This is a genomic window from Bordetella tumbae, assembly GCF_054780995.1.
This window is the reverse complement of sequence record NZ_BAAGVG010000012.1, coordinates 287,551-345,221: the sequence shown is the minus strand read 5'-3', so window position 1 is coordinate 345,221 and position 57,671 is coordinate 287,551. Positions and strand designations below refer to the sequence as shown.

Here is a 57,671-nt window from a genome sequence, read left to right as displayed (position 1 = left end):
GCCGACCCTCTCAATAGTGGACTCTTTAAAGTAAATCTATTACGAGGCCCTTTGACGAAGTCACTCTTAGATATTCAAGGAAATATCCCATTTGGAGATCCAGGGTTACTCGCGAGCCAAGTGTGGGAAAGAAGCAACGAAGAGAAATATGACTGGGGAATCATTCCTCATTGGTCTCAAAAAGACAGCCCGTGGGTAAAAAGGCTGCTAAAAGACACGAAAAACTCCATTGTCATTAACGTAAACAATCCCGATATGACTCAAATAATGAGTCAAATATCGTCTTGCAAACATATCGCAGCTACTAGCTTGCATGGATTAGTTATTGCCGATAGCTATCGCATACCTAGCGTATGGTTATGGGAAGACAACTCCACACGGAGGGTACAGTGGAAATATTTTGACTATTTCGCGGGGATAGGAAGAAACAACATAAAAAATGTCAACATTAACAAAATAGAATCATTAGCAAAAATTAAGCTTAATTCTGATGAATACGCTTACTTTGACAAACTCGATTCTGTTTGCAGCAGAATAATCTCTGCATTTCCTCTATAAATAAACTGTTAATGCCTGTGGAGTGCTACGCTTCTCGTCAAGCGCCTATCATCCAAGAGCGAGCAACTCTATCCCGCTCCACAAGCAAACAACCGGTTATCCCACCGACGCTGGCAAGTATGAGACTCAGGCCACATTGAATCCTTAACTAACCTAGCACGCTTGCTAAACGGGGGAGTTAACAATTCCTTTATGCGGCGGGGGTGTCCAATGTTTCACGAAGATATAGCGTAGCTCTGGAGATAAATTAACACCATCGAGCGATGCATCCACAATGAATACGTGCCCGCGCCTATACCCTGCAATCTTTGCAGATAATGTTTGTCCGACCGAGACTGAAAACTTGTGCGCGTCGCGAAGGCTTCTATATGGACTCACGTAAGCCTTTAGCAGAGTATTTGACGTCGCCTGCCATATCCCAGATGGCAGATCAATATTCCGCTGCGCGAAAAGTTTCTTCGAAATAGCAGAAGCCCAAATAGTCGCCGCCATATTATTATCCATATGGTGATTAGCGGGATTCTTATTTCTAAAGCTAGTATCGACCACACCAGATGTTGAATTCAGCATTTCTGAAGATACGTCGACAAAACCGAGGCCACGCGATAAGGCTTCAGTCTGTAAATATCGATTAAAATCCAAGGTAAGTTGAGTGCGCTCAACTTGCGTCGCCGTGACTTTGCTACGCCGCTCGTTAACAACAGCACCTAATTGATCAAAATCGTTAATAGTGGGCAGGGTCGCTGACGTAATAATTATGTCGCGATACCCTTCGCCTATCAACTCGTCAATAAATGAAAAATATGCAGCAACCGAGCGGCGCAACTCTGCTTGTAAACTACTCGCATTCTTCTGAACCCTCATCCAAATTAGAATACCGCAGTCCACTTCTCCCAAATGAAATACAAGCGTCGCGTCCTTAGGCTGTCTTTTTAGGAATTTTCTAAACTTCGGGGCGGCGGCTGTAATCGAATCAGGATTAATAAGGCCAGCGGCTGTAGCACCATGCACCGTACATACTCGAGCGTTCCATGGTAGTAATAACCCAGTTTCATTCGCGTGCGAAAAATAACAAGTATGGCTATCGCCGAGAAACAAAACGGGTGACTGCTGAATCACGGAACAACTCCTGATAAGAGAGTAGGCTAGTACGCTAGCGATGATCAAATGCGATGCGGATTAAATGTGGATTACGGTGAATCAACGCGGCCGACCGCACTCACTGAACGGCAACGTCACTACTGAATATTATTATCAGGCGACGATTTTATCAGAAGTATTCACTAGAAGGCCCGCCAAATAGAAGCAAGCCTCTGATAATGGTTGCGTACTGGGGCCGTGAATATTGTATTGGTTCACGTATCTTGCCATAAGGCTATCCCTATCCAGACCAGTTATCGCCGTAAATCTTACCTTCCTACCTCCTTTATTGCTCCAATTCTTCCAAGACAATGGAAAATTCTTTGACATGAATCGATTTTCATCACCCTTTACCCATTTATGTTGGCAATCAATCACAAATGGTGCCTCACCCTCCTCTTCCACTAACACGGACAGAGAATCAAAAGTAGAAACGTAGGTAAACGCCACCAGCGTCCCCGAGAGTTCGATTTCCACAGTCTCTCCCAAGGAGAGCGATGCTGCCGTAAGATCTACGTGGCTGTTCTTAAATTCCCTCTTTCTGATGCTGTACCGACTTGCATCGACTACTACACTATTCTCAAAATTATCCTGATAATTTTCAGGCAAGGGCGAATAGTCGATGCTCTTAGGATTTACCAATCCTGAAATATAATGATTAGACAACAGACTACCCACTAAAGAAGCCACAACCGGGGGCTTATAATGCACGTAGTCTTTATAAAGATTCTCATAAACATCGCGCTTCTTATCACAAATCGCCATAAGCAAGCGTGTAATATTAATAATTTCTATGCTCGCGTAAGACGAATATTTTTTAACAAGCGCATTAATCTCCCTTGTTAATCTATTTTGCCAGGCAAAAGTTGAGAGAGAGCGTCGACCCAAGACCAAATTTATAATTCTAGTGTGAGGTGCGCAATTCTTTATTAAATGACGAATCAAGCCATCATACGCTTGCCGCCATGTATGAATAGTTTCACTTTTTGCGAGCTGGTAATCGTTGATAACGTATTCGATTACGACACAATCATAGTCAGAAAGATTCTGTTCCGCTTTAATCAACTCCAAACCATGCACGCAGCTATTAGCGCCAATAGCGATATTACGTATCTCTATCTCTTCATGGCAGAATTGCTCGAGAAAGAATTTAAAGTGACGAACATACCCCTCTCTCATAAGGGTATTGGATCCACCGACAAAAAGAAACTTCATGATGCCCTATTGTTAGCTTACTGACAAAGTTCAACAATCTAAACAAAGCGAACTACAAGACAGGCCATACTTTATGCTGACTGCACTCATTTCTTCGCAGTTGTCTTGCCTTGTCGTAATGCTGCCCAGTTACATATGTCCCCGCCCAATCTCAAGGCATCGATACATTCGCGGCTACGACGAGCTGAAAAACTAGTGTCCCCGGCCCGTAATCTGTCATAAATGGGAAGCCATGAAGGTTTGGAGATACGCATTTGCTTCACTCCCACCTTTTCCTCCAAGTATCTTGGATTAGCTGCAGTCTTCTTAAGCAAGCCCACCAATTTGCCAAAACTGCCGTTCTCCAATTCACTAAAGTTAGCGTTATGAAGGACCGCCAGACCAAAAATAGCTTGCGCGGCAAATGCATGGTAAATCGCCGCCCTTTGACCTCGCCTTAATTCAATAGGCAACGTGCCATCTGGTTGAATTGCGAGTAATGATTCATGAAATATCTCAAGAGATTTATCTTGATAGGCCTTATTTTCCAAAACCAATCCCATCACTCCGAGCGAATATCCGGACCAGTAATACAAATTGCTCTTACTCTCTCGTTGAATAACATAGTCATTCACGTTCTTTCCCAGGGCCTGCAACCAATCACGGACGGCGGGTGGCGTAGTTTTCTCATCTAGCCCCAGCTTCAACACTGCTACACCAATAGCTCCTGTTGCCCAAAATCGTACTAGCTCCCCAGGACCCGACACGCTACCGTCCAACAGTGCACGTGCCTTGGCCCAGCTATCTAGATAATTTTTCCCACACTCCAATTTATCAGGAGTCGGATTATCATAATACTCGTCCGCTACATCCTGAATATCTTGCAGGAACTTGTTAATAGGGGCTCTCGCCTCATCATTAGCCGCCTTCTTCTTTGGATCAGCGATAGACCCGCGCTTATCGATATATATGCTCGGCATTTCGATATTTTTGACAGCTGCAGGCGATATAGGGCAATCAAATGCATAAGCCTTAGGCGCGCCGAACAACATAGAGCCTGCGGAAAACGCGAGCGTCAAGCACATCGACTTTAAAACGAATTGATAATTTACAGATTTCATTTAATAGTCCGATTAAAAATAACACTTGACAAATTTGAGGCTAACATTCTCGCGCATATCCGCTGCTCTTCTGCTTCACAACGTATAGGGATGTAAAAAATACAAACCTCTCCCGTTGTTTATCGAATTAAGCTCCGTACAATCTAATCAATTTAGTCATGCAACAATTCCGACCCAAGAACTTTAAGGCCTACTCTAAGATATGATGTAGGTCAGAATAACGGAATTGCGTCCAAATTCACGTCAGTCGAAGCTTTTCCACCTTATAAGCCCAATCTCGACGACACGAAAAATTACAGCACTCTCTCTATTGCGCAGAACTATTCGGAAAATAATTTATTAGCGTCCCGCAAATATTCGTACCATAATCTGGTACTCTCGTGCGTAGCGGATTTCTCTTCTCCAATCTTCCACGGTTTAGTTTGACCGGCGTAATGCAATATCTTTATATAGGGCATAATTTCCTGCTTATCTAAAGGTTTGAGTCGCCGTACAAACTGTTCCTGAAAGTTATATATAGCAGGTGCCATATACAGTAAACCCTTGTTTTCTTGGAAATATGCACTCAAATGGCCTTGCTCGTGAAGGTCGATTCGAGACGCTGCAAATTTGGTAACCTCTTCGAAGAATTTATCTGCGAGCAAATTCTTCCTTATGTACATAACGCCAGAATTTATTCGATTACGATGCCGGCCATCATACTGCCCGGCAATTAGCTCTTTTAGCTTATTTAGCGAGTCGCCCTCTTTCAGTTCTTCTTGAAATTGAGGCATTGTAATAAGACTCTTGTCTTCCCTGATCTTACTGATTTCATGCAGATTCTGTAGAACCAACATGTCAGCATCAAGGAAAAGTAGCTCTTCCGTATCTTGCTCTTCAAATACAGCCCATTTTAAGAAGGTGCCCCTATTCCATTGGGCCCTTTCTGGACGGCGGACATTGTTCTTCGCGAGCTCATACAACGTTTCTTTCTTATGCCCGTCAATTAGAACAACTTTATCAATGAAATTTTTCACCACCTCGTGGTCAAAAACTGTAGGATCATCAGTATAGAGAGAAATAGGCGAATGGATAAAGGCGCGGCTACGCAACATGCTAAAAAGCATCACTTTCATGCACTCTAAATAATTACTGTCCAGTGCAAATGCTAAAGTGACCTTTTCATCCGCTGCCTTATTACTATATTCACCAATATCGTGCCCATATATATTGGACGCATTAAATATAGTCAATTTTTCACCATCCTTAATTACTAAAATTTTTGAGCCAAGCTAATTAACTGATGTTAGATACCCTAACGGATAACTGAACGGCCTCTTACTACTCATGTAAGCCAGACAGGCCGAAAACAGCGATGTCTAACGGATAGCCTAACATTGGAAATGAGTGCGCATCTGCTGCTATAAAAACGATCGATAGGATTAAATTCATGGCGAACCAGACGAATCGTCTCTTTGAGATGCATACACAAGTAGTGCGAATCGATGATACATTTAATCTCGATTCTGCAGCGTTTTAGTTAATCTCCTCCTCAAGCAAAACACTTCAAATCACTGCGCTGCAAGTTGCTATAAAAAAGCCCAACAGTCAAACTTGCAGGATGATCGTGACTTTGCCCGTCTATCACGGTCTTCGAACAGCCACTCAAATCTCGAGTGGCAATAAATTCTTCTATGTCTTTCACACAATTCAAACTGGTGGCTTTACTCAAGCACCGAATCTGGACGAGAAGCTATTCACACTACATTGCTCAACAGCAAAAATCCGCGCCTTCTTACTCGCGTCGGAATAACGCTTCGAATCATTCCAATATTCTGTAGCAATCGAAACCACCCGCTCCGGCGCAGCATAAATTGCAGCGTTTCTGAACAATTTTCTAAATTCCGGATATGTGATCACCGGCAAACCAGCAGCCATCGCCCTTAGCATAACAGGGTCACACACTCCAGTATAGGTTCGATCTGGATAGTAAAGATAAAAATCAATATCCTTCGAAAACTTCTCTACACTGATCTCCTCTGCGCCCTTAAAAACCCAATTTTTCGGATGACGACCAAAATGACTGCAGATCATGTCCTCACCACCGATAAAGTAGATCTTTAAAGACTCATCAGCGCAATAAGCTCGTTTTGCGTCTCTAAAACTTTTAGGCCACGTTTCACCTATGAGAATCGAATCGCCATAATAGCGTCCCAATTTAGGTACCTTCCTAGCCTTATTAGGCAACTTGGATTGAAGCTTTTCTTGATGTAATTCAAAAATCGGCCACCAAATGCTGGTGGACACGTCGAGGTTAGGATCCGCACTTTTCAGCTCTGACTGTAGAGAAAGAGAGGCTGCCCACCATGTGCCACTATTACCTAAAAACTCCGCTATATGTGACTTAATAGCCTTCGAAGTTGCACTCTTGCGCCCAATCTCATAATCACCTAATGCCACAGTAGCAGGCTCATTGGCAATCACTGCTATGCGTTCGGCTCTCACTTGAGGAAATTGATCGAGCTTATATTGGAAAATTTCAGGATGCGGCACTAGAGCTGTTTGTACTGAAATTACATCGCCGTTAGTGATGATTTCCACATCATACTGCTGGCAGGCTTCATAGACCCGAGCATCAATGGGTGTATGTACGTAGCCCTCATATCGGGGCCAATGACACAATGCAGTGCTCCACCCCTTTTTTTTCGCCGCCTTAATATATAACAAAAGGTCGGTCGTCCAAGCTTCGGCGCTAAGGTCGGTCACAATTAAAAAATCAAACGAACCCTCTTGATTAGATCGTGATCTTAAAATCTTCGGCACCGGGAAAGGACGTGAGGAGTCCGATTTTATTGAAGGATTTCGCTGAAAATAATCAGATCCATGCCAATACTGATATGCGTCACGATATAACCAACGCAAGCCAAAATCTAGGCTTCTCAAATGAGTTATTTTTGTCTGAGTTAGAGAATCATCTCTCATTAGAGATAATGACAAGAGATAACTCTGCGAAATTTTGACGACAGAATTTTTTCCATACCTGCGGGCGATACGAGCACGAAACTCAGCATCGCCACTCACACGGACCTCATCCCAGCCACCTATTTCATCCAATATCCCACGTCTGAACATTAAAGATGAAAAGTTTAAATCAAAAAAACTGCCGGTAGGGCGCCATGCACCAAGAGGTCTTAAGTGTTGATTAAACCGAACCCAATGAGAAACAACAGCGATAGGATTATCAGCTGCTTTAAACCCATTCATTTGAATCTCTAATTTTTGCGGGTGCGACCAATCATCACTATCGTGCACCATAATAAAATCGCCAGTTGCATACTTCAGGCCAAGATTACGAGCGGGATATGCTCCGCCGTTAACCTCCATACGGATCAGTTTTACTCGACTATCTTGCTGAGCAATTTTTTTAACTACATCCGCCATACCATCTGGGCTACAGTCGTCGACGACAATAACCTCCAGATTTGACCAAGTTTGTTTCAGCAAACTTAATATCGGAATGTGAATAGTCTCTTCAGCCCCGTATGCGGGAATAATGATGGATATTTTTTCCGGAGTTTCAGCTAGAGGCAGAGGCTTAACGTCTTCTGCGGTGAAGTTAAAAAAACTCAGAGGGGCGTTTTCATCTATTTTCTTAAGCTGTGCCAAACCCCGCTCTTCGAACAACCTATTAATCCAAGGTAAAGGAGCGTCCCTGTCTCGTATCGACTTCTCATCAAGAACATCTTTTTCCCCTGCTACAGCTGCCCAGGCCAAATTCAAATTCGAGCTTCCAGGCATTCTTGATGTAATGTTCTCCAAAGCCTTTCTGGCCCGCTTCATTTTTCCCATTTTTGACAAACACTGGCTTTCGACGACAGCCAATTTCATCAAGGGTACAGTCAGCTTACGAAACGCTCGTAAACAATAATATTTAGAAAACAGAACGTTTTTTAAAGCTTCTTCAAACTGTCCTTCCACAAAATACCATCTGGCTAGATGCCACCCGATATTTATCTTTTCAATAACAGTAGAAGATGCAGCATACTTCATCTTTTCTAGGGCAACAATTGCGTAGGATGAATACCCTCCCCACAACTTCACCTCGAGGTCCATTACGGAGAATGGAGTCAGCACTTGGTCTTTCGAAATCAAACTAGCCCGAGGAAGATGCCAATCGGGCAATTTAATTAAGTTATTGTTGTGATCCGACTTTGCCAAGGTATCGAGAATTGACGGATCAAACATTGATGCCAGGGATTTCTCGTCGAGCGTAGAAAATCGCTTACTCGCGTCCCGACTCTCTCGCCCTTCTCTTTCCCCCCATATCACGTAATGATAAAGAGGATTAATTCCAGCTCGGAGAACGTCTGGATTCTCTACCAAGTATGCTCTCGTAGAAAAATTAGGGGCGGGATCGCGATATAGCAATGCACCCAATTGCACATAGTGAACAACCGGATCCATACCCAGAGCGGCCACATCAGGATACTCAGACAGATACCACTTCTGATCCAGAAGGCCCGAATCCTTAATAGTTGATATCACTTTATCCATTGATCACTTCTCTTCTGTGCAATTGTTTAGCCATTCTTCTTTATATAATGCAACAAAGGATTCTCCCCAGAGTTCGCAAGCTCTGGATTCTTCCTTGTGTATTCCAACGTGTTAAATCTGGGGCCAGGATCTCTACCCTCTTTGGCGCCAAATTTTAAATAATGCAAGACCGGGTCAACACCACTCTTTTGAACATCCGGATATTTCTTTAGGTACCAAAGTTGGTCAAACAGAGCGCTATTTCTTAATGTAGCCAAATCCTTCTTCAATTTGGACGTATTCTTCCCTAATAAGTAAGAAGGAATTCCCCAAAAACGTCGCTTGTGCGACCTTTCCAATTTCGCACTCTGCAATTGTGGGCGGGATTGAATTTCCTCTCGAAGATCAAGCACCAATTTACTAAGGATAATGATCTCTTGTAACCTGGCATCAGCCAACATCTGAGTGTCGGCTAATTTCGTCGTTAAATTCTTGACGTGCTCGATCGCGCTTTTCTCTTTTGGTTCGGCATCAGCTCGGCTTGGCTTCGCAAGCAAACCCGTTTTCTTGCGTGCAGCATCAGGTACGACTTTATGAGGCGTCGACATGTCTTTCATAGTCGTAGTCTAAATATCCAATTCGCAGATTAAGTTAATCACTTCCAAAGATATCTCGGGTATAAACTTTCTCAGCTACATCGCTAAGCGTTTCCGTCATACGGTTCGTAATAATTACGTCAGATCTAGTTTTGAACTCATCAAAGCTACTGATAACCGGAGAATGGAAAAACTCACTATCATTGATAGTGGGCTCATACACTATGATATCCACTCCTTTAGCTTTTATTCGCTTCATTACCCCTTGAATGCTAGAGGAGCGAAAATTATCAGATCCGCTCTTCATAATGAGGCGATGAATACCTACCACTTTAGGTTGGCGACTCAAAATATCCTCAGCGATGAAGTCCTTGCGAGTGGTATTTGAAGCAACGATTGCTTGGATTAAATTCTGCGGTACTACTTGGTAGTTTGCGAGCAATTGTTTGGTATCTTTGGGTAAGCAATATCCACCATAGCCGAACGAGGGGTTGTTATATCCATGAGCCACTCTAGGATCTAAGCATACCCCTTCAATGATTTGCTTGGTGCTAAGGCCGTGTATCGCCGAATATGTATCCAATTCATTAAAGAAAGATACTCTCATCGCCAAATATGTGTTCGCGAAAAGTTTGATCGCTTCCGCTTCTGTCGAACCAGTAAACAATACTGGGACACTCTTCTCCAACGCGGCATCTCGGAGCATTTGAGCAAACACTTCAGCCCGCTCGGACTGTTCGCCGATTATTATCCTTGCAGGATGCAAATTATCGTATAGAGCCTTTCCTTCACGTAAAAATTCTGGCGAGAAAAATACTTGATGGCAGCTCAATTCTTCCCTGATCCGTTCAGTATATCCAACCGGTACTGTAGATTTTATGACCATTACAGCGTTCGGATTAACAGCCATTACATCTCGGATGACTGCTTCAATAGACCGAGTATTAAAATAATTGGTCTCAGGATCGTAATCAGTAGGTGTAGCGATCACCACATAGTCTGCACCGACATAAGCTTCTTGCTTATCGAGCGTGGCGCGAAAGTTCAGCGGTTTGTTCTTTAGATAGAACTCAATCTCGGAATCAACAATGGGGGACTCCCTGCGCTGAAGCATTTCGACTTTTTCGGGAACGATATCCAAGGCTACTACTTCATGATGCTGAGCAAGCAGTATCCCATTAGAGAGACCAACATAACCCGTACCTGCAATTGCAATCTTCATTAAATTTCCTTAATCTCGATCGAAGCGCTGCTCGATATGTCGAACCAAAACATCGCTGTATACCCTCTTACTCAGTCTTTCTGAGAACATATTCAAACTTAATTCACACCAAGGAATAGAAAAAATTCGTAAGAATTAATTTTCTAATCGGAATCCCAGGGTCTAGGACAAATCTTCAAATCTCTCTTTAAATCGTCAGGCCAAACATTTTTTATCAGCATAATTCGATACTGATCTCCACCCTCACCACTATTTCGATCCAATGTTTTCGTGGAAATCTGGGATGCGTGGCGGACTTTTGCACTAGGCGTGTATACGATACGCTGTTTAAGCACCTGTTTAACAAAATCGCACATTATTCGGTCAGACCTATAATGCCGCCCGTTTATATAGTCCAATCCACCGCAAGCGTTCCAGGATGCCCTTTTTATATAGGCACAAAAGAAAGGCGCGAAATTCAGTTCCACTTGGTGTCCATCGTGAAACAGTCCAATTGACTCAATATTTCTATGATGGATTGAAAGAGTAACGTCACATTCCGCTCCTATAGTCGCGTAAGGAACATGTAGACTTATATCGTCTGTCTCTGGAGGTAGAATTTGACGGGGTACAGCTATCGCAATATCAGGATCCTGATAAGCTAATTTCTGCAAATACTCCAAGCTGTTTCTTGCTAACTCAGCATCATTATTCAAGATGAGGATATCTGCCTCAGTTGATGCAAGAGCTACGCCCTGGTTTACTGCGTACGAGAATCCATAATTAACATCATTCAGAACTATTTTTATCTTCTCGCATGAGATTTTTTGCAAGTATTTTTTTACCTCATCCGGGGAATTATTATCAACGATAACTACCTCGAAATACTCGCTGTTGAAGTATGGACGTAGAGACTCCACGCAATTTTGAAGGAATTGCAACGCTCGATAGCTAGGAATAACGACGCATATTTTCCTAAACAGCCAGACATCAGGATCGATTTGGGGAGTTAGCTTTCGCTTTAAGGCGATGCATTCAATGGCAGGATCGATTGCAACAGTTTTTGTAATCGTATTTTCTGCCGCATTAAGATAGTAGCGACTCAACAAAACAGGAATAGACACCATGCGAAAAGATTCGCTGATCCGCAATATAAAGTCCCAATCTACTAATCTTGACAGGCTGTCATCGAAAAAAATATCCGCTTCTAGCACCTCACGGCGATGTGCAAAGCAATTCAAATCAACATAGTTATGTTGATCTAGCAAAGATAGATTCATTGGCCCGAAACGCACCGCCGACACTTTTGTGGGATCAGAATCCGCGTATATATACTGACCGCTATAAATCGCACTTACATCATTAGGTAATAAATGAAATGCGCCAACTACCGCCCCGAGATAGTCCTCGAGCCAAGTGTTATCGGAATCAAGATATGCAATTATGGATCCGCTCGCAATCGCCAACCCTGTATTGCGTGCGATGGAAACCCCACTATGCTGCGCGAGCTTTATACAACGAATGCGAGGGTCGGCTGCTCCGGCAAGTTCTGCCAGATCGGCCGAATCGTCTTCGCTACCATCATCAATGACAATTAATTCAAAATTCTCATATTTCTGGGCGCGGACCGAGTCAATTGCAGTCAACAGCGTTTGTGCCCGATTTCGCACCGGCATAATCACCGATACTTTTACATGCTCAGCTCCGTTCAAACCTTGAACCAGATATCTGGCAATAGCTTCCATAACGGCAAAACAACGTCGATCTTCCTCTTTGAAGGGAGCCGAGGTAACGGGACTCAAAGCAGAAAATTTCAGGAACTCTGTTAGATTTGAATATTCTCTCTTCTTATTAGTATTCTTTAAATCAAATCGTCCTCGATTCTCAAGGTAGTGCAAAATCGGATTTTTAACTTCTGCTCCATCTCCGACTGCCTCAAGATATTCTTCCGTATCAAACCACGGCCCCGGCTTCCGCCTTTCTTGTGCGCCATGGCGAACATAATGCACCACCGGATCAAACCCTGCTCGCAACACGTCAGGATATTGATCGAGATACCAAACAGGATCAAAAAGATCGCTCTTTCTCACGACATCGCAAGCGATCGATTCTGCATTTGGAAGAGTTTGATTACGGCGCCGAAAAAACATCGCTTCGCTCAGATATATAAGTCGAACTCAAAAGTTGGCGCATCAGCGCTCATAAGAATATGTGGCTAGAAAATTAAGCTTTCCCATGAAAACCAAGCTCGGAGTCCAACTTATATTCATCTCCCTATTTAACACATTCAGATGACATCTTTGAGTTGATTGATTTGACTTAAAACCCTCTCTGCAAAGTTCTGCCAAATGCCATTGCCTGAACAATAGGTGTAATGATCTTCTGCCATTCGTGTATCGCAGCGTTCGTTACATAGACCGCATCCTCTGGTTGAACCAAGAACTCTTTCGCCAGAAAGATAGCTGCTGGATCGCGCATATTCAGACGGAAAACCTCAGGGGTAGCCTCCGTGGCTCCTGGCATTCGCGATAGACGGAAAACAAAGACCCCCTGGGGATCGGCTGCACTCTCATCCAACCAACCTGCCGCCCCAAGAACTTCCAACAAACTGGGCTGTTCGGAGGGCAAATCGAGCAAGCCCGGCGTCTTTACCGCTCCCATGGCGACAAAGCGCTTTTTCGCCCTTGAGACTACTATTTCTGAACGGGGTGACACAGGCCTATTCAAACCGTTCAATAAGCTCTGATAGGAATACACTTGAGCGTCTTTACCATTGCGAACGGTGACTTCCACAAGGTGTGGTTCAAGCATAGGGCCACCCGCCAAATTAATCGCATCGAGCAACGTCAAAGGTCCCTGAAGAGCGGAGAATCTTCCAGGTTGCTTCACAGCACCTGCTACCAGCACTGAGCCGGAAACATCGCCAAGCAAACTAACCATGACTTGGGGATCACTAGCTACCCCTCTTAATCGACGCCGTATCTCGTCCTCAACCGCATTAGGAGTTTTCCCTGCTACAGAGAAACGTCCAGCATAGGGCAATGATATTTTTCCTGTGGAATCAACGCGGGACTCAAATTTTGTACCGCCCATCGCCAACGGTGCAAACATTGCATTCTCTTCGCCTATATCGGCGATTATTATTTGGATCACATCCCCCGGTATCAGCCGAATCTCGTAGGCTTTCGTAGGAGATACTGTTTTGGCCACAGGTGCATCAATGGGGCGAGCATAAGGAGTTATCGTTTCCGGAGAGAGATCAATTAATTCATACGGAATTGTCCGATCCTCCGGCGAGTTAACTATCGTTCCTACATATGGGCCTGCTCCTGACAAAATACCGCCGGCGCATCCCGAAAGCAGCGCAACAAGTCCCAGCGAAGCACAAAGCCGAGAATATCTTAAAGAAAAGGCTGGCCTAGTCACGGTGATCCTCGATGCTGGCGATTACGAAACGGGTAATTCCGTATATGAATAAGAGAATGACCAAAATAGTCAATAGATCGTACAGCTTAAACGGATACGTAGGATCCTCAGGCATATTAGGTTGGACGACAGTTATCAAACTGTGTACGTTTTTATTAGCTTCGATTTTGGCGTTCTGTAAAGCAGAAACGCTAAGCTTATATGCCTCTTCAGCTATCTCGGCATCGACTGTCAATTTGCGATAAGCGGCTGCAATCACGTTTAGATGCCCACCTTGTGACGACGAAACAAGTGCGGCCTTTTCTGCAGCCAATTGTTTTTCCAGCGCGGCTACACGAATCTGCTGCTGCCTTACCTGCGGGGATTGCGGGTTGAGAGAGGCTAACAATCCTTTCAAGGTCGCTTTTGCATCCGCCAAAGTGGCTTCGAGAGTAGCAATGATTCCAGCTTGCGATTTTGCAGATGCCTCGGCATCTAGCAAACTGTTCTTGCTTTGAAACTCAACTAGAGCATCTCTCTTGCTCTCATAATCCGCACGTGTCTTTGCAAGTTCCGCCTCTGCAAAACGTACTTGATCCGTCGCCATTTGACGGGAAACATCATTAATGAATTTTTGGCTCTGCTTCAAAACCTCTTTCAGAGTTGCGTTGGCAAACTCAGGGGTTAGGCCTTGGACTTCAATACTCAGGAGACCAGTCAATTCGTCTACATGAACCGTTACTAGTCGTTGATAGTACTTGAGCAGTTTTTCTCGAGAAACTTTATCACCGATCCAAAACACGGGATCTGAATATTGAGCGGCAAAATGCTCATGCCATTTAAGTTTATCTTCCAATACTGCTAACAGATCAGGCGACGTCACATACTCCAACAAAAAGATCGTCTCTTGTTTGGAGACTTGCTTTGCCGTAGAGGCCAAGATAGCCGCGCCAGCAGTTTGCTGAGTAAGGGCGCCAGAAGATGCACTGGAATCATCAACAACCACTACCTGAGCTGTGCTCGCATAACGATCCACCGCCAAGACGCCGTAATAGATCGTTGCCAGCACCATCGGCAGCACTATGATAAATAGCCTTAGCAATCTATTGCGCCGTTTATTTTTCTGATCCATTCTTTGTTTTCCAGACTTTATTTGGTGAGATATACATTAATACCTTCTGCAACATCGTCATATACCTTTAATTGCCCGTTGTCGACCAACAGCACCATGTCGCATAGGCGCTCGACCTCTTTCATATTGTGTGTCGTAAGAAAAATCTTTGATTTTCCCAATTTTTCGTTAAAGACTTCTTGGCATTTCTTGCGAAACGTATTGTCGCCAGCAGCCATCACTTCATCGATAAGGTAGTAGTCAAATTCAAATGCCATACTCAATCCAAACGCAATTCTGGACTTCATCCCTGAGGAGTATGTACGAATGGGCTCATCGAACCAGGAACCAATATCCGCGAAATCCTGCACATATCGAATTTTGCTACGCATCTCTTCTCCAACGTAGCCATATACACGGCAGACGAATTTGACATTGTCCCGTGCGCTCATGCTGCCTTGAAATCCGCCAGACTGCCCAACGGGCCACGAAATGCTCTTATCTGTACGAATCACCCCTGAATCAGGCGTATCCACCCCTGATAACAAGCGCATTAAGGTAGATTTTCCCGCACCATTCCTGCCTATGAGCGCGATATTCCTGTCCGGGGGAATTACCATGGACAAATTTCGGAAAATGTATTTCCGGCCGCTTGTCGTGCGATATGATTTAGTAATGTTATCTAGAGTGAACATCGGCTAAACAATTCCTTTAATAGCCAACATTTTCAATCGCCGTATTCTAAAAAGCCCCAAGCCCACAGTCAGGAACACACCTGTGCAAGCTGCCAGATAAGGAAACGACGTTAAATCAATAACTTGATAAAACGGAAATACAGCCTGTCGAAGCAGCTCTGTTAGATGTAAAAATGGATTCCATGCCAAATACTGTAATGCGTATTCTGGAAATCTGGTAACAGGAAGCATCGCCCCAGAGGACAGATAAAGAACCAAAAAGAAAAAACGTGTAAAAGTACGTGCCGCTGGGAGTGCGTCCACAATAACGGCCAATACTAGGCCCATTCCAAATGCTAACGCCACGCCCATTAAGAGCAATCCCAACCATTCCAATGGTTGATGAATGCTCATATCGAATCCATACCAGGCAAAAATAGCCATAACAAACAAATACGAAATACTCGCAAGGCTACATTGCATTATTGTTCTAGCTACGAACGTGTCCATCGGCATCACTTGCTTATATGCAAATAAGCCTCGATTGGCAGATAAACCTTCCATCATTAGCATAGCAACGCCCCTAAACATCACAAAGGGCGCAATGCCAGTGAGCAGAAAAACCTGAAATGGAATACCTTGGACCGGCCCTCGTCCACGAATTACGCCCATCACGACCGTCATTGCAATCAACTGAATGATCGGTTCAGCCAACATCCAAAACGCGCCCAGTTGACGCTGACCAAAACGCGTGCGCATCTCCCGCAACAAAAGTGCGAAGATCACAGCTCGGGTAATTTGGAATGGAGTACGTGGCGTCATAAGAAAGATGTTTAGTAAACCGGTGCTGCGCTGCAGTATACCCATGAAAACAGTTCGATAAGCTGACTGAATGTTGCAGTACATTCATAGCAAGGATAGCTACCCCCTATCGAGCCAACTTTCCTCTCCACGGCAGCGTCACATGCGGCATGCCGCTCAAGCTGAAATCAGGCTGCTGGTAGTTCAAATTCGGGTTATAGAAGGGATCATGGTGCATTAGATGGGCCCACCGCGTACGCATATAGTCCACTTCTGCTCTAGCCCTTAGAATCTGCGCGGGGCTCGTATCCCTTCCTCTAGTGATAGATTCGTGGTGATAGAGCAATGCGTGAGGAGTCCATAACACGCGAAGACCGCACTCTCGGATACGTAAGCAAAAGTCCACATCATTAAACGCCACTGTCAAGTGAGTTTCATTTAAGCCACCCAACGACACATACAAGGACTTATGTGTCAGCAGACATGCAGCTGTGACTGCCGACAGGTCTTGCGCAACAACAGCTCGCCCACAGTATCCAGGCTCATCACGATTGATACCTGTGTGCAAATGATTCGCACACCCCCCGGGGCCCACAGTGTCACCACCATGCTGAACGGTATCATTGTCGTATAAGAGCTTAGCGCCGACCGCCCCTACCCCCTTTTGTAACACTAGGCTTGTCATCTCTGCCAGCCAATCGGGGGAAATGACTTCGGTATCGTTGTTTAATAAACAAATTAACTCCCCTTTCGCGTGTCGAATCGCATGGTTATTGATTTTTGAATAGTTAAACGGCTCGTCGAACGACAACACGCGGACCGTGGAAATAGTCTCAATGGTGCGGAGATAGGCCAAAGTCTCGGGTTGAGCACTCTGGTTGTCCATGACAATGATTTCGTATTCTGGGTACGTAGTCTTTTTCAACAGACTATCGATGCAACGCCGCAAATGGGCAAGACCGTCTCGTGTTGGAATAACAATCGTGACTAGTGGCAGCGATGTCGGTAAAGCGTAGCGAACGTGACAACGCCCCTGCCCCGCTGCGGATGCTACCGCCTTAATTCCCAATCGCTGCAAATGTGCGGTAACAATTTGACTCGTCTCTGTATCATCTATACAGTCAATTTTCCTACGGCTATTGTCTAGATGCCACAGAGGAGCATGCGCGTGACCTACTCCAGGGGTATCCGCGGTCAAGGCCAAAAGTAGGCTATGCAAGGCCCCATCTACACTAAGAGTCGCAGCCTGCACTGCATCCCAAATTCCTGCCAGTGGCCTTGTATGCCAAGCAAAAGCGTCGCCTATATAGTTAGTCGAACGTAACAACTCCGCCGACCAATCTGGCTTGAAAGCGGGGTTCGAGAATTTACCATCCACGCCGACGGTATCGTGATCGGCATAAACTACTCCGAGCTTACCAGTACTGTCGCCACTAATTGTATGGGCCAACCAAAACAGAGCGGCTTCAGATAACTGGGTTCCATTTCGCAGGATAATAGTCCAACTGGGGCCATGAACCGCTTGGTTGGCAAGTGCAAAATCCCGTGAGCTTGCCATGGATAGGTCGAGCAGCCTTTGCTCCCAACCTTCATAGGGTAAGCGCAATCGGGAAAAATGAGGATATATCTGATTATCCAGACTGGATTCGATCGCCGGATCTTCGATTTTCCCGTTGGAGTCATGCCCCAATATAATGACTTGAAAATGCGGAGGCCGTTGCCAATGCCGCATGTACTTTTGCATCAAGTGACGATCTTCGGGGGAAACGCTATAAAATTCAGCGTGCCAATCCGCATAGCTCCGCATATAAGCGTTGGCCCGAAAGCGGCAGGACACGTTATACGCATAGTTCAGATTGGTAAATAAAGTACCTAGCCTTAATCCGGCACGGGCACGTCGCTGCTTAGTTTGCCGAAAAAAAACCGGCACCACTCGACGCAATTGTCGGAAGCGATATTCCGGCCACAATAAGCGTCGCAACGATACAGAAACTTCGCTCGCTGAAATCGCTGAGCTTCTAAGACTGACGGCCCGTATGCCTGTATGTACTTTGACCATTTCTTGAATCTGGCCGTTACGTGTTACCAGAACATCAACGTCCACAGCTTGCCCATCGATCAGACTCAGCGTTAGGACGGCACCATAGGCACGATCATGCCCTATCGCGGAGCCTTGAATTAGATAGACGCCAGCAGTAGAGGCTCCTTCACCTTGCTCAATAGGCATTAACCAGGCATCGGAGGCTCGTTTTGCAAAAACAGTGCTGTGAGAAAAAAACATATCGTCTTGATTAGCCTCGTTGCAAGCCTGCCTTCAGGCTGTGCAACCATTGCCGCCAAGCCGACCCGGGCGCCTTTGCTTCCATCTCAGGCGCAATCAACGCCTCCAGGCGCTCTACCTCGGCGTTGACGGCGGGCACAAAGGCCAGCATATCGTCGCACTGCTCGTTATTCTTGTCATGCAACTCAAAGTATTTGCGATGCTTGATCCGGCCCGCTTTCGTGGCGCTACCTTTCGGGCTCTTGCGTAGTACAAATTCTTCGAATGATTTCACGACGTAGTGATTAATCCGTATATTCGACCAGACAACATTCTTACTTAGGCTATCCAGGCGGCCATCACGGCAAACGAGATCGTTACCTAGCACATCTACATAACGGCCGCTTTTCAGCACCGCATGGTGTGGCGTCGCCCAGTGATCAAGGTTCGTCGGCCGTATCACCGCTTTGTAGTGTTGATTAACGGGAAACTTCACCAAAGACCGCCGCAAAAACCGCTCGATGACCAACCCCTCTTCCCAAAACCGCTGCCCACCAGATCCAAAGCATGCCCAGTTCAATGCTAAACCGCCTACACCGGGGTCGGAAAACAACTCAGTCAATTTCGGCACAACCGACTCTGTACCCTCCATCGGCGTAATGAATTCATCCGCATCAACGAACGCAATCGCATCAATATCGGCCGGACACATTTTCGTCAGCAAGTTGTACGCACCCAATTGCGGCCGAACATCCGGCTGGTCCGGATAATCAACCAAGGTAATAGGCTCATGCCTCTGCAAGATCGACAGTATCTGTCGAGTCAAATCAGTGCTGCCATTATCGGCAATCAAAAACTGACTGAACCCGACGATCTTGTGGAACGCCAGCCATTCCAATACATATGCGTCTTCGTTTTTGAAGATCGCACCCACAGCAAACTTCATAGGATGATGATCAAAATGGCTGTTGAGGAGTTACCAAACGGCGTCGCGCTTATTCGGTAAAGCCGTGATATTTCTTGCCCAACGCCACGGTAGCGGAAAAGAAACCTTGTTTATTACCGCAATCGTAACGCGTACCGTCGTATTGATAACCGAAAACAGCACGGTCACGCAGCATGGCAGCGATACCATCGGTCAATTGGATTTCACCACCGGCACCCTTACCCGTTTGGCGCAGATACTCAAAAATCTCGGGTTCCAGCACATAGCGGCCCACCACAGCCTGCGTAGACGGGGCTTGGGCAGGCTCAGGTTTCTCAACCATGCCATCCAACCGCCACGTTTCGTTATCGACCTGATTACCAGAAATAATCCCGTACTTGTTCGTCTCATGACGCTCAACGTTCTGAATCCCCAGCACGCTGCCCTCGCACGAATGGGCAACCTGCACCAACTGGCGCGTCACAGGAACCTCGGCATCAATCAAGTCATCCGCCAACAACACAGCGAACGGCTCATTCCCAACCACGGGTGCGGCGCACAACACCGCGTGCCCCAACCCCAAAGGAGCCGGCTGCCGGATGTACACGCAGTTCACATGCGCCGGCAGAATGCTGCGAATCGCTTGCAACTGCTGCTGCTTGTTCTTCGCTTCCAGCTCGGCCTCGAGCTCGGGCATCGTATCGAAATGATCTTCAATTGCACGTTTGTTACGTCCAGTTACGAAAATCAACTCGGTAATGCCAGCTGCGACAGCCTCTTCAGCCGCGTATTGGATAAGAGGCTTGTCCACGACGGGGAGCATCTCTTTGGGCATCGCTTTGGTGGCCGGCAAAAAACGAGTGCCAAGACCCGCGACGGGGAATACTGCTTTACGGATTGGTTTCATAGCGACCTACGGAGAAAACGCGAGTATGAAGGAAGTTAACAGGCGAAAGTGCAAGGAAAGGCAAACATGACTACAGGAAACTAACTGAGCATTTTGACGGTTTGATGTGGCACATTACGAAACAATCTATCATTTCTGTAACTGAGTCATACTTTTCTATCACGTCATGCCGATTAGAGCACCTTCCCTGCAATATGAAGCATCATTTTTCGCGAAATACTTTGGCAATCCAATGGCGCCAAGGTTGTGCATGTTGAGGCATTTGCCGCCACTCAATTAATTCTTGCAACACACGCTCTGGGGTGGCAAACCGCCGGGTGATCCGGCTGACGTAGGTGGGATACAGAATCAAGGTACCGGCCACCAGCTCGTCCAACGTCAGCAATCGATCGCGCCTGCGCTGTACGTCATCGATTAACGCTCTATCCTCGGTCAATCCCCACCCGGCATAGAACGGTTGACCATAGGTCACCACCGGTTTATGGCGCAACAGCGCCTCAAAGCCCGCCAGGGATGTCAGGACGTGCACCTCGTCTACCGAGAGGAATAGCTGCTCTAACGAAACATTGTCGATGATTTCGTCGCACCATTGCAGTGCACCGCCCTCACCTTGGCCGGATGACCGCAGGCCGGCGGCAACGTCGGGGTGTGGTTTATATAAGACGTAATCGTCGGGATAGGCCTGCCGCACGGCTCTCAGTAAATCCATATTGCGCCGGATGGTGCTGGCGCCATAGCGGATCGACGCATCGGTCTCGACCTGGCCCACGACCAGGAGCACACGCTGTGCCTGAGGCGGACGCGACCACGCGGCCTGTCCCAACAGGTTGTATTTGGTGATGCCGGACGCGCAGATGGTTTCGCGTAATGCGGCCGCACGGGCCAGCAGAGGCGCCGAAAAGTCGGTTTGGGACAGGATCTGCTCTAGCCGCGATGCGCGGGTGGCGTCGTAATAGATACCTACGTCGTCCTGCACCCAGGACACGGGGCGGATCAAGTCTGCACCCAATCCTACGGATCGCAGAAAGCCGTCTTCGACTCGGATGACGGGTTTTTCCGGGGGACGGTTGGCGAGAGCCGTATCGAGTTTGCGGCCCCAACTGGCAACGCTGGCGTGTTGGCTCGCGCGTTTGGCGAACCAGGTGAAACGGACGCGGCTGCCGCCAAAGAAATCTCGGACAAAGCCATGTTTCCAGCCGGAAAACCCAACGGCGGTGATGTGCTCGGGAAAGCGCTGGCGCATGCGGCGCTGCAGGGCGATCCAGGCGAGGACAGTTTCCACCTCGCAGCGACGGCCCGTCTCGGGGTCGACATAACGGCAATAGTCGATCAGGGCAGCATGGGTCAGCTGTGCCAGCGAGACGGCCTGGCGCCGCCTCTCGGGCGCGAGCTGTTCGTCATGGGTCAGGCCCCAGCCTGCATAGAACGGCATGCCGAATACGCGAACGGGCTTGCCCCATAACAAGGCCTCGAAACCCAGTTGGGATGTCACGGTGTAGACGGCGTGGGCGTCAGCCAAGAGACCCGCCGGATGCACGTCCTGGTCCATCAGCACGACGCGCGGCATGGCACGCACCTGCTGGACGTCGAAATAACCGCGTTTACGGCCGGATAGGACGTCGGGGTGGACTTTCAGGACGATGGTGCGCTCCGGATGCTCGGCCAAGGCGGCCTCGAGCATGCGCGGAAAATCTTCTGGGGTCGAACCACCTGCGGTGACAGACGCATCGCCGTAGGTCTGGTCGACAACCAGCACATACCCTGTAGGCAGGGGCGCATGCGCGTCACGGGTGTGGTTGTATTTGGACACCCTGCCCTGGCGCCAGGCAGCGATCAACGCCTGGGCGCGCTGTTGCTGCGCGGTATCCAGGGGCTGTTTGATCAGGGTCTCTAGCCGTGTGGGACGGCCCGCGTCCAGGTAGAGCCCTTGATCATCGAGGACTACCGACAGAGGTGGATCCATGAAACCCAGGCCGACAGACCGCAGAAAACCGTCCTCGATGTGCCACACGCGCAGACCATGCTGTTCGGCATAGCGCTGCGCGCGCTGCGCACTGGGGCGCTGCCCCCAAGCCAGCACGCTATCGCCGGGCTGGGGCCGTGAGGGCTTTGGATAGACTAGGTCGAAATCGTCCAGCAAGGCGGCCAGGGTCGCGTTGCGGCGTACACCGGCCGAGCAGATGATGAGGCGGGGCTGCGTCATCGGCGCGGATCAGTATTCAAACAGGTCCGCCTGCGCAAAGGTGCCGGCTTGCAGGTCTTTTGCGGACAGGATCAGTTGTGGGCTCGCGGGCCAGTCGATTTTGAGCTGGGGGTCGTTCCAGACGATGGCGCGCTCTGAGTCTTTGTCCCAGTAGTCGGTCGTCTTGTACGACACGTCGGCGGAATCGGACAGAACGAGAAAGCCATGCGCAAAGCCTTCGGGGATCCACAGCTGGCGGCGGTTTGCCGCGGACAGGATTTCTCCTACCCATTGCCCCAGGGTGGGCGAACCGCGTCGCAGATCGATGGCAACGTCGTAGATTTCGCCCGAGAGGACGCGCAGGAGCTTGCCCTGGGCGTGCGGATTCAATTGGTAATGCAGGCCGCGCAACACGCCGCGCACGGAATGGGAATGGTTGTCCTGGACGAACGTGACCGGGCGGCCAATGGCGTCCTCGAAAGTCTGCTGATTGAAGCTTTCAAAGAAAAAGCCCCGCTCGTCGTCGAACACGCGAGGTTCAAAGACGCATACCTCGGGGATCGCGGTGCGAATGACGTTCATGGGGATCAGATTTCGGTCACGATGTTCATCAAGTATTCACCGTAGCCATTTTTCCGCAAGGGCTCGGCCAGATGTACCAGCTGCTGGGCGTTGATGTAGCCCAGACGGTAGGCGATCTCCTCGGGGCACGCGACTTTCAGGCCCTGACGGGCCTCGATGGTGGCGATGAACTGGCTGGCCTCGAGCATGGATTGATGCGTGCCGGTGTCCAGCCAGGCATAACCGCGTCCCATGGTGACGACGTCGAGCTTGTCTTGCTGCAGATAGGCGCGATTCAGGTCGGTGATTTCCAGCTCGCCGCGGATGGACGGCTTGATGGTTTTGGCGATCTCGGACGCCTGATGATCGTAGAAGTACAACCCGGTGACGGCGTAATGCGAACGCGGCCGCAGGGGTTTTTCCTCCAGGCTCAGGGCCTTGCCGTGCTTGTCGAAATCGACAACGCCGTAGCGTTGCGGGTCATGGACATGATAGGCAAAGATGGTGGCCCCGGTTTCCTGGGCGGCAGCGTCGTGCAGCAGCTTGGAAAAGTCGTGGCCGTAAAAGATGTTGTCGCCCAGGACCAGCGCGGAGGGCGCGCCGTCCAGGAATTTATCGCCGATGAGAAAGGCCTGGGCCAGCCCCTCGGGATTGGGCTGGATGGCGTACTGCAGACTCAGGCCCCACTGGCTGCCGTCGCCCAGCAGCTGTTCGAACCGTGGCATGTCCTGCGGGGTGGAAATCACCAGGATGTCTTGAATACCCGCCAGCATCAGCACGCTGAGCGGGTAATAGATCATCGGTTTGTCGTAGACGGGCAATAGTTGTTTTGAGACGGCCAACGTGGCGGGGTACAACCGTGTACCCGAGCCACCCGCCAGAATAATGCCCTTGCGCCTCTTCATTGAGTGTGATCCTTGCGTATCTTATCGGCGCGCTAATAGCGCAATCGTTTGTTGAACGCCGTCTTCCCATTGCGGCAGAGATACATCAAACGTCTGACGTAGTTTAGAGGTATTCAGGCAACAATTGGCAGGCCTGGGCGCGGGGGATGAATACGAGGCAGCCGGAATCGGGTGGATGGTATCGGGTGATGCCTGCAGCGCCATGCCGGCCTCTCGTGCCAATCGCACCAGCAGGCAGGCGTATTCGTACCACGAGGTGTGGCCCGACGCCGTCAGGTGATAGCACCCGTAGGGGAATTCGCCGGCCGTGTTTGCCGCTGTGCTGTGCTGATAGCGCGCAATGAGTTGCGCCGTGATGTCGGCGATCAGCGCTGCGCGCGTGGGCGCACCGACCTGGTCGGCGACGATGTTCAGTTGTTCCTGATTCTGCGCGAGGCGCAGAATGGTCTTGATGAAATTACCGCCATGTTCGCTGTGTACCCAACTGGTACGCAGGATCAGGTGCTGGGGTAGATGACGGATGATGCCCTGCTCGCCCGCGAGTTTGCTGCGGCCGTAGCTGGACTGCGGAGCGACCTCGTCGGATTCGACATAGGCCGCGGGTTTGTGTCCGTTAAAGACATAATCGGTCGAATAGTGCACGAGCAGCGCGCCGGACGCGCTGGCCTCTTTGGCCAATAGTTCCGGGCCGGTACCGTTGATCTGCATGGCGAGCTCGGGCTCGGCCTCGGCGCGATCGACGGCGGTGTAGGCGGCGGCATTGACGATAATGTCAGGCTGGTGGACGTCGAGCGTGGCCTGGATGGTGGCCGGGTTGGCCAGATCGCAATCCTGGCGATCTACCGCGACGAGCTCGCCCAGGGGCGCCAGGCTGTCCTGCAAGGCATGACCGACCTGGCCGTTTTTACCAATGATCAGGATCTTCAAACGGTCGCTCCCGTCGGGCCGTAATGCTGTGCCACCCATTCGCGATAGGCGCCGCTGACGACGCCCTGTACCCAGTCGGGGTGATCCAGATACCACGTGACGGTCTGCCGCATGCCGGACGCAAAGGTCTCGGACGGGCTCCATCCGAGTTCCTGGGCGATTTTGCCGGCGTCGATGGCGTAGCGCCGATCGTGCCCGGGGCGGTCGGTGACGTGGGTGATCTGCTCGGCATAGGACCGGCCGTCGGCGCGTGGCCGCAATTCGTCTAATAAGGTACAGATAGTGTTCACGACGTCTAGGTTGGCACGCTCGCTGGCGCCGCCGATGTTATAGGTCTCGCCAAGTCTGCCTGTCTGCAGGACACGCCGCAAGGCGCTGCAGTGGTCTTTGACGTACAGCCAATCGCGCACCTGCTGACCGTCGCCATAAATGGGCAAGGGCTTGCCCTCCAGGGCGTTCAGGATGACGAGCGGGATGAGTTTTTCCGGGAATTGGTAGGGACCGTAATTGTTCGAGCAATTTGTGGTCACCACCGGCAGACCGTAGGTGTGGTGCCAGGCGCGGATCAGGTGATCGGACGCGGCCTTTGAGGCGGAATACGGGCTATTGGGCTGATACGCATGCGTCTCGGTGAACGGCGCGTCGGCGCTGGCCAGCGAGCCATAGACCTCGTCGGTGGAAACATGCAGCAAACGGAATTCTTCTTGCTGTGTATTTGGCAGCGAGGCGTGATAGGCGCGCACGGCCTCCAGCAAGGCGAATACGCCAACGATGTTGGTCTGGATGAATGGCGCCGGGCCGTCGATAGACCGGTCCACATGGGACTCGGCCGCAAAGTTGATGACCGCACGCGGGGTGTGCTGCGCCAGCAGTCGGTCGATGCAGGCCCGGTCGGCGATGTCGCCTCGGACAAAGTGATGCCGCGCATCGCCTTGCAGTGATGTGAGGGTGTCGCAGTTACCTGCGTAGGTCAGTTTGTCCAGGTTGATAACGGGCTCATCAGATTGGGCTAGCCAATCTAAAACGAAGTTACCGCCAATAAACCCTGCACCGCCCGTAACAAGTATTGTCATTTCTCAAATGTTTCTTAAAACCCGGCCGAGGCAAAGGCGTTTTGCATGCGTGTAATGTACTATTACAGGCTCGCTAGTATAAACCTTCGCCGCTGTTCACAAGAACGTTGCCATTATCCAGATTACTTTCTCGCTTGAGGCGTTTGCGTGGCGGCCAAACGCATTGGCCGCAGAATACGCTACGTCAGTGGCTGGTATTGCAACAAAGTGACAACCCCTCAACTGATTATTACATTCGCCCACGATTGCAAGAATCTGGGCTGCCGGTGTCGTATAGAAATATAGACAAGGATATGCCTCATTTCGGCGATCTGGCACCGGGAACCGGGGTGGTGATTGTTCGGTATTTGAATTCCCGATGGGTGTCGGCGTTGCGCACGCACCGCAGCCAGCTGAGCCAAGTGGCTTACTTTATGGACGATGATTTACTTCGTCCAAAACATTGGGGGGGTTTACCGCGAGCGTATGTCAAGAAACTGAATAAATATTGCGCAGCGTTTATTCCGGACATCCTGGCGCTGTCGTCGGAATATTGGTTTTCTACTGAGGAACTGCGTCAGCGATATTCGTTTAAAACGGCGCAGGTGATTTCCCCTCGCCCGCTGGTAGGCGATGCGCATGGCCCGAGCATGCTGCATCCGCTGCGCGAACGCGGCCCCATTCAAATGTTTTATCACGGCTCGGCGACGCATCACGCCGAGATGGAATGGCTGTTTCCGATTATCGGAGCGTTGCTGGAAAAATGCCCAGATCTGCATTTCGAGTTAATCGGCAATCACACGATCAATCAGAAATTCCGCCATTTACCTCGCACCCGGATTTTGCATCCGCTGTCCTGGCATAACTACATCAGCCACTGCCATACCCTGCATGGCCACATTGGCCTGGCGCCGATACTGCCCTCGCCTTTCAATATGGGGCGCTCGCACAGCAAGATCTATGACATCGCGCGCTGCGGCGCGGTGGGGGTGTACTCGACGCCGAGCCCCTATGTGGATGCGATCACGCACGAGGAAGACGGGTTGTTGTTAAAAAATGACCCGGACTTGTGGGTGGAGACGATTCACGACCTCGTGAATGACCGTGCCAGGCTCGATGCGCTGCGCACCGCAGCCATCGAGAGACACGCGGCGCCAATGGTGGAATCTGCTGCGGTATTGGAACAGGCCTTGCACACTGCACAGGCTTGATGCGGGTTATCCCCACATATCAACTAATTGTCAGGATCCGTTCAGCAAGGTTTAATCCAGTAGCGGTCAGCCGTACTGCCGCTCAGTCTCATGCATTGCGCTTTGTTCTTGCTGCACCTTTAAAGCTGTTTCATAACAAGCTGGTTCATGCAGTTCACTCAGGAGACAACAAGCCATGCTAAACAACGCGTCATCTCGCCGCCGTTTCATTGCCGGTGCCACCACTATCGCAGGGTCCGCGGCGCTAGGGTTTCCGGCTGTCACTCGTGCTCAAGGTTCACCTATTTCGCTGCGCTTTCAGAGCACGTGGCCGGCCAACGATATTTTTCACGAGTTCGCACAGGACTATGCCCGCAAGGTCAACGATATGGCCGAGGGTCAGTTAAAGATCGAGGTGCTGCCTGCGGGCGCGGTGGTCAAAGCCTTTGACCTGCTGGACGCGGTGTCCGCCGGCACGCTGGATGGCGGCCATGGCGTGGTGGCCTATTGGTATGGAAAGAACACGGCAGTGGCGCTGTGGGGCTCGGGCCCCTCGTTCGGCATGGATGCCAACATGCTGTTGGCGTGGCACGAATATGGCGGCGGCAAAGAGCTGCTGGTGGAAATCCAAAAAGCGATGGGCGTCAATGTCACGTCGCTGATGTACGGGCCGATGCCGACGCAGCCGTTTGGCTGGTTCAAGAAACCGATCACGAAATACGAGGACGTCAAGGGGCTCAAGTTCCGTACGGTGGGTCTGGCGATCGATATGTATACCGCGATGGGTGCGGCAGTGAACGCCCTGCCCGGCGGCGAAATTGTACCTGCGCTGGATCGCGGGTTGCTGGATGGGGCGGAGTTCAATAACGCGTCGTCCGACCTGGCCTTGGGCTTTCAGGATGTCTCAAAGATCTGCATGCTGCAAAGCTTTCACCAAAGCGCCGAGCAGTTCGAGATCCTGTTCAACAAGAATAAATACGAAGCGCTGCCCAAGCATTTGAAGCATATCCTCGCCTATGCCGCGCAGGCCGCGAGCGCCGATATGTCCTGGAAAGCGGCCAATCGTTATTCGACCGACTACATCAAGCTGCAGAAAGAACACAACGTCAAGTTCTACAAAACACCCGACTCGATTCTGCAAGAGCAGTTAAAGATCTGGGACACGATGATCGAAAAACGCTCGGCAGAAAACCCCTTGTTCAAAAAGGTGCTGGAGTCGCAGCGCGATTTTGCACAACGGGCGGGACGCTGGCAGAACGACGTCTCGGTGAATTACCGGATGGCATTCAATCATTACTTTGCGCGCAAGCCTGCGGCTTGACCGGCCATTGGTTGATGTTGCAACACGGCTTCGTACCCGCTCGCAGTGCTGGGCATTAACCCAGTGCGGCGAGCGGGTGCGGAGTCGTGTCTGTGTGGTTGTCGCCGAGTCGATATAGGTACTTCAAGATATTCGATGCAGTACTTCGATGCAGGTGCCTCGATGGCGTTTCGATGAGAATGCCTCGATGCCATTGCCGCAATGCAGTGTCTTCCGATGCCGCCGTCATGCTGCACCGCCCCGTTGTGACCACCCTATTCTCACCTGACCTGGATCACGCCCTATGCTAAAGCTGATACGCATGGTGGACCGCTTGTCTACTTTTGTCGGACAGGCCTTTGCCTGGTTAATTGTCGTGCTGACGGTGCATATCTGTTGGGAAGTGTCTGCCCGGTACATATTCAACACGCCCAGCGCCTGGGCCTTTGATTTGCAGCTCATGTATTACGGCATATTGTTCATGATGGCGGGCGCGTATACCTTGGCGAAAAGCGGCCATGTACGCGGCGACATTCTGTATGGCTTTTTGCCCCCGCGCGTGCAGGCGGGGCTGGACGTGATTTTGTATATCGCGTTCTTTATTCCGGGTGTGGTCGCGTTGGTCTGGGCGGGATGGTATTACGCAGGAGAGTCGATTGCGATTCGTGAGCACTCGTCGTTGATGGCGAATGGCCCTCCGATTTATCCATTCAAGGCGTTTATCCCTGTCGCGGGCGCAGTGCTGTTGTTGCAAGGCTTCGCAGAAATCGGGCGCTGCCTGCTCTGTCTGCGCGATGGTGCGTGGCCGTCGCGTGAGGAGGATGTGGAAGAAGTCGACGTCGATAAGCTCAAGAAAATGGTGCACGTCAAAGACGAAGACATCGCAAAGCTGGATCGCTATGTCATTGATGAACAACACGGGGAACAGGATCACGCGTTCACAGACGAAGAGCGCAGCAAATCAGGCCGCTCCGCGAATGACCAGGAGCGCACCAAATGAAAATTCACAAAGCACTGTGGTTTGGTTTGACGTGTATCGGCATTGTGCTGGCGATGATAGGTTTCTTGACGCCATGGCACGATCTGACAACGGGGCATCTCGGGTTGTTGATGCTGGCCTTAATCGTGGTCGCCATTATGTTGGGGTTTCCGACCGCGTTTACCTTGATGGGCATGGGGGTGTTGTTCACCTTTCTCGCGTACTACCTGCAAAATCCGGATGTGCAGCGCTCGATTCATCAGACCTTGGATCTGATGGTGCAGCGGACATACGCCACGATGACCAACGATGCGTTGATCTCGGTGCCGTTGTTTGTGTTCATGGGCTATCTGGTCGAACGCGCGAACCTGATTGAAAAGCTGTTTCGTTCGATGCACCTGGCGTTGGCCAGGCTGCCCGGTGCATTGGCGGTGGCGACGCTCGCAACGTGCGCGATATTCGCGACGGCCACAGGCATCGTGGGTGCGGTGGTCACGTTGATGGGATTGCTGGCGATGCCGGCGATGTTAAAGGCCGGTTATAGCGTTCGACTGACCGCGGGCTCGATTACCGCTGGCGGATGCCTGGGCATCCTGCTGCCGCCCTCGGTCATGTTGATCGTGTACGGCGCAACGACCGGCGTGTCGGTGGTGCAGTTGTATGCCGGGGCGTTTTTCCCGGGCCTGATGCTGGCCGGCCTGTATGTGCTGTACGTCATGCTCGTCGCCAAACTGCGCCCGGATATGGCGCCGCCATTGACGGCCGAAGAACGGCGCATTGCGCTGCCTGCCGAGGCTGATGCATTGTCACGCCAAGGCTATACCCACGCCATCAACGGTTTGCTGGGAACTCTGTTCAAGGGTCGCCGCAACGCCGGTGTATCGTTTGGATTCCTGTCGCGATACACGATGTTGGCGTTGACGCCATTACTGGCGTTTGCGGTGTTGACCGGGTCGGTCTATTACCTGGTGACGCAACCGCCAACGGTGTATGAGATCCCTGATGAGTTACGGTTGGGCAGCGGCGGCGGTGATTTTGGTGGACTCGCTGAGCCTCCGATGGCGGGAGGATTGGCTGAACCGCCTGTTGAGGGAGGGTTGAGCGAACCACCGATGGAAGGTGGACTAAGCGAGCCGCCTGCAGATGGTGGATTGGCAGAGCCTCCCATGAATAATGGCGTCGCGGAGCCGCCAGCTACTAGTGGTGTGGCAGAGCCACCGGGAGCCTCATCGTCCGGATTGAGCGAGCCACCGGGCAGCGCTGCGGCAGCGCCGAATACGGCTGCTGATCCTGCTGCGGCCAATACGGCCAGCGCCGCATCAACCGCATCCGACTCAGGTCCCGCACGCGTCCCTGCCCCCACTGGCTATTGGATATTCTTCGGCATCTGCCTGGCCATCCTCGCAGTCTTTTATATGCTGCTGACGTGGGCGCGATTGGAAATCTTTAAAATGCTGATGGGGTCGTTCTTTCCCTTGGCATTGATGATCGCCGCAGTATTGGGCTCCATCACGTTCGGTCTCGCCACCCCCAGCGAAGCCGCCGCAATGGGTGCCATGGGCGGCGCATTGTTGGCGCTGGCCTACCGGCGGCTCAACATGCCCGTGCTGAAAGAATCGGTCTACCTGACCGCAAAAACCAGCGCCATGGTGTGCTGGCTATTCGTCGGCTCGTCGATCTTTTCCGCCGCGTTTGCGCTGTTGGGCGGTCAACGTATCATCGAAGAATGGGTGCTATCGCTGGGACTAACGCCGATCGAATTCATGCTGCTGGCGCAGATCATTATCTTTTTGCTGGGCTGGCCATTGGAATGGACCGAAATCATCGTCATCTTCATGCCGATTTTCGTGCCCCTGTTGATCACATTCCAGATCGACCCGCTGTTCTTTGGTCTGCTCGTGGCGTTGAACCTGCAGACTGCGTTCCTCTCGCCTCCAGTCGCCATGTCTGCGTTCTATCTGAAAGGCATCTCGCCGCCTCACGTCACCTTGAATCAGATATTTTTGGGCATGATGCCATTCATGGGCATCCAGGTCGTGGCGATTTTCCTGCTGTACATGTTCCCGGGAATCGGGCTTTGGCTGCCAACGGTGTTGTATCGTTGATAGGCCAGAGGTAGCGGCGGCATGAGCGTATTGTTGATATTGATGTGGTCGCCATGATGCGTGGCTCATCACTGCGATAAGCTATACACCTCGTCGTCGCCGCGCCTTGAACCCATAAGGAGTCCGCATGCTGCAAACGTTGGAAGTCGCCTATGGCCCGCAAACCGCTGTGCTCTGGCTGGCCCGCCCTGAAGTGCGTAACGCGCTGGATGCGCGTCTCATTGCCGAGCTGACCGAGACATTCATGACACTCGCGGACGACAGCGAAATACGCGCCATCGTGTTGGCCGGACATGGCAAAGTCTTTTGTGCCGGTGCCGATCTCAATGCCATGCGCCACAGCGCGCAAGCCAGCGAGGCCGACAACCGCTCGGACGCGCAGGCCCTCGCGACCCTGCTCCATACGATTTACACCTGCCCCAAGCCCACTATCGCACGCATACACGGCGCCTGCATGGCGGGCGGCCTGGGCCTGGCCACCGCCTGCGACATCGCCATCGCCAGCCGCGACACCCGCTTCGCCCTCACCGAAACCCGCCTGGGCCTCATCCCCGCCATGATCTCGCCCTACGTCCTGCGCGCCATCGGCCCTCGCGCCGCCAGCCGCTGGTTCCTCACCGCAGAGACATTCGACGCCGCCGAAGCATGGCGCATCGGCCTCATCCACGACATCTGCGAATCCGAAGAACTGGACGCACACATCAATGCATTGCTAGGCAAACTCATGCTGGCCTCGCCCAATGCGTTAAAAGAATCCAAACGTCTGATCCATGACGTCTCTCAGCACCCCATCGACGACGCCATACTAGAAGACACCGCCACCCGCCTGGCCGCGCTCCGCGCGTCTCCTGATGGCCGGGAAGGTATTGCCGCTTTCCTGGAAAAACGTGCGGCGTCCTGGGTACCGGATCCAGCAGAATCGAACGACAAATAACACCGAGCCCACATTCAACAAAGCGACAAATCTCGGCGATGCTATCTCGCCCCAGCGCTAGTTAGCAATGCGCTTTCGAATTGCTTCCAGTAAGTTTTGAGGCCTTCCAACAACTGTCACGCCGTATTTGTCAACGTGGCGTTGAATTACCGAGGCCATGAATGAGTCCGTTCGAAATATATCGACATATGGAGCATACAGGGAGTGAATACAGTCACCCCAGTCACTTTCTTTCGGCTTCCGAGCACGTGAACCTACAGAATGCCTGACCAACGAGAACAACGTACGAATACAGGTGGAAAACCCACGCATAAACTTATCAGCCGACACGGAAGATAGAGACTCAAAAACAACATCGCCATATACGCGCGACACCTTTGTTATTGTGTTGCTCACAACACCCTCTTCGGCGCTTTTCCACCAAGCATCATCTAATTTTTCCAACTTGCATGGAATTTCCAACAATTTAGCCTGCTCCTGCGCCAGGCGGATCCTTTCAAAAAGCTCGCTAACAGCAGTGGCTGCTGTACGTACAACGTCAATCATTTTCGATGCATCCCCGCGTACCCAAGACTGTATCGTCGACATTTTGTCGTAATGCAAATCGAACCATTGCATCATCCATCGGGGATCCCTCAAACTCTCCGAAAAAGCTATCTCTGCCTCACTCTTTGTCGCCTGACCCAAAAGGTACTTTCTAAGGACAAGTGCGTCTTGCTCTCGCATCGGATACTTGTCAATGATTTCACTGACATCACTATTTTCCGACATATGCGCAAGGTACTCTTTCCGTGGCTTTTGATGCCTTATCAAAGTCTCCTTGACCTTCCGTCTCATAGCTCGATTCATGCCCTGGCTCTTCAACAAATCTGTTGATGATTGAAGAACACTCGCCCATTCAGGCTTCGGCATGATTCCGCTTATGTCTGGAAACCAATTGCCATCGTAAGAATAGACCGGCTCCGAAATATGTTGTCCCTGCACCAAGCAGGCGTACTCGTGGGTCAACAGTCTATTCATCGATATCAAAGCATGTCGTTGACATAGGTCTGACAAACATGCAGCACGACCTGCTGCAGCACCTCCATGCTCCCATTTGATAGGAGCCATTTCACTAATGGAAGCGGCGGAATACCAAAACTCCACTTGTCCGCTGTCTGCAAGACGTTGCAACTCGGCCCTTACTTCACTTGTCTCTGCCGATTTTCGACCATTAGAGAGTATCGAATAATCCGAACTGTCTAGGTAAATACGCAAAGGTCTTGTGTTGATGATCGTCAACGATGTTCTCCGATGTCTTAGACATAACTCACAACGACGATCCTTGATCCGACCTCAGCCTGTAGCACTGAAATCGCCCAGCTGACTCAATTGCACCTATCGACCTTAGCAAGACATTCATTAGTCAAATTATGGCCTGCAACCCCTTGTCTGCAATGATATTCAGCAGTTTGAGCGCGGGCCCTGCAGGATGAGTGTCACCCTGCTCCCATTTGCGCACAGTTGATGCCGATGTGTGCAAATGCAATGCGAACACAGGCTGGCTGAATCTCAACGTTTCACGTAACCGCTTAATGTCATTAGCACTAAACTCTCGTACGGGTGCAGGACAGATCGCATCAAACTGACGCATTGTGACTTTGCTGATCGCTCCCGCTTCATGCAAAGTCCGTAGATCATCACGTAAAGACTCAATGATCTTGCTCATGACAGCACACCTCCAATAGCACACCACAATGTAGCGCCTGCAATAACGCCTCTGTCGAAAAATTCAAAAATATTTTCCCAGCGTATTGCAACGCCTTTCGTTCGTCCTGTGTGATGTTCGCCTTGTCGCTTTTAAGAAACCCATGCAAGAACACATAGCGGCTGTCAATTCGAGCCGACAGCAACGTTCGATAACCGCCACTTTTGCCTCCACAAAGACGGGCTACTCGCTTCTTGTATAACCCGCCACCGAGATCTGCATCAATCAAACCATCAGCCATCTCACGAACTGCTTTACACAAAATGGCATCGGGCAACTTTTCGCATGCTTGCCACCGAGCAAAGTCCTTGCGCTTGAAGACTTTCATGTCCAACAACCCACTCCCAATATATACCCGAAACGGGTATATATTCAAGAGGCCGGCGGAGACACCCAACAGCAGCAGGCCAGTACATACCCGTAATGACCGCTGATCCTATCTCTCTTCAGAAAATTACTGTATATATTTACAGCAATTAATAAAAATAAGATCGATCCTGCGCTTTATACGTGATAATGGATCGCCCTCTTTTAATTCCCTGTGGCAGCATTCGACTTCAAACTCATCAACACCCGCATCCCGCCCTGATGCCGTTCCTCCCCCGTCTCGCAAGACTTGCAGATCCCGCCCACATAGCGCCCATTCACTACCGTCTCAGCAAACACCCCTGATCGGTAATTGTGTCGCGCATCCGTCTCCACCCGGTACCATTCCCGATCACCGATCCGCACCAATTCAAGCGGTTGGCGAATACCAGCATCCGGCCCAGTCGAACGCAGCACAGCCCGCAAGCGGAAATAACGCTTGAACGGCGACGCATAATATTCACGCAGCCTATCCGCATCATCCTCGCCTGGCAGCGGTTCACTGCGCATCAAAATTGTGCAAGTCTCCTGCGTCTGTTCGCACGCCTCGGTCTCGCAAACGAATTGCACACGGCGCAGCCCGCTTTTTGCCACCGTGCCTTGCGGCGAACCGTCCAGGACCCATCCTTCGGGAAGCTCAACCGACAGCCCGTTGGGCATAACAACGGTCTCAGCCCATGAGCTCATCGCCGCCAGCGAAAAAGCCAACATCGCAACAACGCGGGTTGCAACAGAATGCCTCATACGCCCGCCTCCAGCCGATGGTTTTCCTCGTCAATACGACGCGCAACAACACGCTCAAAAGCAGCCTGCTTATCGTCATCAAACGCACGTAACGGCACGATCACCGGCTCGCCGACCCGCTGCAGCAATAGAAAATGCTCGCTCCGCCGCTCAATGCGCTCAAAGCTGATCATCTCGAAACGATTCAGCAGCCCCTCTTGCCAAATATCGAGCCTGTCCTCATAAAGCCGCACCTCTTGCTCATAGACTCGCATACGCTTGTGCAGTTGCTCGGCGAGCCGATGCGCATGCCGGCCCCTTGCCCACGGGTGCAAGACGATGATGGCGACAATGATCGCCCAAAAACCCAGCACATACTGCCAAACAGAGCTCGCCAGCATCTCGAGGAAAAGCGGAAACGCATAGCGAACAGGAACGCGGTCCGCATCCAGCAACCAGAACACGACCAAAATCGCCGGCCAAATAAGGGCAGTCAGTAGAAAGGTCAGCGCAAAGCCCCGCCGACGGCGGCGACGCATGCTCGGACGCTCCATTTGCCAACCGAGTGCGATGGCGCGATCCGCAGCAGTTTGCTCGAAACGCACCATCATCAATGGCTGTGAGCCGGTTTGATCTGCCAGTCCATGAAAATCCAGGGCCTCCCCCGCGCCGCCAGCCTGGCACGATGCAGCCCATGCCTTGATGCGTGCGATTTGCTCATCGGACAATGCACTGCGCCGCAAGACAAGGACATCCTCGATGTCCTTTAGCCGAATAAAAAAATGCGTGTCTCCCTCGGTCAAACCGATGATGCGCTGGCAAGCAATAGCGCTGCAGTGTCCCGGTGTGTACGCAGTGATGCCGCCCGGCTCAAATCGGTAGGTGGCGGCCATAGGCCGATCGAGCTGTTCGTCGCGGCACCAACGCGTCAACCGGCGTCGAAAGATCATCGGTTGGATCGCATAGTAGGCCAACGTCGGCACGACGACGAGAAGGATCACCAGGCCGTCCAAGCCAAACAGTTTGCCGCCAAAACGGGAAGCAAAGGCGCCGAAACCCTGATCACCGCTATCCTGCCATGACGAGAAACCGATCAGCACCACCAACAGAAGCACTACCCAGAACAGAATGTGTAGCAAGCGCCGCCGGGCAGCCTCAAACAGATCTGCATAGACAAAGAGCGAACCCGCGAGCCGCTCAGGCAATTCGATCGAGGACTCAACGACAAAGGTTTCTGACGACGCTGAGATTTCGGATGTTTGAATAGACGGTGTCGTGTTCGTGCTCGTCATCGCTGGCTCAGTTAGTAGACGGTGTCTTGTTCATACTCGTCATCGCTAGTTCAGTTAATAGATGGTGTCTTGTTCGTACTCGTCGTCGCTGGTTCAGTTGTCGGCATCGTGAATGTGATATCTATATCGATATCAGTGTCGACGATGCGGGTTCAGGACCGCACAGCCTGTCTCAATGCTGATGCTCGTCGATCACCAAATGCGCCATACCCGCCTCGGTAGCAATGCCGACCTTTTGACCAATGGGCAGCGTTGCCTTGGTGCGGACGTGCCCGTAGGGCAGCCCAGTAATGACGGGGACTTTAACGACGCTGCGCAGCCATTTCACGACGGCAGGCATATCGTACCCGGCATCATGCGGCGCCAACCGATAGTCTGTGAAATGACCGAACACGATGGCCTTTTGGCGTTGCAGCACGCCGGCCTGCCACAGCTGAGCCAGCATGCGTTCCACCCGATACGGATGCTCTGCAACGTCCTCAATGAACAGAATGCCGCCCCGCACTTTAGGCATATATGGCGTGCCCATCAACGACATCAAGGTCGCCAGATTCCCGCCCCACAATACGCCACGTGCATCGACCGGATCGGCATCCTGCGTCTCAAAACTGAGGATCTCCAACTCGCCGCGCATGGTCTCACCGAACAATGCAGCCGTCAGATCGTCGACCTTTTTACCGCCAAAATCCGCGACAGCTGTCGGCCCGCTGTAGCTGACCGCACCCGTCTGCGCGAGCAAGGCGAGATTGAACGCCGTGAAATCGCTCAATCCCACGAAACGCTTGCCACTATCCGCAACAGCGCGCCAATCGATCTGCGGTAATAAACGGCTGAGCCCATAGCCGCCACGCGTGGCCATCACAATCGGATGTTTTTGCTTCAGCGCCCGGGTAATGCCAGCCAGGCGTTGTTTTTCCGTGCCGGCAAAACGTTGATGCACAGCCAATGCGGCGCGATCCACTGCGGTCTTGAATCCCTCTCGTGCCAGGCGCTCGCACGCCAACGCCACGGTGTCCGGGTCACGCACCGCAGACGAAGGCGAAATCAAATAAATCCCGCCGGCGGGCTTGGCATGATGATGGTGCGAGTGGTCGTGATCATGACCACAATCGTCATCGCAATCATGTCCATCGTGCCCATGTGCGGGATGTGTAGAGGTGCTCATTTCGTGGATTCCTTTGTACGGCGTTCGCGGAAAAACCGCCGCAGCATATCGCCGCAGGGCTGCGCCAATACGCCACCTATAACAGTCGTGTGATGATTCAATCGCTCTACCGCGCCGACGTCCAGCACGCTGCCGCAGGCGCCGGTCTTGGGATCCGAGGCGCCGTAGACGACGCGCGCCAAGCGGGCGTGCAACATGGCGCCAATGCACATGACGCAGGGTTCCAGCGTGACGTACAGGCTCACCCCAGGCAACCGGTAATTGTCCAGATGCAGAGCGGCTGCGCGTAATGCAACGATCTCTGCGTGCGCAGTAGGGTCGCTGTCAGTGATAGTGCGGTTATAACCTGTGCCGAGCACCTGACCCTCTGCATCGACGACGACGGCACCGACGGGGACTTCGCCCACACGCCAGGCGGCCTCGGCCTGCTCGATCGCCAGAGACATGAATGATTCATCCGCCGGCGACGCCAGCGTTACCTCATCAACCACGATACACCCGGGATTTCAGTGCGATGCGCCCGGCCAGGCTGGTGACGGCCTCTTCGAGCCATTGATAGAGTTCGGCTTCTTCGCCGTAGCGAGCCTGATTCAAATTCGACACGCGGCCTTCTTCGATAAAGCCCCATGCCCGGCTGCGTTTGTCGCGATGTTTCGGATCCCATACACCGAAGGCGAAACCACCGGCTTTGCGAATCAAGGAAAAACACGGGATGTCGGTGTAGCCGTCGCCAACGAAGACCATCTGGTCAAACGGCACACGCAGGCGGTCTTCGGGGATCTTGCGGTTGACTTCGAAAGGCTTGTTGCGAAACTCGCGCCCGATGATGCCTTTTTGGATGTGAAACAGATAACGGGTCTTGTCCGTAAAGCTGACCAAACGGCGGGGAAAAGTGATCCCGCCATCGGCGCCATACACGAACTCCGACGCCCAGATCTCGGTGAATTCGTGAGCGATGGGTGTAGACCGCACCACGTCGCCGATGCCGCTGGAGATCAAATAAAACTCGAGTTGTACTTGAGGGTGCTCGGCTCGGACCGCGGCACGCAAGCGTTGGAATAATGTCGTGACGCCGTCATGCAGGGGCAGCCTGGCGCCCCACTCTCGCAGGCCCTGTTGCGTGATCAAGCCGTGCGTCCCGCTGCGCGACAGCTCGATCATCTCGTAGAGATAAGCGGGCACAGGGTCCCAGTCCTGATCGGACAGCAGCGGACCGACCCTGTCTTTCCAGAACGCAGCCGTATCCACCCCCAGGCTGTCGAGGAAGCCAGATGTGCTGTCTGGCGCCAGCGTGTCGTCGAAATCGAATATCAGGGCGATGACGTCAGACATGAGTGCGGCAAAGAGTCGGTAATAGGCGACATTTTGCCTGATCCCGACTCTGCCGTCTTATTGCTGCACGGGTACAGGTGTCGCAGGTGTCCCGGCAGGCGGCGTCGTTACCGTGCCCGGCGTCGTCGAACTGCCGGGCGCAGCCCCTGGGACGGCGCCCGGCGCGGTGGAACTACCCGGCATGGTGCCCGAAGTCCCCGGCGTCGTGCCCGTCTGGGACGGGGGCACCGGGATCACCGTTTCGCGCAGAACGCCGCCGCTCTCTACACTGCCTTTCACCGTAGACGGCGACTGCATCTGCTGCAGGCAATCCTGACGCTGCGGTTGGGGTAATTTCGTGCAACGATCTACCGAATTGTTGCCATAGTTCGCCGACTGGCCGTCGTCGAGCCGCTTGCGCTGGGCCTCTTCGCGCGCCGCGCCGGCCTCTTGCAGGCAGACGGCCTTGCTCTGGTTCGTCTGGCCGCTATTGCAGCGCTGTACGTCATGTTCGTACTGAGATTGGATAGAGGCGGCCGTCGGTGCATCGGCCGCGTTGGCGGCAGAAATCCCTGCCATCCCGCCTAACGCGCTCAAAGTCGCAAATGCCAGGCTGCAATACCGATTGTGCATACGTCGTAAGTCCATTTTCCGCTCCTTCAGCATGGCTGGGCGCCGAAGCGTCCGGCTAAGCTTTTACAGTACGCCAAAGCGGGAGGCGTGAGGGCGTGCAAATGTTACAAACACTAGCGGATTCGGACGGTGCGGCGTGGGTAGGACGGGGGATTGAGTGCTATTGGACGTCAAGGCGGGGCAGTGACCGTGTTGGCGCTTCACGTGGCTGGTCGGCCGCCTGCGCGTCCGACACCGCTTCGTTCGTCTCGTACGGCCCCTTCGGGCCTCCCTACGACCTCCACTCGCTCAGCCACGAGGCGCGCCAACACGGTCACTGCCCCGCCTTGACTCGCAGAATCTCTGATTCCCTCGTCGCTGGCACGGGTGGTGTACGTAGGCTTCGTAGGAACTGGCTTTTGCAAGGATGAAGATCTTGCAGGGCTGCTATTCATTGGCGCCTACGGGCGCGCCAATGAATAGCATTCGTGATCGGCATGCGAGGGCTTTGGCGTCAGAGATGAACGGAAGATCTCTCGAGTGTCGGCGTCGTAACACCTGGAGATTCGCTATGCGTCATCTTCGCAGGCATCAACTATCACCAAGCAGATCCTCCAAACTGGCACCATGCCACCCCGCCGCATGCCCGGACCGGCTTTGTGAAGCCCTCACGGCCCGATTGCCTCGGCTCGACGTCCAATAAGCACGCCAACCTCGGCACAGTTATTCAGCGCCAACTATTTCGTATTGAACTCGCCACGATCCCGCCGCCCACGATACACCGCCGCACGCATCAGCAACATGGCCGTGACAGGCGAACTGATAAACAGCAACAGCGTGATCAGAATTTCATGGATCACAAAACGCTGTTGCAGAGAGGAAAACACCAAAATCGAAGCCAGCAATACACAAACGGCCCCCAGGGTGTTGCCCAGCGTCGGCGCATGAATACGCGAGACGAAATCTTTGAATCGCAGCAACCCGACTGAGCCGATCAGCGAAATGACGCCGCCTACGACCAGCAGGATAGTGGCCGGAATGCCGGCCCACAATGGGATATCGACGTTCATGGCTCAATCACCTCGCCACGCAGCAGAAACTTGGCCATCGCGGTAGAGCCGACAAAACCGAACAAGGCGATCAACAAGGCCACGTCAAAGTACACCGGTGTGCCTGACCGGATGCCAAAGGCCAGCATGGTCAGCATGCCATTGATGTAAAACGCGTCCAACGCCAGCACGCGGTCCTGCGCGGTGGGACCGCGCACCAGCCGCACCGTTGCGCACGCCATACCCAGGACAAAACACAACAAGGCAAAGGATGCGGCCCAGAATAGAACAAGGTTCACTGAAACACCTCAATCAGGGTACGCTCGTAGCGCTGTTTGACCAACTCGATCCAGGCTGCTTCGTTTTCCAGATCGAGCACATGCAATGTCAGGATATTGTTGGACACATCGACCCACACGGTGCCCGGCGTATAGGTCAGAATGCAACCCAGCAGCGCACGGCCATGCGGGTCATGCAGATCCAGCGGGATATGCACAAAGCCCGGGGAGTACTCGCGCCGATAGGCGATGATCAGTTTGGCCACGGCGATATTCGAACGGATGATATCGATCGCCACCCGGCGGCTCAATCCCAACAGCAACCATAATTTGTGAGGCCGTCCGCGCAACGGGCGCAGGCGGCTGGACGCAAAACCCAGCCACAGCGCAAGCGCCAGGCCTAATGCGATCTGCCCGACAGACAGCGACTCGTTGAGCAACAGCCACAGAACGAGCAATGCCGCAGGCAGCAGGAGTTTGTACCAACGCCGCATCAATGCCCCCCCAAGGTACGCGCCGGGTTGGCCGACAACACCGCATCAATGTACAGCGCAGGCTGATCGAGCGAGCGCGCCGCATCGTCCAGATAGGCCGACACCGGCCCTGCCCCCGCCGCGAGCGCGACGCACAACAGAATCAACACGGCAACCGGCCCCGCCTCGAACACGCGCAGCCGCGGCGTCGTGCGTTCCTCGTTGCCCCAGAAAATCCGCATCCCGGCGCGTCCAAACGCCACAATGCCGGCCAAACCCGCCGCCAACACGGCAGCCACCAGAATCCAGGCGTCCGCCGGCTGGGTCGAGGTATTGGCCTCGGCAACCGCCGCAGACAAGAGCGAGAACTTCGCCACAAAGCCGGACAACGGGGGCAACCCCGTCACGAGCAAGGCGCACGAGACAAACGCCAATCCCAGAAAGGCCATCGCTGCAGGAATCGCCACGCCCACCACATCGTCGGAACGGTTCGGGCTCTCGGGATCATCCAGGTCAAACATGTCCAACGTAACCGCCAACACGTTTGCCCCGAACGTCTGCGTACGCTCGACCAGCTCGACCAGCATGAAAAATGCCCCCGTGGTCAGCACGGAGCTCAGCAGATAGAACAACGCCGGCCCCGTCAGCCGCACGCCCGGCATACCCAACGCGGTGAGCAGCGTACCGGCGGAAAGGATCACGCAATAGCTGACCAGTTGATCCAACCGCTGGGTCGCGAGTAATCCGATAGCCGCAAAAATCAAGGTCGCCAGGCCCGCCGCGAACATCCAGTCCAGGCTGAATGCTGCCGGCGCACCCGTGGGCAGCAACAGTGAACCGATGCGCAACAAGGCGTAGATGCCGACCTTGGTCATGATGGAAAACACGGCCGCCACCGGTGCGCTAGCCGAGCTATAGCCGCGCACCAGCCAGAAATTCAGCGGCCATGCGCCGGCCTTGACCAGAAACGCCAGGCCCAGCACCGCCGCGCCGGTCTCGAACAACAAGCGATCGCTGCCGCCCAGAACGCCGGCGCGCACAGCGAGATCGGCGAGGTTCAAGGTGCCGGTGACGCCATAGATCAGCGCAATACTGATGAGCAACAGGAACGACGCCACCAGATTGACCGCAATGTACTGCAGGCCGGCGCTGACCCGCGCTACGCCCGATCCATGCAGAATCAGACCATACGACGCGGCCAGCAAGACCTCGAAAAACACGAACAAGTTGAACAGGTCGCCCGTCAGGAACGCCCCATTGAGGCCCATCAACAGGAACTGGAACAGCGAATGAAAATGCACGCCCAGGCGATCCCAGCGCGCCAGGGAGTAGATCAATGAAGCCAAGCCCAGCACGGCCGTTAATGTCAGCATGACGGCCGACAGGCGATCGACGACCAGCACAATGCCAAACGGTGCAGGCCAATCCCCGGGCAGATACACCCCTACCCCATTGGGCCAGACGCCGCCGACGCCGGCAGCCAGTGCGAGCAACGTGATCGCCGCTGCGAGCTGAGCGAGGCTGGCCACCAGCGCAATCCCGGCCCGTAAACCCCGCCGTTTGTCCGCCAGCAATAGCATCGCCGCCCCCGCAATCAGCGGGACAGCAATGGGATATATAGGCGCGTGTTGCAACCAATCGATCAAGATTCCGACTCCCTGCCATCAACGTGGTCGGTGCCAGTCAACCCGCGAGAAGCCAGCAATACGACAAGAAACAATGCGGTGGTCGCGAACCCGATCACGATGGCCGTCAACACCAATGCCTGCGGCACGGGGTCGGCCATGGCAGCCGGATCCGGCGTGACAGAGGGATCGATGACAGGCGGCCGTCCGACAGTCAGCCGCCCCATTCCGAAAATAAACAAGTTGACGGCATAGGACATCAAGGTCAGCCCCATAATGACCTGAAATGTGCGAGGCCGCAGGATCAGCCACACGCCAGAGCCGGCCAACACGCCAATCGCGATGGCATATATCAATTCCATTAGGCAGGACTCCCGGATTCTGCGGCGGCCTGGGCTTCTGCTGCCGCCTTGCGTTGTGCGCGCAAGGATTGGTGAGCCAAGGCCACCAACACGAGCACGGTGCCGCCCACGACCAGCATGTACACGCCCAAGTCAAAGAACAACACGCTGGAAAGATGGACGTGGCCAATCAGAGGCAACGAGACATCCCACGCCATGGCCGATAGGAATGGGCGCGCGGCGAACCAGGCCGACACCGCGGTGAGGCCGGCACACAGCAGCCCCAAGCCGATCCAATGCTGCGGATTCAGGCGGCTGCGCGACTCCACCCAATACACGCCGCCCACCATGTATTGCAAAATGATGGCGGTCGCCATGACCAGGCCGCCGACAAAGCCGCCACCAGGCGAATTGTGCCCACGCAAGAGCAGATACACCGATGCCATCGCCGCAATGGGCAACAGGAAACGCACCAGCACGGCAGGCAGCGCCAACGCGTTATCCGGCAACAGCGCCTGGATATCGGGCGCTACGACAGGCTCGCCCTGGTCGCGCTGCTGACGGGGCAGATCGACACTTTCCGCCGCCGGCCGGAAACGGCGCAGCAACGCGTACACCGTCAGCGCCACGATACCGACGACGGTGATCTCGCCAAAGGTATCAAAACCGCGGAAATCCACCAGAATCACATTGACGACGTTGGTGCCACCGCCCTCGGGCAAAGCGTTTTCTACAAAATACGAGGCCACCGTCTGCCCCGGCGGACGAGTCAATATGGCATAGGCCAAGGCAGCCAGCGACGTACCCGTCACGGTGGCAATCACCAGATCGCGCACGCGGCGAGCACGGGCGCGGGCACTGCCATCCAGGCCCCCTCCCTCGATACGGCGCGGCAACCACCGCAGCCCCAGCAGCAACAGCACCACGGTTACGACCTCGACCGCCAGCTGCGTCAATGCCAGATCCGGCGCAGAGAACCAGACAAACGTCAGGCAGGTCACCAGGCCTGCCCCACCAGCCAGGATCAATGCCGCCAACCGGTGGTATTTGGCCTGGAACGCCGCCCCGACCGCACAAATCGCGCCCACCACCCACAACACGGCAAAGGCCGGATCCAGGGGGGTGACGGGCGACGGCGCGTCGTTCCACTGGCCGCGCTGCAACGGCAGCCAAGCCACAAGCAGCGCGCCCAGCACGATCAGCACCATCTGAATCTGCATGCGTGGCGACGACACACGCGCCAGCACCCAGCTGGCAGCGACGCTGGAATAGTCAAACAAAAACTCGAACGTGCGCCGGCCATCGAAATGGTAGATAAACGGCACCTGCCCCGGCAACGCACGCTGACGGGCACGTAATCCGGCATACAGCAAAATGCCCGCAAGCATCGCGACAAAACTCATCACCAGCGGCAGATTCACCCCATGCCATACGGCCAGGCTGTATTCGGGCATATCGGCGCCGAGGATGCTTTGTGCCGCCGCGTGCAGGAATGGACCGACTGTCAGTCCCGGAATCACGCCCACGACCAAACACATCAGCACCAGCAAGCCGCTGGGCACCAGCATAAAGCGCGGCGGCTCATGCGGCGCACGAGGCAAATCCTCTGCCGGCGGACCGAAAAAGACCTGCAGGATGAAACGCAGCGAATAGGCCACGCTGAACGCGCTGGCCAGCACCGCCATCGCGGGCAGACCATATTGAATCATCGGATCGCCGCTGACAAAGGTCGTCTCGGCAAAGAACATTTCCTTGGAAATGAAACCGTTGAGCAGCGGCACGCCCGCCATGGCCGCGGCGGCCACCACGGCCAAGGTCGCGGTGATCGGCATGGCGCGCCTGAGGCCGCTCAGACGGCCCAGATCGCGCGTACCCGTCTCGTGGTCGACAATGCCAGCTGCCATGAACAGCGATGCCTTGAACGTGGCGTGGTTCACCATATGAAAGATCGCGGCCACCAGACCCAGCGAGCTGTTCATCCCTAGCAACAAAGTGATCAAACCGAGATGGCTGATCGTGGAGTACGCCAGGACGCCTTTCATGTCCTGCTGGAAAATCGCGGCGTAGGCGCCCAGCACCAGCGAGCACAACCCTGCTCCGCCGATGATCCAGAACCATTCTTCTGTACCCGAGAGCACCGGCCAGAACCTCGCCAGCAGGAATACGCCCGCCTTGACCATGGTGGCTGAGTGCAAATAGGCCGAAACTGGCGTCGGCGCCGCCATGGCATTAGGCAGCCAGAACTGGAACGGGAATTGCGCGCTCTTGGTCAACGCCCCCAGAGCCACCAGCACCAACACGGCGGGATACCAGGGATCAGCGCGAACCACGTCACCCGCTGCCAACACCCGATCCATGTCGTAGCTGCCCACGATATGGCCCAGGATCAAGACACCGGCCAACAGACACAAGCCGCCCGCACCCGTGACGGTCAAGGCCATGCGTGCACCGCGCCGGGCGTCTTGGCGGTGATGCCAATAGGCAATCAGCATGAACGACGCCAGGCTGGTCATTTCCCAGAACAACACCAACTGAATCAGATTGCCCGACAGCACCACGCCCAGCATGGCCGCCATGAAGGCCTGGAAAAACGAGAAGAACCGCGGCACCGGATCGTCCGGCGACATGTAATAGCGTGCGTATAGCACCACCAATGCGCCTATGCCCGAGACGATCAGTGCGAATAACCAGGCATAACCGTCCATACGCAGCGTGAACTGCAGGCCCAGTGCCGGTGCCCACTGCAGATCGGCACGAACCACTCCGCCATCGGCAACCTGCGGGTACAGGCTGGCCACGAGGACAAAGCAGCTCAGTGCCATCAGGCCTGCCAGCCACGCCTCGGCATTACGGGCATTGGAAGGCAACAGCGCGGCGCACAGGCTGCCGATAAACGGCAGAGCGAGTATGAGAATCAGCGACATGGTATTCCGGGAGGGCCGGCGGCCTGGCTCTTGGGCAGGAGCCAGATTTGAAACCGGGGTGACGTTATACAGATGCGAAATTGAGCCCATCGTTGCCGTAACACCGCCGATCCGGTGTCACGCTGCCGACAAGCGCCGATCAAGTATCCACCCCGAAAAATATCAGATTCTTGTAAGGTTCGCATGGCGATGTAAGTGATTTTTTTGGTTGATCAGTGCTTTAAGTGCATTTTTCGCGTTAATTTGACTCATTTAGCAGGTAACCAAAAGAAACGATCACTCCGGTCAGGGGACCGCTCGCACTCCCACCCCCATGTCTTGCCACGACTCGCCGTGACAAGTCAGCAGCAACACCTGATGCCGCGAGGCGGCGTCGTACAGCGCGCGTTTCATCAATTCCCGGCGTTCCTGATCCGCGTGCACCAAAGTATCGTCCAATACCAGCAAGGTGGGCCGGCCAGCTTGTTGTAACAAATCTGCATACGCAAAACGCGCCAGCACGCCGAGTTGCTCGCGCGTGCCGAAGCTCAAGGCGTTCAACGTTTCCGTCGCGTCGGGCCCTGACCCACGCACCACCGCAGCAGGCATCAGCGCATCGTCCAGGCGCCATTGTGCCCCCGGAAACAACAGTCCGACATAGTGTTGCAGACGCTGGGCCAGCGGGTCCAGCAAACGTTGCGTCGCGTCGGCGCGCCGCTGCCCCAGCAATTGCCATAACAGGTCCAACGCCTGCGCCCGGGTCGCGAACTCGTCGCGCCGCCGGGTCAGCCGCTGCGCCTCAGCCTGTGCCTGCAGCAGTTGCTCGCCCAGGCCATGAGCCTGGGCCTGTTCGAGTTTGCCTTGCAATTGCAGTAATTCGGCATGGCGGCGCTGCTGTTCCTCGCGCTGCAAGCGAGCGGATTGCTCGAAACGCTGTGCATCCTGCTCGATCAGTTCCGGCTGTAGGGCCTGCAGAGCGGCTTGTGCCGCCTGACAGCGTTGCGCCAAGGTGTCACGGGTCGCGCGCGCCTCGACCAGCCTGGCGCCACGCTGCTCGCGCTGCTCTACCCGGCTCGCCGCGCCGAACTCGGCCTGCCGCGCGGCCCATTGTGTCTGAAAAATCTGCGCCTTGGTCTGCTGGGTGTCCAATGCAGTGCGTGCCGCCGTCACCGCCTGACCGGCAAGATCGGCCTCGACGGTCGCGGTGTGCAATGCCTGCTGCGCCTGGGCCAGATCCACGGGTGCTGCCGCGCCCTCGGGCATCCCCGCTAACTGTCCCTGCAATTGCGTCAATCGGGATTGGGCCTGCGACTGCAGCGCACGCAATGCCTCGATGCCCTCCGGCGCCTGGATACGCAAAGTTTGGCGGGCCATGTCCAGGTCGCGCCGGGTCTGCTCATACGTCACCGCCCGGGCCTCGGCCTGGGCCAGCGATGCCACACCCAGACGGGCCAGACACGCGGTGCGCTCTGCCTGTGTCTGCTGGATAGCAGTCAAGACGGCCGGCAAATCGCTGCCACCCGGCTCGATATGCAGAACCCCGATCCCGGGAATCTGTAATTCGGTTGCCTCGGAAACCAGGACCTCGCCCTCGCCTGCTATATCCCGGCCAGCCAGCTGCAGCGTATGGCCGGCCAGCAGACGATGACGCACCCGCGTCGCACCGGCATTCTGTTGGACCTGCAATTGCGCCAGACGCTGTTCCAACTGGCGCAAGGTGCGCAGCGCGCTGTCATCGATTTCCAGTTGTGCAGCCGAGGCCTGCAGGGCCCGGACCTGCTCGGCGAGCTGCTCGGCCTGTGCAATGCTGTCTTGCCCGCGCCGCAATTCCTGGTTCAAGCGATCGATTTGCGCCAGGCAATCCAGCCGCTGGGCCGCCTGCTGTGCGGCGGCCACCTGGGCGTTGGCCTGCGCCAGGCTCTGGGCGGTGCGCTGCTGTTGCAGCAAGGCCCGGTCCAAAGCCTCGCGTGCAGGCGCCAAACTGGCGGCGGCAGCGTCTGCATCGGCCTGCAGATTCACCAGCGCCGCTGCATCACGCTGATCGCGTTCGACCTGCTCGTGCAGCAAAGCCAAGGTGTCGTCGGCCTGTGTCAGCTCGCGCTGCAAACTGGCCAGAGCATCCCGCTCGCGGCTGATCTCGGCCAGGCGGGCGCGCGCCTCGCCGGCGCGCTGCTCCAGATTGAGCCAGGGTTGTTCCTGCTCGGCCTTGTCGTGATCACGACGCAACAGCGCCAGGCGATCCACATCGGCATCGAGCGCCTGTTTCGAGGCGGTCAAGGTGGCGACGGATTGCTCGGCGCGCAGCAGCGCATCCTCAGCGTCTTTATAGGCCCCCTTGGGGCGGCCACTGCGCCCATCGCGCAAGGCAGCACGTTCGGCCTCGACCCTCTCGTAGAGGGAATCACCGTCGGCCGAGGTCAACTCACCCGTCAATCGAGTCAATGCGTCCCGGACGTGACTCTGTGCGTAACCCGCGGGCTCCAACAGGTTTTGCCCCTCGCCCTGAGCGATCCAGAGCAGCCCGGGAATGCCGCCGTGTTCCGGCCGACTGTTGCCCTTTGCCGAAAACTCGAATCCCAGCAACGCCGCCAAGGCATTTTCCGCCGCCTCGCCCTCGTGCCGCTCAGCGCCATCGTCGACCAGCAGCTCGCAACGCGCACGGCTCAAAAACGATTTCCGCAGCAGGTACTCATGGCCATCGTGTTCGAACGCGATTTCCACCGAGGGCCGAGCGCCGGCCATGCCCCACGGTGCCAGGTCGGATACCTTGGTCGTCTTGTAGCGCTCGAGAAAGGCCGCACGGATCGCGGCCGCCAGCGTGCTCTTGCCGGCCTCGTTCGGCCCGGCAATCACGTTCAAGCCCTCGGCCAAATCATCCAGCACGACCGGATCGCGGAATTTGCGAAACTCTTGCAGCGCAATGCGGTGCAGCTTCATAGCGCCACCCACTGGCCAGCATGGAATCGTGCGGTGGCAGACGCCTGCGCTGCGATGCGATGCAGTTTCATTGCGCCCCCGCCCGCTCGCGCTGGAATTGCACCAGCAGCCGCAGCGCCTGGCGCGCGGCCGCTGCCTGAGCCGGATCGTCCTGCATGGCCTGCAATTGTGCTGCGACTTCGCCTACATAGCCGCTCGCCCCCAATGCCGCCAAGTCCTGGGCGTCAGGCGCCAAGGACAAACCGTCTGTCTCCAATAACAATGCCCGGCAGCGTGCCACGGCGCGCGCGATAGTGGCCTGCAGGGCGTCCCAGGCCTCTAGCGGCAGTTGGCCCGACAATTCCAGGCGCAACACATCCTCGGCGCCGATATCCTGCAAACGATGCGCCAACGCCTCCGCATCGGACGCCAACATCAACGACTCGGCCCACAACGACCAGCGAAATCGCCCGACAGGCACGCTCTGCACCACGGGCTCCGCCCCCGCTGCGCACCGCACGTCCAACACACTGCCATTGGCATTCGACCGAAAACGATCCGGCTCCGGCGTGCCGGCATACCAAGTCCGCGCATCGATCTGCAACGTGCCGTGCCAATCGCCCAGCGCCAAATAATCCAGACGCGCGCGCGCAGCCCGGTCGGCTGCAATGGGATTGGCCGAATCCACGGTGTCCGGCAAGCGGCCCGACACGCTGCCATGCGCCAAGCCCACACGCAGCCGTCCAGGCTCGGTTTCCAAGGCGTCAAAAATGGCCGTCGTGTCGTCGTAGGTATGCCGCTGCGTCAGCGGCGCCGCCAATACTGCGAGATTCAGTTCAGGTAAATCGACCACGCCCGGCCGCAGGGGAATATGGACATTGGGCCCGATGCATCCCAGTTGATGCGCGCGCGACCAGACACTCTCGGCCAAGGCGGCATCGTGATTCCCGGCGATCATGACCCACGGGCCGGCAAACGCGGCCAGTGCATCAAACAAGCGTCGAATGCTGCGATCCGACACGGCCTGCGTATCGAACACATCCCCCGCTACCAGCACCGCATCGGCGCGGCGCTCGGCCGCCAGCGCAGCAATGCGCGCGACGGTTTCATAACGTGCCTCGGCCAACATGGCCGCATCGTCGGTTTCAAACTGACCGTACTGCCGTCCGATCTGCCAATCAGCGGTATGGATGAGATGTGTCACGGAGCCCCTGCAAGTGCCTGCGCCATGATGGCGTCATGGCGCGATTGTGGCACAAAGGCAGGCGGCGGTAAGCAGGCAGCGTGACGAATCCAGCCCTCAGGCTGCGGCGTGCTCACCCAAGGCCACACGCGGCTGGCGCTTGCCTGCCGCGCCATAGCGCGACAGGGCCAGGTCATCGGCACGAATCTCCGGCCGTTGGCCCATGACCAGATCCGACAAGAGCTTGGCCGAGCCGCAAGACATGGTCCAACCCAGGGTGCCATGCCCGGTGTTCACATATAGATTGGGATAGCGCGTCGGCCCAACGATAGGCGTGCTATCGGGCGTCATGGGTCGCAGGCCGGTCCAGAATTCGGCTCGCTCGACCTCGCCACTGCCGGGGTACAAATCATTGACCACGTATTCCAGGGTGCGGCGGCGCTCTGGATTCAAACGCAGATCAAAGCCGGCCAGCTCCGCCATGCCGCCGACGCGAATACGGTCGTCAAAACGTGTGACCGCTACCTTGTAGGTCTCGTCCAATACCGTCGACACCGGCGCGGCATCGGGATCCAGCAATGGAATGGTCAAGGAATAGCCTTTGACGGGGTAAACCGGCAGATCCAGGCCCAGGGGCGCCAGAAAACCACGAGAGTAACTGCCGAATGCCGCGACGTAACGGTCCGCCGTCAACACCTCGTCACCGACACGCACGCCGGTGATTTCCCCCCGTGTGGTCTCCAGACTCGTGACACTCTGCCCATAGCGAAACTCCACACCCAGCTCCACCGCCAACTGCGCCAATCGTCGCGTAAACAGACGGCAATCACCCGTTTCGTCGTTGGGCAGGCGCAGGCCGCCGGTCAATTTATAAGCGGTACGTGCCAAGGCAGGCTCGGCAGTTTCCAGACGATTGCGATCCAGCAATTCATACGGAACGCCGCACGCCTCTAACACCTGAATATCGCGTTGCGCCGCCTCGTATTGGTACTCGGTGCGAAACAGCTGCAATGTGCCCTTCGTACGCGCCTCATACTGGATGCCCGTCTCAATGCGCAGGCTCTTCAGACAATCGCGGCTGTATTCGGCCAGGCGCAGCATGCGCTCTTTGTTCACGGCGTAACGGCTGGCCGAGCAGTTGGCCAACATCGCCGCCATCCAGCGCCACTGATAAAGCGTGCCATCCGGACGGATCGACAGCGGGGCGTGATCCTTTTGGAACATCCATTTCAGGGCCTTCAGGGGGATACCCGGCGCAGCCCAGGGGGTGGAATAGCCCGGCGACACCTGGCCCGCGTTGGCGTAGCTGGTTTCACTGGCCGCCTCGGACTGGCGATCCAGTACCGTCACTTTGGCGCCCTGACGCGCCAGGTAATACGCGGTGGTCGTGCCAATCACACCACTGCCCAAGACGATGACATGCATGAAAATCCCCTGAGTTCGGCATCTCTGATAGATGAATCAATAGTCTAGGACGATGTGAATAGTGAAAAGCACTAAAATCGGGGACTCTGAAATGTACTTTTACTGACAACAGGGGCTAAACGGCCCCCTTCAAAGTGAAATGCGCGAACTCGATCGTATTGACCGGAAAATTCTGGATATTTTGCAGCGCGATGGGCGGATTTCCATCACCGATCTGGCTGAGCGGATCAGCCTGTCGGCGACCCCGTGTTCCGAACGCGTCAAGCGTCTGGAACGCGAAGGTGTCATCACCGGGTATCATGCTCGCGTCAACCCTGCCGCACTGGGCCTGAATCTATTGGTCTTTCTGGAAATCAAACTATCGGCCAAATCAGGCGACGTCTTTGACAGGGTCAAACAGGAACTGCTGTATGTCCCCGAGGTCATGGAATGCCATCTGGTATCCGGGGATTTTGACTATCTCGTCAAAGCACGATTGAGTGAAATGAATGAATACCGGCGGTTATTGGGCGAAATATTGAAACGCCTGCCCGCCTCGGCCGAATCACATAGCTACGTGGTCATGGAAGAAATCAAGGAGACCTTGAGTTTGCCTGTCACCGGCCATTGAATCACTACGTATTACCGGAGCTTCACCCCTATGACGCGTTTGTCTCGATATTTTTTTCGCGGGCTGATTACCGTCCTGCCGATTGCACTGACGCTATATCTGCTGTTCGTCTTTCTGGCATGGACGGAGGCTGCCGCCCTGTCCTTGCTCAGCCCCTTTATTGGCAGCTTTTATATCCCCGGCATGGGATTGACGCTGGGTGTTCTGGGCATTTTGCTGGTTGGTTATCTGGTTTCCAAAGAGCGCATGCAGCGGATATTCCATTTTGTGGAAATGCCGTTTACCAATATCCCGGTCATCAAAAGCATTTATTCGTCATTGAAGAGCTTTGCCGATTATTTCTCGCCCAGTGCGAAAGCCGATACCCAGCACGTCGTTGTGCTGCGTATCCCAGGCCAGCCGCTCGAGTTGGTCGGCCTGATCACGCGGCGCAACACCGAGGGGCTGCCCGAGGGGTTTCTGCCCGGAGAACGGGTTGCTGTCTATCTGCCCATGGGGTACATGATTGGCGGCTATACGGTTTTTGTCCCGACCGACTGGGTCCAACCCATCGATATGTCGGTCGAAGAAGCCATGCGCGCCTCGCTGATTGCCTGGATGGCGCGTGCGCCGGGCGAATCGGCAGCGGGCGGCCGCGCAAATCCACCCTCCTCCGGCAACGCGCCGCAGGAGCCTGTCCCAGGGGTGCGGCCGGTGCCGCCATCGCCACGGACGGAGCCGAGTGCGCCGGATGAACACCCTGCTACCCCTACGCCTCCTTCTAATACGCCGGATCGCTGACCTCGCCGACAAGCGCCCAGGCGCTGAAAACCGGGACGGTCACAAATCCTGCGATCATCCCGACCATCCATTTCGACAAGCTGCTTAGGACCCTCACCCATGAAACTCATGGCCAAGAATTCTCTGTTTGCGATTTTGCTCCGCTCATCATGGTGGATCAGCATGTTGGTGGCAGCCGCGCTGATCCTGGTGGCGGTTGCGGTCGTTCCACCGGCGTATGCGCTTTTTCCGATCTGCGGCGCTGTGCCGTTCATCATTATTTCCGGCATTGCCGCCTGGAAACAACGCAACAAACCCTCGTCAGCACGCGTCGAGCAAACAGCGCAAGCCCTGTCGGCCATGCCCTGGTCCACCTTTGCCGATCACTTCGAGGCCGCGTTGCGTCATGACGGCTGCCAGGTCAAGCGCCTGAAAACCGATGCCGCCGATTTCGAGGTCGCGCGCCCCGGCGCTGGACGTGCACTGATATCTGCCCGCCGCTGGAAAGCCGCCCATACAGGAGCCGAACCGCTGCAACGCCTGCAGACGGCGCGCAGCGCGGCAGGCGCCAGCGAGGGCATCTACGTCACGCTGGGCGATATTTCGAAGCCTGCGCAGGACTACGCGACGCAAAACAATATCCAATTCATGGACGCCGAATCGCTGACGCAGTTGTTCCGCCATCAGAAACTCTGACGTTGACGGTCGTTTCACCGTCAACACGCCGACTTTCGCTATCTGCTCATCCGACGGTCGCCACGGCTGTTTGCGTCAATCCTGACAGCAGTCTGGCAACCGGGCTCAGGCATCACGGAAAAACGACGCACACTTAAAGAATCCGACGGATTCCCTCCCTCACAAACCCACAGCAGCAGTAGAATTTCTCGCGCCAGACACGGCGCGCTTTTTCTCCCCAACGCTGGGGACCGCTCCGGTCTACGGAGCCCTCGCATGTCCACATCCGATTCCCCACGCGATCCTGCCCTGCGGCAAGGTATCCGCATCGTCACGCCGGTACCCGGCGCGCTGCATACCGAAACCGAAGCCGCCCTGCACTGGTTGCAGGCACTGGATCTCAACGCCTATCTGACCACGGTACCTGACGGCCCCAACGCGGTCCATTTCGAGCCGAGCGAGGCCTTGTTGGCGCTGGCACCGCAACGCGATACGACGGCGTTATGCACAACCCTGCAACTGGACACGGAAAATCGCCCCGACGATCTGACGCGCGAAATCGTGCTGGCCATGCTATTGGGCCCGGTGGCATTCCCCTTTCCCAGCGCGGCCGAGCTGCGCAGCGCCGTACGCATTCGTCAGCACATCGTGCAGGCCGCACGCAAGACAGCACTGGCGTTCGATACCGAGCAGGCCGAGCGCCCCGCCGGCTATTGGCGTTACGACGAGGCGCGTGGCTTTACCATCGAACCCGGCGTGTCGTTGATCGAGGCCCTGACCAAAGCCACGCAGCCCGATGCCTCGGACAAACGCTATGCGTTCTCGTGCTATCGAGCCACCGAATATGTCACCCTGCTGGGCGTCGCGTTGGAATTACGCGACGCCCACCCCGCGCTCTATGCCAAGCTGCAACAACAATGGGAAACCCGTGCCGTGATGTCGGGGGCTTTTCACGAGGTCTTTCTGCGCGAATACGGATCGATGGACGAGCCTTTGCCATCCAAGTATTACGTGCCCGGAGACCGTCTGTGGTTTCGCAACCCCGATTCACACTCGTCCAATGTCGAGGGCTATGAAGGATCGTGGGTGTTTTATCTGGGCGATGGCCGATTCAACAATTTCTGGAAACGCGATCAGCCCTACACATTGACATCGAAATGCGTAGAAATCTATCACTGGCGCGATGGCGCGCGCACCGATGAACAAGACCGCCTGATCATCGACGAGGCCATCGTCGAAACCCGCGCGGCGCAGACCCTGCAAGACCCCGAGGCGCTGCACGCCGTACTCGATCGCATGCTGCGGCGGCGTGACCCGCAAGGGGTATATGCCGAAGGCGGCTGCATCGATGCGACGCGGGAATGCGTGCAATGGATCCTGCACGGTACCGCGCAAATCAAACTGCCGGATTGCCGATAGCCTAAACGCTGCGCCTTCGGCTTGCTGTCCCTAAGGGGTAATGCCAGTTAGTCAAACTCTGAGCGGCATTTTTTTATCGCCGGGCCGCCCCAAGATAAAAACGCCCCCTTGGGGGGCAGCAAGCCAAAGGCGCAGCGTGGGGGCATTTTTTATCGCTGTTGGTGTTGTGGGCGTTTGCTGTTCGTGATTGTCTCTCTGAAGGCGTCCCTGCCGCGTGCCTGGGCGTGGCGCCGGGCCTATCGCACGGACTCGGCCCATGACCAGGGGCCTCGGTCCGCTGCGCGGACTAAATCCGTGCTCAACGGCCCGGCACCACGCCCAGGCACGCGACAGGGACTCATGATGAGGGAATGCAACGAGGGCTGATGGCCATCAGCTGTTTTTTGAAACCGGCTTTGGCAATGCGATGGGTTGAGCTAGCTCCACCCGCCTAGCCTGAACGTCACTCAACAGCGTTGATACAGCAAAGCGCATGACATCCGTAAATGGCAGCCATTGCGAGCAGGAGGTCGGCGTGTAAAAGCCCCGCCGGGCCGTTGAGCCGCGATTTAGCCCGCGAAGCGGGCCGAGGCCCCTGCTCATGGGCCGAGTCGCGGCGATAGGCCCGGCGGGGCTTTTACACGCCGACCTCCTGCGCCAAAAGAACTCCACACTACGCATGCCACAGACAGCAACCGAGGCATAAAAAAAGCCCCCACGCCGCGCCTTCGGCTTGCTGCCTCAGTCAACTCAACGTACCTTGCCTTCTTTCCAGGCTTGCAGCAGTTGATCGTATGGAATGGTCTGGCCTTGTGGTTTTTCGTTGGCCAGTTTTTTCCACGGCGCATGCTCGTCCGACAGCCACTTCGACGGATCGCTCTTCTTGTTCAGTTTCGGTGCGCACTGCGCCATCCCTGCACGTTCCAGGCGTGCCATCACCTTGTCCATCTCATCCGCCAGGTTGTCCATGGCTTTTTGCGGCGTCTGCTCGCCCGTGACGGCCGTGGCGACGTTTTTCCACCAGAGTTGGGCCAGTTTGGGATAGTCGGGCACGTTATTCCCGGTAGGCGTCCATGCCACCCGTGCCGGGCTGCGATAGAACTCGATCAGGCCGCCATAGTTGGCTGCATTTTTCGTGAAATAGTCGCTGTGTATATCGCTGTCACGCGTAAAGGTCAGCCCGGTGATGGACTTTTTCAACGATACCGTTTTGGCGTTCACGAATTGTGCATAGAGCCATGCGGCAGCCAGGCGATTCGGATCGGTGGACTTGAAGAACGTCCACGAGCCCACGTCCTGATAGCCGTTTTGCATCCCCTCTTTCCAATACGGACCATAAGGCGATGGCGCCATCCGCCATTTCGGCGTGCCGTCCTCGTTCACCACAGGCAGGCCCTTTTTGGTCATATCCGCGGTAAAGGCCGTGTACCAGAAGATCTGCTGCGCAATATGCCCCTGCGCCGGGACCGGGCCCGATTCAGAGAACGTCATGCCCATCGCCTGCGGCGGCGCGTATTTTTTCATCCAATCGATGTATTTGGTCAGCGCATAGACCGCGGCCGGACTGTTGGTCGCCCCGCCCCGTTCGACCGATGCGCCAACCGGCGTGCATTTATCGTCAGCGACACGAATACCCCATTCATCGACCGGCATCCCGTTTGGCAGGCCCTTGTCAGCGGCGCCCGCCATCGACAACCACGCATCGGTAAAGCGCCAGCCCAGCGACGGATCTTTTTTGCCATAGTCCATGTGGCCATAGACCTTCTTGCCGTCGAGTTCTTTCACGTCATTGGTAAAGAAATCGGCGATATCCTCATAGGCCGACCAGTTTGTGGGCACGCCTAATTCGTAGCCGTATTTGGCTTTGAATTTCTCGCGCAGGTCCGGCCGCGCAAACCAGTCTGCACGGAACCAATACACGTTGGCAAACTGCTGATCGGGCAATTGATAGAGCTTGCCGTCAGGCGCAGTCGTGAAACTCGTGCCGATAAAGTCCTTGATATCCAGATCTGGATTGGTCCACTGCTTGCCGTCTCCGCTCATATAGTCGGACAGCGGCAAAATCGCACCATAGCGATAATGCGTGCCGATCAAATCGGAATCGGAAATCCAGCCGTCGTAAATCGACTTGCCCGACTGCATCGAGGTCTGCAGTTTCTCGACCACGTCGCCTTCCTGAATCAGATCGTGATTGACCTTGATACCGGTGATTTCGGTAAAGGCGCGCGCCAGGGTTTTCGACTCATATTCATGAGTCGTGATCGTTTCGGACACCACATT

Annotated in this window: 49 protein-coding genes (2 of these 49 only partly in view); 10 read left to right on the top strand and 39 right to left on the bottom strand. The window is 54.4% G+C overall.

Annotated features, from left to right (window positions below; translation table 11 throughout):
* Positions 1-558 carry part of the coding region annotated (locus ACYVI2_RS12155) for a polysaccharide pyruvyl transferase family protein (protein WP_460490309.1) on the top strand (this coding region is incomplete at its 5' end). Its footprint begins 149 nt before the window's first position, so 558 of the 707 annotated nt are shown.
* Between the two features lie 165 nt (positions 559-723).
* Here the strand turns inward: ACYVI2_RS12155 and ACYVI2_RS12150 are convergent.
* The 20 genes from ACYVI2_RS12150 to rfbB form a co-directional block, all read right to left on the bottom strand.
* The gene (locus ACYVI2_RS12150) at positions 724-1,677 is read right to left on the bottom strand and encodes a hypothetical protein (protein WP_415821459.1); all 954 of its coding nucleotides are present in this window, start codon (positions 1,675-1,677) and stop codon (positions 724-726) included.
* 135 nt (positions 1,678-1,812) lie between these two features.
* Positions 1,813-2,913: an SGNH/GDSL hydrolase family protein gene (locus ACYVI2_RS12145; RefSeq protein WP_415821458.1), complete on the bottom strand. Its 1,101-nt coding sequence runs from the start codon at positions 2,911-2,913 to the stop codon at positions 1,813-1,815.
* An 86-nt stretch (positions 2,914-2,999) separates the two neighbouring features.
* The gene (locus ACYVI2_RS12140) at positions 3,000-4,013 is read right to left on the bottom strand and encodes an alginate lyase family protein (RefSeq protein ID WP_415821457.1); all 1,014 of its coding nucleotides are present in this window, start codon (positions 4,011-4,013) and stop codon (positions 3,000-3,002) included.
* Between the two features lie 320 nt (positions 4,014-4,333).
* Positions 4,334-5,245 (bottom strand): glycosyltransferase family 8 protein, encoded by a 912-nt coding sequence (locus ACYVI2_RS12135; protein WP_415821456.1) that lies wholly within the window; start codon positions 5,243-5,245, stop codon positions 4,334-4,336.
* Between the two features lie 475 nt (positions 5,246-5,720).
* Positions 5,721-8,546, bottom strand: coding sequence for a glycosyltransferase (locus ACYVI2_RS12130; RefSeq protein ID WP_415821454.1), 2,826 nt, complete (start codon positions 8,544-8,546; stop codon positions 5,721-5,723).
* 26 nt (positions 8,547-8,572) lie between these two features.
* Positions 8,573-9,142, bottom strand: coding sequence for a hypothetical protein (locus tag ACYVI2_RS12125; RefSeq protein WP_415821453.1), 570 nt, complete (start codon positions 9,140-9,142; stop codon positions 8,573-8,575).
* 34 nt (positions 9,143-9,176) lie between these two features.
* Complete coding sequence (locus tag ACYVI2_RS12120; protein WP_415821451.1) at positions 9,177-10,343, bottom strand: nucleotide sugar dehydrogenase; 1,167 nt, start codon at positions 10,341-10,343, stop codon at positions 9,177-9,179.
* A gap of 143 nt (positions 10,344-10,486) precedes the next feature.
* A complete protein-coding gene (locus ACYVI2_RS12115; protein WP_415821450.1) occupies positions 10,487-12,412 on the bottom strand; it encodes a glycosyltransferase in 1,926 nt (641 codons plus the stop codon).
* A gap of 229 nt (positions 12,413-12,641) precedes the next feature.
* The gene (locus ACYVI2_RS12110) at positions 12,642-13,748 is read right to left on the bottom strand and encodes a polysaccharide biosynthesis/export family protein (protein WP_415821449.1); all 1,107 of its coding nucleotides are present in this window, start codon (positions 13,746-13,748) and stop codon (positions 12,642-12,644) included.
* Positions 13,741-14,859: an ABC transporter permease gene (locus ACYVI2_RS12105; protein ID WP_415821448.1), complete on the bottom strand. Its 1,119-nt coding sequence runs from the start codon at positions 14,857-14,859 to the stop codon at positions 13,741-13,743. The genes ACYVI2_RS12110 and ACYVI2_RS12105 overlap by 8 nt, the downstream gene beginning before the upstream one ends.
* Before the next feature lie 17 nt (positions 14,860-14,876).
* On the bottom strand, positions 14,877-15,458 hold the full coding sequence (locus ACYVI2_RS12100; protein ID WP_415821447.1) for an ABC transporter ATP-binding protein: 582 nt from the start codon (positions 15,456-15,458) through the stop codon (positions 14,877-14,879).
* Positions 15,459-15,536: 78 nt separating this feature from the next.
* Positions 15,537-16,379 carry an ABC transporter permease gene (locus ACYVI2_RS12095; RefSeq protein ID WP_415821446.1) on the bottom strand — a complete coding sequence of 281 codons (843 nt, stop codon included), beginning with the start codon at positions 16,377-16,379 and terminating at the stop codon, positions 15,537-15,539.
* Positions 16,380-16,440: 61 nt separating this feature from the next.
* The gene (locus tag ACYVI2_RS12090; protein ID WP_415821445.1) at positions 16,441-18,594 is read right to left on the bottom strand and encodes a glycosyltransferase family 2 protein; all 2,154 of its coding nucleotides are present in this window, start codon (positions 18,592-18,594) and stop codon (positions 16,441-16,443) included.
* A 10-nt stretch (positions 18,595-18,604) separates the two neighbouring features.
* The gene (locus ACYVI2_RS12085; RefSeq protein ID WP_415821444.1) at positions 18,605-19,507 is read right to left on the bottom strand and encodes a glycosyltransferase family 2 protein; all 903 of its coding nucleotides are present in this window, start codon (positions 19,505-19,507) and stop codon (positions 18,605-18,607) included.
* Between the two features lie 61 nt (positions 19,508-19,568).
* Complete coding sequence (galU, locus tag ACYVI2_RS12080; protein ID WP_415821442.1) at positions 19,569-20,405, bottom strand: UTP--glucose-1-phosphate uridylyltransferase GalU; 837 nt, start codon at positions 20,403-20,405, stop codon at positions 19,569-19,571.
* 202 nt (positions 20,406-20,607) lie between these two features.
* Positions 20,608-22,608: a capsular polysaccharide biosynthesis protein gene (locus ACYVI2_RS12075; RefSeq protein ID WP_415821441.1), complete on the bottom strand. Its 2,001-nt coding sequence runs from the start codon at positions 22,606-22,608 to the stop codon at positions 20,608-20,610.
* Positions 22,609-22,617: 9 nt separating this feature from the next.
* Positions 22,618-23,169 (bottom strand): dTDP-4-dehydrorhamnose 3,5-epimerase, encoded by a 552-nt coding sequence (gene rfbC / locus ACYVI2_RS12070; protein WP_415821440.1) that lies wholly within the window; start codon positions 23,167-23,169, stop codon positions 22,618-22,620.
* A gap of 5 nt (positions 23,170-23,174) precedes the next feature.
* A complete protein-coding gene (gene rfbA, locus ACYVI2_RS12065; RefSeq protein WP_415821439.1) occupies positions 23,175-24,053 on the bottom strand; it encodes a glucose-1-phosphate thymidylyltransferase RfbA in 879 nt (292 codons plus the stop codon).
* Between the two features lie 21 nt (positions 24,054-24,074).
* A complete protein-coding gene (rfbD, locus tag ACYVI2_RS12060; protein WP_415821438.1) occupies positions 24,075-25,019 on the bottom strand; it encodes a dTDP-4-dehydrorhamnose reductase in 945 nt (314 codons plus the stop codon).
* Positions 24,977-26,053 carry a dTDP-glucose 4,6-dehydratase gene (gene rfbB, locus ACYVI2_RS12055; RefSeq protein ID WP_415821437.1) on the bottom strand — a complete coding sequence of 359 codons (1,077 nt, stop codon included), beginning with the start codon at positions 26,051-26,053 and terminating at the stop codon, positions 24,977-24,979. Before rfbB ends, rfbD begins: the two co-directional genes overlap by 43 nt.
* Positions 26,054-26,346: 293 nt before the next feature.
* Between rfbB and ACYVI2_RS12050 the strand changes: the two genes are divergently transcribed.
* The 5 genes from ACYVI2_RS12050 to ACYVI2_RS12030 all read left to right on the top strand — a co-directional run bounded on the left by ACYVI2_RS12050 (position 26,347) and on the right by ACYVI2_RS12030 (position 32,540).
* On the top strand, positions 26,347-27,243 hold the full coding sequence (locus ACYVI2_RS12050; protein ID WP_415821436.1) for a glycosyltransferase family protein: 897 nt from the start codon (positions 26,347-26,349) through the stop codon (positions 27,241-27,243).
* A 175-nt stretch (positions 27,244-27,418) separates the two neighbouring features.
* Positions 27,419-28,543, top strand: a complete 1,125-nt coding sequence (locus ACYVI2_RS12045) for a TRAP transporter substrate-binding protein (RefSeq protein ID WP_415821435.1) — start codon at positions 27,419-27,421, stop codon at positions 28,541-28,543.
* A gap of 283 nt (positions 28,544-28,826) precedes the next feature.
* Positions 28,827-29,522, top strand: a complete 696-nt coding sequence (locus ACYVI2_RS12040) for a TRAP transporter small permease subunit (protein ID WP_415821434.1) — start codon at positions 28,827-28,829, stop codon at positions 29,520-29,522.
* Complete coding sequence (locus tag ACYVI2_RS12035; RefSeq protein ID WP_415821433.1) at positions 29,519-31,606, top strand: TRAP transporter large permease subunit; 2,088 nt, start codon at positions 29,519-29,521, stop codon at positions 31,604-31,606. The genes ACYVI2_RS12040 and ACYVI2_RS12035 overlap by 4 nt, the downstream gene beginning before the upstream one ends.
* 127 nt (positions 31,607-31,733) lie before the next feature.
* Positions 31,734-32,540: an enoyl-CoA hydratase/isomerase family protein gene (locus tag ACYVI2_RS12030; protein ID WP_415821432.1), complete on the top strand. Its 807-nt coding sequence runs from the start codon at positions 31,734-31,736 to the stop codon at positions 32,538-32,540.
* Between the two features lie 57 nt (positions 32,541-32,597).
* Here ACYVI2_RS12030 and ACYVI2_RS12025 read toward each other — a convergent pair whose 3' ends face one another.
* From ACYVI2_RS12025 to ACYVI2_RS11940, 18 genes are all read right to left on the bottom strand, one after another.
* Positions 32,598-33,821 carry a hypothetical protein gene (locus ACYVI2_RS12025; RefSeq protein ID WP_415821431.1) on the bottom strand — a complete coding sequence of 408 codons (1,224 nt, stop codon included), beginning with the start codon at positions 33,819-33,821 and terminating at the stop codon, positions 32,598-32,600.
* 124 nt (positions 33,822-33,945) lie between these two features.
* Positions 33,946-34,248 carry a helix-turn-helix domain-containing protein gene (locus tag ACYVI2_RS12020; protein WP_415821430.1) on the bottom strand — a complete coding sequence of 101 codons (303 nt, stop codon included), beginning with the start codon at positions 34,246-34,248 and terminating at the stop codon, positions 33,946-33,948.
* Positions 34,232-34,615 carry a type II toxin-antitoxin system RelE/ParE family toxin gene (locus tag ACYVI2_RS12015; protein WP_415821429.1) on the bottom strand — a complete coding sequence of 128 codons (384 nt, stop codon included), beginning with the start codon at positions 34,613-34,615 and terminating at the stop codon, positions 34,232-34,234. The genes ACYVI2_RS12020 and ACYVI2_RS12015 overlap by 17 nt, the downstream gene beginning before the upstream one ends.
* A 203-nt stretch (positions 34,616-34,818) precedes the next feature.
* Positions 34,819-35,364: a hypothetical protein gene (locus ACYVI2_RS12010; RefSeq protein WP_415821428.1), complete on the bottom strand. Its 546-nt coding sequence runs from the start codon at positions 35,362-35,364 to the stop codon at positions 34,819-34,821.
* Between the two features lie 29 nt (positions 35,365-35,393).
* On the bottom strand, positions 35,394-36,668 hold the full coding sequence (locus tag ACYVI2_RS12005; protein ID WP_415821427.1) for a YcxB family protein: 1,275 nt from the start codon (positions 36,666-36,668) through the stop codon (positions 35,394-35,396).
* A gap of 172 nt (positions 36,669-36,840) precedes the next feature.
* Complete coding sequence (locus tag ACYVI2_RS12000) at positions 36,841-37,833, bottom strand: LD-carboxypeptidase (protein ID WP_415821426.1); 993 nt, start codon at positions 37,831-37,833, stop codon at positions 36,841-36,843.
* Positions 37,830-38,279 (bottom strand): tRNA adenosine(34) deaminase TadA, encoded by a 450-nt coding sequence (gene tadA / locus ACYVI2_RS11995; RefSeq protein WP_415821425.1) that lies wholly within the window; start codon positions 38,277-38,279, stop codon positions 37,830-37,832. Before tadA ends, ACYVI2_RS12000 begins: the two co-directional genes overlap by 4 nt.
* Positions 38,280-38,316: 37 nt before the next feature.
* Positions 38,317-39,165 (bottom strand): HAD family hydrolase, encoded by an 849-nt coding sequence (locus tag ACYVI2_RS11990; RefSeq protein WP_415821424.1) that lies wholly within the window; start codon positions 39,163-39,165, stop codon positions 38,317-38,319.
* A gap of 57 nt (positions 39,166-39,222) precedes the next feature.
* Positions 39,223-39,792: a hypothetical protein gene (locus tag ACYVI2_RS11985; protein WP_415821423.1), complete on the bottom strand. Its 570-nt coding sequence runs from the start codon at positions 39,790-39,792 to the stop codon at positions 39,223-39,225.
* Positions 39,793-40,493: 701 nt separating this feature from the next.
* A complete protein-coding gene (gene mnhG, locus ACYVI2_RS11980; RefSeq protein WP_415821422.1) occupies positions 40,494-40,826 on the bottom strand; it encodes a monovalent cation/H(+) antiporter subunit G in 333 nt (110 codons plus the stop codon).
* On the bottom strand, positions 40,823-41,104 hold the full coding sequence (locus ACYVI2_RS11975; RefSeq protein WP_094821630.1) for a K+/H+ antiporter subunit F: 282 nt from the start codon (positions 41,102-41,104) through the stop codon (positions 40,823-40,825). The genes mnhG and ACYVI2_RS11975 overlap by 4 nt, the downstream gene beginning before the upstream one ends.
* Positions 41,101-41,577 carry a Na+/H+ antiporter subunit E gene (locus ACYVI2_RS11970; RefSeq protein WP_415821421.1) on the bottom strand — a complete coding sequence of 159 codons (477 nt, stop codon included), beginning with the start codon at positions 41,575-41,577 and terminating at the stop codon, positions 41,101-41,103. The genes ACYVI2_RS11975 and ACYVI2_RS11970 overlap by 4 nt, the downstream gene beginning before the upstream one ends.
* On the bottom strand, positions 41,577-43,202 hold the full coding sequence (locus tag ACYVI2_RS11965; protein ID WP_415821419.1) for a monovalent cation/H+ antiporter subunit D: 1,626 nt from the start codon (positions 43,200-43,202) through the stop codon (positions 41,577-41,579). The genes ACYVI2_RS11970 and ACYVI2_RS11965 overlap by 1 nt, the downstream gene beginning before the upstream one ends.
* Positions 43,199-43,543 carry a Na+/H+ antiporter subunit C gene (locus ACYVI2_RS11960; protein WP_415821418.1) on the bottom strand — a complete coding sequence of 115 codons (345 nt, stop codon included), beginning with the start codon at positions 43,541-43,543 and terminating at the stop codon, positions 43,199-43,201. The genes ACYVI2_RS11965 and ACYVI2_RS11960 overlap by 4 nt, the downstream gene beginning before the upstream one ends.
* Positions 43,543-46,446, bottom strand: a complete 2,904-nt coding sequence (locus tag ACYVI2_RS11955; protein WP_415821417.1) for a monovalent cation/H+ antiporter subunit A — start codon at positions 46,444-46,446, stop codon at positions 43,543-43,545. The genes ACYVI2_RS11960 and ACYVI2_RS11955 overlap by 1 nt, the downstream gene beginning before the upstream one ends.
* A gap of 285 nt (positions 46,447-46,731) precedes the next feature.
* On the bottom strand, positions 46,732-49,362 hold the full coding sequence (locus tag ACYVI2_RS11950; RefSeq protein WP_415821416.1) for an AAA family ATPase: 2,631 nt from the start codon (positions 49,360-49,362) through the stop codon (positions 46,732-46,734).
* A gap of 67 nt (positions 49,363-49,429) precedes the next feature.
* On the bottom strand, positions 49,430-50,545 hold the full coding sequence (locus tag ACYVI2_RS11945; RefSeq protein ID WP_415821415.1) for a metallophosphoesterase family protein: 1,116 nt from the start codon (positions 50,543-50,545) through the stop codon (positions 49,430-49,432).
* A gap of 96 nt (positions 50,546-50,641) precedes the next feature.
* Complete coding sequence (locus tag ACYVI2_RS11940) at positions 50,642-51,949, bottom strand: D-amino acid dehydrogenase (protein WP_415821414.1); 1,308 nt, start codon at positions 51,947-51,949, stop codon at positions 50,642-50,644.
* 139 nt (positions 51,950-52,088) lie between these two features.
* On the opposite strand from ACYVI2_RS11940, the gene ACYVI2_RS11935 reads away from it, so the two are divergent.
* From ACYVI2_RS11935 to ACYVI2_RS11920, 4 genes are all read left to right on the top strand, one after another.
* A complete protein-coding gene (locus ACYVI2_RS11935; RefSeq protein ID WP_415821413.1) occupies positions 52,089-52,559 on the top strand; it encodes a winged helix-turn-helix transcriptional regulator in 471 nt (156 codons plus the stop codon).
* A 30-nt stretch (positions 52,560-52,589) separates the two neighbouring features.
* Entirely contained in the window at positions 52,590-53,339 is a 750-nt protein-coding gene (locus tag ACYVI2_RS11930) for a DUF502 domain-containing protein (protein ID WP_415821412.1), read from the top strand.
* 108 nt (positions 53,340-53,447) lie between these two features.
* The gene (locus tag ACYVI2_RS11925; RefSeq protein ID WP_415821411.1) at positions 53,448-54,014 is read left to right on the top strand and encodes a restriction endonuclease; all 567 of its coding nucleotides are present in this window, start codon (positions 53,448-53,450) and stop codon (positions 54,012-54,014) included.
* A gap of 255 nt (positions 54,015-54,269) precedes the next feature.
* Positions 54,270-55,412: a hypothetical protein gene (locus tag ACYVI2_RS11920; protein WP_415821410.1), complete on the top strand. Its 1,143-nt coding sequence runs from the start codon at positions 54,270-54,272 to the stop codon at positions 55,410-55,412.
* A gap of 729 nt (positions 55,413-56,141) precedes the next feature.
* Here ACYVI2_RS11920 and ACYVI2_RS11915 read toward each other — a convergent pair.
* Positions 56,142-57,671, bottom strand: the 3' portion of a protein-coding gene (locus tag ACYVI2_RS11915; protein WP_415821616.1) for an ABC transporter substrate-binding protein. The gene runs 201 nt beyond the window's last position; the window shows 1,530 of its 1,731 coding nt (coding positions 202-1,731); its start codon lies off the right edge, out of view — the gene reads right to left on this strand; it ends in the stop codon at positions 56,142-56,144.

What these genes read in the sequence shown, in the direction of transcription:
- ACYVI2_RS12145 (WP_415821458.1), bottom strand. Translation starts at nt 2,913, where the DNA reads ATGAAGTTTCTTTTTGTCGGTGGATCCAATACCCTTATGAGAGAGGGG.
- ACYVI2_RS12140 (WP_415821457.1), bottom strand. Translation starts at nt 4,013, where the DNA reads ATGAAATCTGTAAATTATCAATTCGTTTTAAAGTCGATGTGCTTGACG.
- ACYVI2_RS12130 (WP_415821454.1), bottom strand. Translation starts at nt 8,546, where the DNA reads ATGGATAAAGTGATATCAACTATTAAGGATTCGGGCCTTCTGGATCAG.
- ACYVI2_RS12125 (WP_415821453.1), bottom strand. Translation starts at nt 9,142, where the DNA reads ATGAAAGACATGTCGACGCCTCATAAAGTCGTACCTGATGCTGCACGC.
- ACYVI2_RS12120 (WP_415821451.1), bottom strand. Translation starts at nt 10,343, where the DNA reads ATGAAGATTGCAATTGCAGGTACGGGTTATGTTGGTCTCTCTAATGGG.
- ACYVI2_RS12105 (WP_415821448.1), bottom strand. Translation starts at nt 14,859, where the DNA reads ATGGATCAGAAAAATAAACGGCGCAATAGATTGCTAAGGCTATTTATC.
- ACYVI2_RS12100 (WP_415821447.1), bottom strand. Translation starts at nt 15,458, where the DNA reads ATGGTAATTCCCCCGGACAGGAATATCGCGCTCATAGGCAGGAATGGT.
- ACYVI2_RS12095 (WP_415821446.1), bottom strand. Translation starts at nt 16,379, where the DNA reads ATGGGTATACTGCAGCGCAGCACCGGTTTACTAAACATCTTTCTTATG.
- ACYVI2_RS12090 (WP_415821445.1), bottom strand. Translation starts at nt 18,594, where the DNA reads ATGTTTTTTTCTCACAGCACTGTTTTTGCAAAACGAGCCTCCGATGCC.
- galU (WP_415821442.1), bottom strand. Translation starts at nt 20,405, where the DNA reads ATGAAACCAATCCGTAAAGCAGTATTCCCCGTCGCGGGTCTTGGCACT.
- ACYVI2_RS12075 (WP_415821441.1), bottom strand. Translation starts at nt 22,608, where the DNA reads ATGACGCAGCCCCGCCTCATCATCTGCTCGGCCGGTGTACGCCGCAAC.
- rfbC (WP_415821440.1), bottom strand. Translation starts at nt 23,169, where the DNA reads ATGAACGTCATTCGCACCGCGATCCCCGAGGTATGCGTCTTTGAACCT.
- rfbA (WP_415821439.1), bottom strand. Translation starts at nt 24,053, where the DNA reads ATGAAGAGGCGCAAGGGCATTATTCTGGCGGGTGGCTCGGGTACACGG.
- rfbD (WP_415821438.1), bottom strand. Translation starts at nt 25,019, where the DNA reads ATGGGTGGCACAGCATTACGGCCCGACGGGAGCGACCGTTTGAAGATC.
- rfbB (WP_415821437.1), bottom strand. Translation starts at nt 26,053, where the DNA reads ATGACAATACTTGTTACGGGCGGTGCAGGGTTTATTGGCGGTAACTTC.
- ACYVI2_RS12050 (WP_415821436.1), top strand. Translation starts at nt 26,347, where the DNA reads ATGCCTCATTTCGGCGATCTGGCACCGGGAACCGGGGTGGTGATTGTT.
- ACYVI2_RS12045 (WP_415821435.1), top strand. Translation starts at nt 27,419, where the DNA reads ATGCTAAACAACGCGTCATCTCGCCGCCGTTTCATTGCCGGTGCCACC.
- ACYVI2_RS12040 (WP_415821434.1), top strand. Translation starts at nt 28,827, where the DNA reads ATGCTAAAGCTGATACGCATGGTGGACCGCTTGTCTACTTTTGTCGGA.
- ACYVI2_RS12035 (WP_415821433.1), top strand. Translation starts at nt 29,519, where the DNA reads ATGAAAATTCACAAAGCACTGTGGTTTGGTTTGACGTGTATCGGCATT.
- ACYVI2_RS12030 (WP_415821432.1), top strand. Translation starts at nt 31,734, where the DNA reads ATGCTGCAAACGTTGGAAGTCGCCTATGGCCCGCAAACCGCTGTGCTC.
- ACYVI2_RS12020 (WP_415821430.1), bottom strand. Translation starts at nt 34,248, where the DNA reads ATGAGCAAGATCATTGAGTCTTTACGTGATGATCTACGGACTTTGCAT.
- ACYVI2_RS12015 (WP_415821429.1), bottom strand. Translation starts at nt 34,615, where the DNA reads ATGAAAGTCTTCAAGCGCAAGGACTTTGCTCGGTGGCAAGCATGCGAA.
- ACYVI2_RS12010 (WP_415821428.1), bottom strand. Translation starts at nt 35,364, where the DNA reads ATGTTGGCTTTTTCGCTGGCGGCGATGAGCTCATGGGCTGAGACCGTT.
- ACYVI2_RS12005 (WP_415821427.1), bottom strand. Translation starts at nt 36,668, where the DNA reads ATGACGAGCACGAACACGACACCGTCTATTCAAACATCCGAAATCTCA.
- ACYVI2_RS12000 (WP_415821426.1), bottom strand. Translation starts at nt 37,833, where the DNA reads ATGAGCACCTCTACACATCCCGCACATGGGCACGATGGACATGATTGC.
- tadA (WP_415821425.1), bottom strand. Translation starts at nt 38,279, where the DNA reads ATGTCTCTGGCGATCGAGCAGGCCGAGGCCGCCTGGCGTGTGGGCGAA.
- ACYVI2_RS11990 (WP_415821424.1), bottom strand. Translation starts at nt 39,165, where the DNA reads ATGTCTGACGTCATCGCCCTGATATTCGATTTCGACGACACGCTGGCG.
- ACYVI2_RS11985 (WP_415821423.1), bottom strand. Translation starts at nt 39,792, where the DNA reads ATGGACTTACGACGTATGCACAATCGGTATTGCAGCCTGGCATTTGCG.
- mnhG (WP_415821422.1), bottom strand. Translation starts at nt 40,826, where the DNA reads ATGAACGTCGATATCCCATTGTGGGCCGGCATTCCGGCCACTATCCTG.
- ACYVI2_RS11970 (WP_415821421.1), bottom strand. Translation starts at nt 41,577, where the DNA reads ATGCGGCGTTGGTACAAACTCCTGCTGCCTGCGGCATTGCTCGTTCTG.
- ACYVI2_RS11960 (WP_415821418.1), bottom strand. Translation starts at nt 43,543, where the DNA reads ATGGAATTGATATATGCCATCGCGATTGGCGTGTTGGCCGGCTCTGGC.
- ACYVI2_RS11955 (WP_415821417.1), bottom strand. Translation starts at nt 46,446, where the DNA reads ATGTCGCTGATTCTCATACTCGCTCTGCCGTTTATCGGCAGCCTGTGC.
- ACYVI2_RS11950 (WP_415821416.1), bottom strand. Translation starts at nt 49,362, where the DNA reads ATGAAGCTGCACCGCATTGCGCTGCAAGAGTTTCGCAAATTCCGCGAT.
- ACYVI2_RS11940 (WP_415821414.1), bottom strand. Translation starts at nt 51,949, where the DNA reads ATGCATGTCATCGTCTTGGGCAGTGGTGTGATTGGCACGACCACCGCG.
- ACYVI2_RS11935 (WP_415821413.1), top strand. Translation starts at nt 52,089, where the DNA reads ATGCGCGAACTCGATCGTATTGACCGGAAAATTCTGGATATTTTGCAG.
- ACYVI2_RS11930 (WP_415821412.1), top strand. Translation starts at nt 52,590, where the DNA reads ATGACGCGTTTGTCTCGATATTTTTTTCGCGGGCTGATTACCGTCCTG.
- ACYVI2_RS11925 (WP_415821411.1), top strand. Translation starts at nt 53,448, where the DNA reads ATGGCCAAGAATTCTCTGTTTGCGATTTTGCTCCGCTCATCATGGTGG.
- ACYVI2_RS11920 (WP_415821410.1), top strand. Translation starts at nt 54,270, where the DNA reads ATGTCCACATCCGATTCCCCACGCGATCCTGCCCTGCGGCAAGGTATC.